This is a genomic window from Pseudoalteromonas sp. NZS71 (genome assembly GCF_015864715.1).
GTDB lineage: Bacteria > Pseudomonadota > Gammaproteobacteria > Enterobacterales > Alteromonadaceae > Pseudoalteromonas > Pseudoalteromonas arctica.
Genome location: NZ_JADYWS010000010.1, coordinates 1 through 57,671, shown reverse-complemented (window position 1 = coordinate 57,671; position 57,671 = coordinate 1). Strand labels below are relative to the sequence as shown.

The 57,671-nt window shown below is 38.3% G+C and carries 47 protein-coding genes and 1 pseudogene (1 of these 48 running past the window's edge); 21 read left to right on the top strand and 27 right to left on the bottom strand.

Translation table 11 applies throughout. From position 1 onward, the window contains the following. The 13 genes from I6E85_RS08465 to murJ all read right to left on the bottom strand — a co-directional run. On the bottom strand, positions 1-177 hold the start of the coding sequence (locus I6E85_RS08465) for a type IV pilin protein (protein WP_024589416.1). It extends 240 nt beyond the left edge of the window; only the first 177 of its 417 coding nucleotides appear in the window; it begins with the start codon at positions 175-177; its stop codon lies beyond the left edge, outside the window. Between the two features lie 9 nt (positions 178-186). Then, positions 187-3,369, bottom strand: coding sequence for a pilus assembly protein (locus I6E85_RS08460; protein ID WP_024589417.1), 3,183 nt, complete (start codon positions 3,367-3,369; stop codon positions 187-189). Position 3,370: 1 nt separating this feature from the next. Continuing rightward, positions 3,371-3,874 (bottom strand): hypothetical protein, encoded by a 504-nt coding sequence (locus tag I6E85_RS08455; protein WP_024589418.1) that lies wholly within the window; start codon positions 3,872-3,874, stop codon positions 3,371-3,373. Beyond that, positions 3,862-4,857 (bottom strand): PilW family protein, encoded by a 996-nt coding sequence (locus I6E85_RS08450; RefSeq protein WP_197236838.1) that lies wholly within the window; start codon positions 4,855-4,857, stop codon positions 3,862-3,864. The genes I6E85_RS08455 and I6E85_RS08450 overlap by 13 nt, the downstream gene beginning before the upstream one ends. A 1-nt stretch (position 4,858) precedes the next feature. Beyond that, positions 4,859-5,419, bottom strand: coding sequence for a type IV pilus modification protein PilV (gene pilV / locus I6E85_RS08445; RefSeq protein ID WP_024589419.1), 561 nt, complete (start codon positions 5,417-5,419; stop codon positions 4,859-4,861). 183 nt (positions 5,420-5,602) lie between these two features. Then, positions 5,603-6,304 carry a LytTR family DNA-binding domain-containing protein gene (locus tag I6E85_RS08440; protein WP_024589420.1) on the bottom strand — a complete coding sequence of 234 codons (702 nt, stop codon included), beginning with the start codon at positions 6,302-6,304 and terminating at the stop codon, positions 5,603-5,605. Continuing rightward, a complete protein-coding gene (locus I6E85_RS08435; RefSeq protein ID WP_010555108.1) occupies positions 6,301-7,335 on the bottom strand; it encodes a sensor histidine kinase in 1,035 nt (344 codons plus the stop codon). Before I6E85_RS08435 ends, I6E85_RS08440 begins: the two co-directional genes overlap by 4 nt. Positions 7,336-7,374: 39 nt before the next feature. Further along, positions 7,375-8,304, bottom strand: coding sequence for a 4-hydroxy-3-methylbut-2-enyl diphosphate reductase (ispH, locus tag I6E85_RS08430; protein ID WP_197236837.1), 930 nt, complete (start codon positions 8,302-8,304; stop codon positions 7,375-7,377). Then, the gene (fkpB, locus tag I6E85_RS08425) at positions 8,304-8,744 is read right to left on the bottom strand and encodes an FKBP-type peptidyl-prolyl cis-trans isomerase (RefSeq protein ID WP_002958231.1); all 441 of its coding nucleotides are present in this window, start codon (positions 8,742-8,744) and stop codon (positions 8,304-8,306) included. The genes ispH and fkpB overlap by 1 nt, the downstream gene beginning before the upstream one ends. Further along, complete coding sequence (gene lspA, locus I6E85_RS08420; protein WP_007376920.1) at positions 8,741-9,241, bottom strand: signal peptidase II; 501 nt, start codon at positions 9,239-9,241, stop codon at positions 8,741-8,743. Before lspA ends, fkpB begins: the two co-directional genes overlap by 4 nt. 12 nt (positions 9,242-9,253) lie before the next feature. Next, complete coding sequence (gene ileS / locus I6E85_RS08415; protein WP_007581369.1) at positions 9,254-12,082, bottom strand: isoleucine--tRNA ligase; 2,829 nt, start codon at positions 12,080-12,082, stop codon at positions 9,254-9,256. Positions 12,083-12,087: 5 nt separating this feature from the next. Further along, positions 12,088-13,038, bottom strand: a complete 951-nt coding sequence (gene ribF / locus I6E85_RS08410) for a bifunctional riboflavin kinase/FAD synthetase (RefSeq protein ID WP_197236836.1) — start codon at positions 13,036-13,038, stop codon at positions 12,088-12,090. 84 nt (positions 13,039-13,122) lie between these two features. After that, positions 13,123-14,703, bottom strand: coding sequence for a murein biosynthesis integral membrane protein MurJ (murJ, locus tag I6E85_RS08405; RefSeq protein WP_308807816.1), 1,581 nt, complete (start codon positions 14,701-14,703; stop codon positions 13,123-13,125). Positions 14,704-14,956: 253 nt separating this feature from the next. Here murJ and rpsT point away from each other — a divergent pair, with 253 nt between their 5' ends. Then, positions 14,957-15,217 (top strand): 30S ribosomal protein S20, encoded by a 261-nt coding sequence (gene rpsT, locus I6E85_RS08400; protein ID WP_002958225.1) that lies wholly within the window; start codon positions 14,957-14,959, stop codon positions 15,215-15,217. Positions 15,218-15,292: 75 nt separating this feature from the next. Here rpsT and I6E85_RS08395 read toward each other — a convergent pair whose 3' ends face one another. Further along, a complete protein-coding gene (locus I6E85_RS08395) occupies positions 15,293-15,676 on the bottom strand; it encodes a response regulator (RefSeq protein ID WP_002958224.1) in 384 nt (127 codons plus the stop codon). A 113-nt stretch (positions 15,677-15,789) separates the two neighbouring features. Between I6E85_RS08395 and I6E85_RS08390 the strand changes: the two genes are divergently transcribed. Both I6E85_RS08390 and I6E85_RS08385 read left to right on the top strand, forming a co-directional pair. After that, positions 15,790-16,221, top strand: a complete 432-nt coding sequence (locus tag I6E85_RS08390) for a hypothetical protein (RefSeq protein ID WP_197236835.1) — start codon at positions 15,790-15,792, stop codon at positions 16,219-16,221. A 106-nt stretch (positions 16,222-16,327) separates the two neighbouring features. Continuing rightward, positions 16,328-16,573, top strand: a complete 246-nt coding sequence (locus I6E85_RS08385) for a hypothetical protein (protein ID WP_002958222.1) — start codon at positions 16,328-16,330, stop codon at positions 16,571-16,573. A gap of 178 nt (positions 16,574-16,751) precedes the next feature. Here the strand turns inward: I6E85_RS08385 and I6E85_RS08380 are convergent, their stop codons facing one another. Both I6E85_RS08380 and I6E85_RS08375 read right to left on the bottom strand, forming a co-directional pair. Further along, positions 16,752-16,898 carry a hypothetical protein gene (locus I6E85_RS08380; RefSeq protein WP_197117865.1) on the bottom strand — a complete coding sequence of 49 codons (147 nt, stop codon included), beginning with the start codon at positions 16,896-16,898 and terminating at the stop codon, positions 16,752-16,754. A gap of 97 nt (positions 16,899-16,995) precedes the next feature. Continuing rightward, positions 16,996-17,916, bottom strand: a complete 921-nt coding sequence (locus I6E85_RS08375; protein ID WP_024589426.1) for a glyoxylate/hydroxypyruvate reductase A — start codon at positions 17,914-17,916, stop codon at positions 16,996-16,998. 129 nt (positions 17,917-18,045) lie between these two features. Between I6E85_RS08375 and I6E85_RS08370 the strand changes: the two genes are divergently transcribed. Beyond that, positions 18,046-19,752, top strand: a complete 1,707-nt coding sequence (locus I6E85_RS08370) for a lysophospholipid acyltransferase family protein (RefSeq protein WP_197236834.1) — start codon at positions 18,046-18,048, stop codon at positions 19,750-19,752. Between the two features lie 91 nt (positions 19,753-19,843). On the opposite strand, the gene dapE is transcribed toward I6E85_RS08370, so the two are convergent. Further along, the gene (gene dapE / locus I6E85_RS08365) at positions 19,844-21,028 is read right to left on the bottom strand and encodes a succinyl-diaminopimelate desuccinylase (RefSeq protein WP_024589428.1); all 1,185 of its coding nucleotides are present in this window, start codon (positions 21,026-21,028) and stop codon (positions 19,844-19,846) included. A 263-nt stretch (positions 21,029-21,291) separates the two neighbouring features. Here dapE and I6E85_RS08360 point away from each other — a divergent pair, with 263 nt between their 5' ends. Continuing rightward, a complete protein-coding gene (locus tag I6E85_RS08360) occupies positions 21,292-21,945 on the top strand; it encodes an OmpW family protein (protein ID WP_002958218.1) in 654 nt (217 codons plus the stop codon). Between the two features lie 81 nt (positions 21,946-22,026). Here I6E85_RS08360 and I6E85_RS08355 read toward each other — a convergent pair whose 3' ends face one another. Continuing rightward, positions 22,027-22,560, bottom strand: coding sequence for a thioesterase family protein (locus tag I6E85_RS08355; protein WP_002958217.1), 534 nt, complete (start codon positions 22,558-22,560; stop codon positions 22,027-22,029). 105 nt (positions 22,561-22,665) lie between these two features. On the opposite strand from I6E85_RS08355, the gene I6E85_RS08350 reads away from it, so the two are divergent. Then, the gene (locus I6E85_RS08350; protein WP_024589429.1) at positions 22,666-23,160 is read left to right on the top strand and encodes a hypothetical protein; all 495 of its coding nucleotides are present in this window, start codon (positions 22,666-22,668) and stop codon (positions 23,158-23,160) included. A 28-nt stretch (positions 23,161-23,188) separates the two neighbouring features. Here I6E85_RS08350 and tyrR read toward each other — a convergent pair whose 3' ends face one another. The 3 genes from tyrR to bcsE all read right to left on the bottom strand — a co-directional run bounded on the left by tyrR (position 23,189) and on the right by bcsE (position 28,311). Further along, entirely contained in the window at positions 23,189-24,745 is a 1,557-nt protein-coding gene (gene tyrR, locus I6E85_RS08345) for a transcriptional regulator TyrR (RefSeq protein WP_010555118.1), read from the bottom strand. A 193-nt stretch (positions 24,746-24,938) separates the two neighbouring features. Continuing rightward, the gene (gene bcsG, locus I6E85_RS08340) at positions 24,939-26,519 is read right to left on the bottom strand and encodes a cellulose biosynthesis protein BcsG (RefSeq protein WP_024607285.1); all 1,581 of its coding nucleotides are present in this window, start codon (positions 26,517-26,519) and stop codon (positions 24,939-24,941) included. Positions 26,520-26,688: 169 nt separating this feature from the next. Continuing rightward, positions 26,689-28,311 carry a cellulose biosynthesis protein BcsE gene (bcsE, locus tag I6E85_RS08335; protein WP_024589431.1) on the bottom strand — a complete coding sequence of 541 codons (1,623 nt, stop codon included), beginning with the start codon at positions 28,309-28,311 and terminating at the stop codon, positions 26,689-26,691. Between the two features lie 114 nt (positions 28,312-28,425). Here bcsE and bcsR point away from each other — a divergent pair, with 114 nt between their 5' ends. The 12 genes and pseudogenes from bcsR (at position 28,426) to I6E85_RS08275 (ending at position 48,413) form a co-directional block, all read left to right on the top strand. Beyond that, a complete protein-coding gene (gene bcsR / locus I6E85_RS08330) occupies positions 28,426-28,614 on the top strand; it encodes a BcsR/BcsP family cellulose biosynthesis protein (protein ID WP_007581346.1) in 189 nt (62 codons plus the stop codon). A gap of 20 nt (positions 28,615-28,634) precedes the next feature. Continuing rightward, positions 28,635-29,351 carry a cellulose biosynthesis protein BcsQ gene (gene bcsQ / locus I6E85_RS08325; protein WP_024589432.1) on the top strand — a complete coding sequence of 239 codons (717 nt, stop codon included), beginning with the start codon at positions 28,635-28,637 and terminating at the stop codon, positions 29,349-29,351. A gap of 1 nt (position 29,352) precedes the next feature. Continuing rightward, on the top strand, positions 29,353-32,022 hold the full coding sequence (gene bcsA / locus I6E85_RS08320) for a UDP-forming cellulose synthase catalytic subunit (RefSeq protein WP_197236833.1): 2,670 nt from the start codon (positions 29,353-29,355) through the stop codon (positions 32,020-32,022). Beyond that, on the top strand, positions 32,015-34,261 hold the full coding sequence (gene bcsB, locus I6E85_RS08315; protein WP_024589434.1) for a cellulose biosynthesis cyclic di-GMP-binding regulatory protein BcsB: 2,247 nt from the start codon (positions 32,015-32,017) through the stop codon (positions 34,259-34,261). Before bcsA ends, bcsB begins: the two co-directional genes overlap by 8 nt. Next, positions 34,261-35,391, top strand: coding sequence for a cellulose synthase complex periplasmic endoglucanase BcsZ (bcsZ, locus tag I6E85_RS08310; protein ID WP_197236832.1), 1,131 nt, complete (start codon positions 34,261-34,263; stop codon positions 35,389-35,391). The genes bcsB and bcsZ overlap by 1 nt, the downstream gene beginning before the upstream one ends. After that, positions 35,382-39,201: pseudogene (locus I6E85_RS08305) on the top strand (cellulose synthase subunit BcsC-related outer membrane protein). The gene bcsZ and the pseudogene I6E85_RS08305 overlap by 10 nt, the downstream one beginning before the upstream one ends. 247 nt (positions 39,202-39,448) lie before the next feature. Beyond that, a complete protein-coding gene (locus tag I6E85_RS08300; protein WP_039487117.1) occupies positions 39,449-40,942 on the top strand; it encodes a peptide MFS transporter in 1,494 nt (497 codons plus the stop codon). A gap of 147 nt (positions 40,943-41,089) precedes the next feature. Beyond that, entirely contained in the window at positions 41,090-43,834 is a 2,745-nt protein-coding gene (locus tag I6E85_RS08295; protein WP_197236831.1) for a metallophosphoesterase, read from the top strand. A gap of 303 nt (positions 43,835-44,137) precedes the next feature. Beyond that, on the top strand, positions 44,138-45,184 hold the full coding sequence (gene hppD / locus I6E85_RS08290; RefSeq protein WP_197236830.1) for a 4-hydroxyphenylpyruvate dioxygenase: 1,047 nt from the start codon (positions 44,138-44,140) through the stop codon (positions 45,182-45,184). 136 nt (positions 45,185-45,320) lie between these two features. Then, complete coding sequence (fahA, locus tag I6E85_RS08285; RefSeq protein WP_010555130.1) at positions 45,321-46,634, top strand: fumarylacetoacetase; 1,314 nt, start codon at positions 45,321-45,323, stop codon at positions 46,632-46,634. Positions 46,635-46,777: 143 nt separating this feature from the next. Next, a complete protein-coding gene (locus I6E85_RS08280) occupies positions 46,778-47,941 on the top strand; it encodes a M23 family metallopeptidase (protein ID WP_197236829.1) in 1,164 nt (387 codons plus the stop codon). Further along, on the top strand, positions 47,931-48,413 hold the full coding sequence (locus I6E85_RS08275) for a polymer-forming cytoskeletal protein (RefSeq protein ID WP_024607173.1): 483 nt from the start codon (positions 47,931-47,933) through the stop codon (positions 48,411-48,413). The genes I6E85_RS08280 and I6E85_RS08275 overlap by 11 nt, the downstream gene beginning before the upstream one ends. Positions 48,414-48,434: 21 nt before the next feature. Here the strand turns inward: I6E85_RS08275 and I6E85_RS08270 are convergent, their stop codons facing one another. Then, positions 48,435-48,908 carry a hotdog fold domain-containing protein gene (locus tag I6E85_RS08270; protein WP_024607174.1) on the bottom strand — a complete coding sequence of 158 codons (474 nt, stop codon included), beginning with the start codon at positions 48,906-48,908 and terminating at the stop codon, positions 48,435-48,437. 183 nt (positions 48,909-49,091) lie between these two features. On the opposite strand from I6E85_RS08270, the gene I6E85_RS08265 reads away from it, so the two are divergent. From I6E85_RS08265 to I6E85_RS08255, 3 genes are all read left to right on the top strand, one after another. Further along, the gene (locus tag I6E85_RS08265) at positions 49,092-50,291 is read left to right on the top strand and encodes a multidrug effflux MFS transporter (protein WP_197236828.1); all 1,200 of its coding nucleotides are present in this window, start codon (positions 49,092-49,094) and stop codon (positions 50,289-50,291) included. Then, entirely contained in the window at positions 50,288-50,932 is a 645-nt protein-coding gene (locus I6E85_RS08260; RefSeq protein ID WP_007581318.1) for a LysE family translocator, read from the top strand. The genes I6E85_RS08265 and I6E85_RS08260 overlap by 4 nt, the downstream gene beginning before the upstream one ends. A gap of 67 nt (positions 50,933-50,999) precedes the next feature. Continuing rightward, positions 51,000-51,464: a methylglyoxal synthase gene (locus tag I6E85_RS08255; RefSeq protein WP_002958191.1), complete on the top strand. Its 465-nt coding sequence runs from the start codon at positions 51,000-51,002 to the stop codon at positions 51,462-51,464. Between the two features lie 19 nt (positions 51,465-51,483). Here I6E85_RS08255 and yegD read toward each other — a convergent pair whose 3' ends face one another. The 5 genes from yegD to I6E85_RS08230 all read right to left on the bottom strand — a co-directional run bounded on the left by yegD (position 51,484) and on the right by I6E85_RS08230 (position 57,202). Further along, on the bottom strand, positions 51,484-52,848 hold the full coding sequence (gene yegD, locus I6E85_RS08250; protein ID WP_007581315.1) for a molecular chaperone: 1,365 nt from the start codon (positions 52,846-52,848) through the stop codon (positions 51,484-51,486). Between the two features lie 62 nt (positions 52,849-52,910). Further along, a complete protein-coding gene (locus I6E85_RS08245) occupies positions 52,911-53,753 on the bottom strand; it encodes a DNA ligase (RefSeq protein WP_197236827.1) in 843 nt (280 codons plus the stop codon). Positions 53,754-53,786: 33 nt separating this feature from the next. Beyond that, complete coding sequence (locus I6E85_RS08240; RefSeq protein WP_024589448.1) at positions 53,787-54,443, bottom strand: HAD family phosphatase; 657 nt, start codon at positions 54,441-54,443, stop codon at positions 53,787-53,789. 75 nt (positions 54,444-54,518) lie between these two features. Then, complete coding sequence (locus I6E85_RS08235) at positions 54,519-54,818, bottom strand: hypothetical protein (protein ID WP_007581307.1); 300 nt, start codon at positions 54,816-54,818, stop codon at positions 54,519-54,521. Between the two features lie 116 nt (positions 54,819-54,934). Then, the gene (locus tag I6E85_RS08230; protein ID WP_197236826.1) at positions 54,935-57,202 is read right to left on the bottom strand and encodes a TonB-dependent receptor; all 2,268 of its coding nucleotides are present in this window, start codon (positions 57,200-57,202) and stop codon (positions 54,935-54,937) included. Between the last annotated feature and the right edge of the window lie 469 nt (positions 57,203-57,671).

The window sequence follows — 57,671 nt, the reverse complement described above, 5'->3', positions numbered from 1 at the left end:
ATCCACAAAATACTGCTCCTCCTTGTTTGCAGCATCTAACAACGCTGCAGCAGCTTCAGCGCGCGAAGCACGCTTTACATATTCAGTATAGTTAGGCAGCGCAATTGAAGCGAGTATGCCGACGATAGCAACGGCTATCATCAGCTCAATTAAGGTAAACCCGTGTTGTTTTTTCATCTAATTTCCTTAATTATTAACTTCGTCATTTTCTTCACGTTTATAGATATATGTTTGTTGGGTTTTAAAGCCAAACCCTACTGCATTGTCATTAACCAACACAACTTTACCATCAACAACAGTTAAACCAGGACCTTTTATTTCTACAGGTTTCATTGGATTTTCCGCATTTTCACCTTTAATACCAGGCCCAATTAAATAAAACTGACTTTCTTGTATTACGTCAACTGTTGGGTCGTCATCACATTTACCATCGCCATTACCATCTACACATGAAGGGCTTTCACCAAAGTATAACTGAGGTGTATCTGGTACATCATAGCTGGTTGTAAATTTAAGGTCGTCATACACTTTAGTACCGTAATGTAAGTGAAAAGCGTATAAAGAACCACCACCACCACTTAGCGAACATTGATTTTCAGTCGATGTATCTGATGCAGGTGTGAAGCTTGTAAAATAGGCAACACCTCCAACAACTGTGGCAGCAGCTAGCGACTTTTCACCCGTTCCTAACTCATATCTCCAGCCATTAAATTTAGCCAAGTCCACTTCTAAGTCAACAAAATCATCAACGTCATCTAGAGCATTGCCAAATGGGTCTGAATTCATTTGCATCAAATCAGCAGGCACAATAGTATCTGGTGCATTCGTTTTATACGATTTAGTAACCGTATTTTCATCTCTGATCATAAACAATTGATCTTTTTCATTGGTGCCGGTTGGTTTTGAGCGATTACCACTGCCGATAACTATGGCATCATACGGTGTATCTAAGCGTGTTATAACGGTGCTACCATTAACTGTTGACTCGCTTACTTTACTATAAATTGTGCGTGCTACGAGTGGTTTATAGAAAAAGCGTCGGTCCTCAGTTGCTTTATTACTACCAAGCTCAGCTAATTTAAAGTGGCTAAACTCGCTAGTATTACTACCAGGCATATCTATACGCCAAATATCTCCACCGGTATCTGCCGCATAAATTCGGTCTATATATCCATCATAATCTGAGTCAAGCGTGGTTATATCTGCAGCAATACTATGCTTACCTTTAAAGCCATTAATATCCGGTGTTAATGCCCACACCCTTTTACCGGTTTCAGCTTCAACAATATAGATACCTCGCCCTATATCATCCTCACTACGAATAGCTGCATCTTTATTTGTATCGTATCCAGCACCAAAAATTAATAAAGGCTTATCACCAAATGCTTTAATATAGGCTATTTGTGGCTTTGACCATGTTTGCGCAAGCTCTTTAAAATCACCTTTTCCGCCTTCAATTGGTGCGTCCCATAATTTTTTTGGTATGTTTGGGTTTGTTATATCAAGTCCGTAGTAATTTTTACCACCGCGACGCATCCCCGCAAAAGCCCACACTTTATCGTCGCCACTCGCATCAATAATACCGTCATTTAAACCATCACTATTTAAGTTTTTATTATCAAAATAAATACTAATAGGACCATCCACACCATATACTTTCGTATCGGCTTGATTTTCACGTAGAGGTTTAATAATGTTGTATAAAGCAGACGGTATAAATGCCCAACTTTCACTTACGCTATCATCAGAATCCTTGAACATATGCAAAAAGCCTGCATTAGTTCCTATTAAAACTCGAATATCATCATTACCATAATCGATTGCAACAGGTTTAGAATGCAGAGGATCACCAAAAATATCTTTGCGCTGATCAACGCTAGACCCATCGCCATCTTCATCATCAACGTCTATACCCATTGCCCATTTGATATCATTACTCGATAAGCTTAGCGGATTGTTATCGACTAAATTGAGAATATCACTCACAACTGAGGTATTAAAATTTACTATAGCTCCCTGATTGTCAGTGTATAAATTACGGCTATCTGAATCTAATGTCGTTAAATGAAGGTTCACACCACCTTGTGCAACTAAGTTACCATCCGCTGGCTCCCCACTTGGCAACCAAAATGTTTCTGCATTTTCGTCAATTAAGCCATTCTCATCAAGTGCCGACAATCCTTTTGAATCAACAATTTGATTCCCTGATACTTTCAGTTTTTTTAAGTTTCCACGCCAACGAGCACCGGTTTCAGGGTAAAACATGGCAAAATAAACAGCATCCCGGCTACGAGTTTGATCTACATTATTACTCGCAACTGAAGGCGATGAAAAACTATCATTTACTTCTCTAATTCTTGAAATAGTATTTTTTAATGCTTCAGATAAAGCTTCTGAAGTTCGCGCCTCTAAGTACTGGCCTCCACCAACTGATGCAGCTTTCTCTAGTAAGTCGATACCGCCCTCGCTCATTCCTGTGCCAAAGCCAATGGTAAAAACTCTACCAGTATCTAGCACATCACTTGTATCAGAGTATAAATCTACTTTTGTATTATTTGTTCCATGTATTATTTTTGATAGAGCAACTAAATAGCTATTAGAATAATCACCGCTCACAAAAGGGATTGAATCATTAAATAAATTATTATGTACACTTTTAATCTGATCATCACGACCATCATCGTTAGTAGGGTCTCCATCAGTCATCAAAATAATATTAATTGAGTTATCGCACCTGAGAGGATCTCCTGATTCCTTTTTAAATGGTGACTTATAAGTTCCATTAGCATCGGCTGCTTTATCTCTGCTGTTAATACCATACCCATAATAAAGGCTTTGCCCAGTAATATACCTATACGCCTCCCACAATGTTTCAGTTAAAGGAGTTGCACCACTTGCAGGCAAATCGTCAACTTCATTAAGTAAAGTGTTTTTGTTAGCACCAAGCCTTGCTAGTACATAGCCACCTGAACTTTCTCTAAATCTCATTAAACCAAAATCAATATCATCATTATCGGTAATAAGTTGGCTAACAGCGTTTTTTGCTACTAATAAGCGGCTATCTTCACAAACAGCTTGTGCATATCCGTTTACAGACTTGTAACATTGCTGTGTGTAACTAAAGTAAGTCTGACTTTTAAAACAATCTGATGTATAAAACTGTCCATTTTGATATCGACGATAACACTGGCCTCCATCTACAACATCCCAGGCCATACTCCCAGAGGTATCAAATATCATTAACACTCTTGGATTTTCGTCTGTCTCTACATCATGATTTACATAAAGCTCAATATCCTCAGCGAATACCGACATACTTATTGTTAAGCCAAGCAAAGAGGCTAACACTTTGTTTAATTTAAATTTCATCTTAAATCCCCTTGCTTACGCTGGCCATTTCTTGTGCTATACCTGTAACAATAGTTAGTTCATGTTTACTTTTAGATCCATATTCTATTGTTGTGGCAACCTGTAACATATTGCACGATATACCTGCAGTAAAATTAAAGCGTCGAGGACATTCTAAATCTAACGCCCCCTTGTTCAGGTTAGTCATTTTGCTTTGCATATCTGCATGATTTGCAATCACCATACCTTTGTCATCACCATCCGCGATTGCAGTTACTTCATCTGGAGTCAGGAAGAACTGATTATTAGCGCCTTGATTTGCCTCATCAGAGATCATGCGCTGCACTTCACCAATGAGTTCATTTTCGGCCACTTCGCGCTCTTGTGCTGCATTGGTAATTTTAATATCAATACTACTACTGCTCATAAGTGTTACAGCAATACCGGTCACTGCAATAACCATTATTAAAGCTGTAATTAGAACTACACCTTGCTGTTTTTTTTGTGATTGTTTTAAATACGCCATAAATTTGATCCAACATTATTTAATCGAATAGTAGTAGTAAACACCGTGCGTCTGAAATTATCGGTAAATGTTAATACACGCTTATCTTCATCCTCACCTAATGTATAAGTTTGGTTTTTAATTTTAACTCCTGGGTCTGGCTGTAATGCGCGTATTAATAAAAAAACCTGAACAGTTAAAATACCTTTACGATTTTCCCAATCTGTATACTTCATATCTTGAATACTTCGGTAGGTATCTACACGATTATCACTGTTAGTATCAAGACCAAAAACAAACCGCATGTTCTCAACACCTTCCATAATAGTTTCTGTGTTGATGCTTCCACCAACCAGGCGCTTTCTCATTAATGCAGGTACAGTTAAATTTTTATTATTAACTTTATAAGTTTGTTCTGATAGATAATAAACATGATGGCTGTAAGGCCAAACGGTTGCATTAACATTAAGAGTCGCAGCGTTAACCGTTCCACGGAAAAATTGAGCTTTCTCTTGCTCAGCTACAAAGTAGTTTTCATCAGCCTGAGTCTCATTAGTTACTGTATTAACTGTTAAGCTCTTACCTTGTAAAAATTTTAATTGAATAATGTCAGTGCTTTTAATCGGATTATTTAGGCAGTTAAGCTCTTTTGATTCTCCAGCAACCTTTGCGTAAATAGTTCTAAAATTACTAGCTGTAGCAAAATCAGGAAAACTCCCATTATTTAACCCTTCAAAGCAGTCTATTCCAGGGTTTGCTAGTGTATCTGTATTTACTGCAGTGAACGAATCGTCATAATAAGTTCCCCAAAAGCCAATTTGTTCAATATCACGTTGCATTATGTTAATTGCAAGGCGCCCTGATTCTTGAAGTTCACCAATAGTCATCGTATCTTTAGTGGTTACTTTCATACCTATATAGGTGAACATAACGCCACCTAGTATTAATCCACCAATAAATAATGAAATCATCATTTCTACAAGTGTAAAACCTTTTTGCTTCATGTTAGCTCCTAAGGTAAATGTAACTAGTTAAAACAACTAAGCGGCGCTTTTTGTCAGCCGTTCCACACTTTATTGCGCCAGTAGCATCATTTGCATTAAACTCTTGTCGACCTTGCCACGAAACAATTACTTCTAAATTAAATGCCTTACCACCCGAGCCAGCAACTGCTGTAGGTGCAATACATACGGTAGCACCATCTAAAGACCCTGTATTTTCTCGAGCTCTTATAGCCCTTTTCCACTGCTCAAGATCTAAGGCCGCAACTTGCGCTGCGCTACAAGTATTTGTGAAGCACGCCTGCGAGGTTGTCGTAGCAGTTTCACTATCAAATGTTTGTGTGTACAGCCCGGCTATTTGAGGGGTATCGTTAGCACGGATACGCTGCACAATATCATTACCAAGTGCAACTGCAGCAGCACGCTGCATAGAATCAAAGCTTGCTTGCTTTGCTTTTGCTTGCAGGGCAACTGCGCCTAAAAGGCCAAAACTAAGAATAATAAATGCAATTAACACTTCAATTAGAGTGAAGCCTCTTTGCACTTTTGTTTGAGATGACTGCATAGTAGAACCAAATAAAAATTATCTGATTATAAGTTTATGCTATTTATTTGAGGAATCAATGAGGACTAAGACAAGCGGTTATATTTGTTGATAAACGGTTAATTAAATCGGCTCATTCAACAAAACAGTAGTAATTAAGCGTAAATGCATTTAAGTCAGAGGCAACTTAATTGCGAAATAAGTCTAAAGCGTATTTTTAACTAATTTAAGCTCGCGGCGGCTCACTGGCAATAACTCACTGCACCCTTGTAGCTCAATCATATGATTGCCATTCCCTTTTGAATGCAAGGCTATTACTTTTTGTTTATTCACTAAAGTATTGCGGTGAATTCGTAAAACATATGCGGGATATTGCAGCTCTAATTGCTTTAGGCTTTGCTCCAGTAAAGCTTCTCCACCCGAGAATATCATTTTGGTGTACTTTTCTTCGGCACTAAAATACAAAACATCATTTATATCAACACTACGTAGAGTACCAGCTAGCTGATAAGAGATTTTTACATTTTGTTGTTTTTGAATATGTACTTTATTTAAACGCCCAACTTGCTTAAGCACCTTTTGCAGTGATTGCTCTGAAATAGGTTTAACTAAATAACCTGCAGCGCTTAATTGTAAAGCATCGAAGGCATGCTCAGGGTGGGCAGTTATAAAAACAATAGCAGGAGGTAGAGTTAAACTATTGAGCTCATTAGCAACTTGTAAACCATTCATACCAGGCATATCAACATCTAAAAAAATCAAATCTGGCGTTTGCTTTTTAGCAAGTACTAGAGCTTCCTTACCATTACTTGCCTCACCTTGTACAACTATACTTTTATCGTGTGTTAACAAACGGATTAAGCGAGATCTCGCAAGAGGTTCATCATCAACAATGAGCACATTCATACACTGCCCTCAATTAGCTTAGGGATAACGACCTTGACCCTAAACACATCATTTTTATTAGTAATTGTTAGCTGCGCTTTATTTTTATAATAAATATTTAATCGCTGGCGAATATTTTCAAGCGCCATTCCGTTATTAGGCCTAGTTTGAGCATTAGAAATTGTTATAGGGTTAGAAACAATCATGGTTATATAGCCGGTAGTGATATGTAGCTCTACTTTTATTTCTGCACCATGCTCACTTGTTTCAACGCCGTGGCATACCGCATTTTCAATTAATGGCTGCAGGGTTAAGCAAGGAATACTCAATGCGGGTAGTTCATTAGGTATTTGCCAATCAACTCTTAAGCGATTACCAAAACGCCACGTTTCAAGTGCGATATATTGCTTACTCAGCGTTATTTCATCTTCAAGAGATACATTTTTTCCTGAGTGCATTGCAGCCTGCGATAAGGCGGCTAATGCTAAAATAGCCTGTTCTGCCGCATCGGCATCATGATGCGTAAGCTCTGCAGCAGTGTTTAAACTATTATATAAAAAATGAGGACGTATTCTAGCTTGTAGGGCATCAAGCTCAGCACGAGAAAGCGCTTTAGTTTGCTGCTCTTTTTCAAAATGAATTAATAAAAACTGGACGAATAAAGCCGCCAGTAAAGCCACTATAATGCAATTGCGAAGTGTGAAATAAATTAGGTTATTTGTATCATCTATATCAAAAGCAAAATGAGAAAATAAAATACTAAAAATACAGGTAGATAATAAAAAAAAGGCAAAAAATAGACTTAATTGAAAAGTTTGAGTACGTTTTTGTAAGAAAAATCTACAGAAGTATAAAGAAGAGGTACCGACTAAAACAATTAAATGCATAAACAAACTAATGATCCCAAGTCGAAGCCAAATATCTCCTTCTACATTAGGTGCAAAAGCTAAAACAATAGCAATAACTTGAGAAACAATAAGCGTGGCTAATACGCCTCGCTCATTAAAAAGAGCCGAAAAAAGCAAACCATCATTTTGAAGTGACTTGCTCATAACGACTCTCCTTTAATCTAAATGTTTAATATATTTAAATTAACGTAGCTCTACAGGAACAGCAAATACTATATTTTCTACTTCACCTGGGTTCTCAACAACCTGTTTGCCACCAAGCTCTTTTAATCGGCTTATTACTTGTTGTACAAGTACTTCTGGCGCAGATGCTCCCGCAGTTACGCCAACTGATTTAGAGCCTGAAACCCACTGCTCTTGTACATCAGTTGCGTCATCAATTAAATAAGCAACTGTGCCCATTTTATCTGCAAGTTCACGTAAGCGATTAGAGTTAGAGCTATTTTTAGCGCCAACAACTAATAGCACATCAACTTTATCAGCTAAGTCACGAACAGCGTCTTGACGATTTTGCGTTGCATAACAAATGTCATCTTTACGAGGTCCGTCAATTGATGGAAACTTATTGCGCAGTGCATCAATAACATCTGCTGTGTCATCAACTGAGAGTGTTGTTTGGCTGCAATAAAAAAGATTTTCAGCATTTTTTACATTAAGCGCAACAACATCATCAACAGTTTCAACAAGATAAATGCCACCGGCTGAGTTATCATATTGTCCCATTGTTCCCTCTACTTCAGGGTGACCATGGTGTCCAATTAAAATACACTCAATACCTTTACGACTCGCACGTGTAACTTCCATATGTACTTTAGTAACAAGCGGACACGTTGCATCAAATACTTTTAAATCACGACGTTTAGCCTCTGAGCGAACCGCTTGCGAAACACCATGTGCACTAAAAATAACAATGCTGTCGTCAGGTACTTGATCAAGCTCTTCAACAAATACCGCACCACGACTTTTTAATCCATCAACCACATAGCGGTTATGTACTACTTCGTGGCGCACATAAATTGGCTTTTCAAAAATATCTAGGGCGCGCTCAACAATACTAATAGCACGGTCAACACCAGCGCAAAAGCCGCGTGGATTAGCTAGTAATATTTCCATTAACCTTCCACCTCAATAATATCAACTTCAAACGTTAAACGTTGGCCAGATAAAGGGTGATTAAAATCAATCGTTACCGACTCACCTTGCACTTCGCGAACTAATCCAGGAAGCTCAGTACCGTCTGGTTGAGTAAACGCAATAATTGCACCTACTTTGGCTGGTGTTTCTGGGCCAAATTTACTACGGTCAACGTAGTAAATATTATCAGGATTTGGCTGACCAAACGCATCTTCAGGTTCTAATTCAAACGTTTTACTTTCGCCTGCAGTTAAACCTAATAAACACTTTTCGAAGTTTGCCGTTAAACTGCCATCGCCCATTGTTAATTTAGCAGGTTTGTTGTGCACCTTGGTAGAATCGGCGGCAGAGCCATCTTCTAATTTAATAGAAAAATGGAAAATAACTTGCGAATTTTCACCAATTACAGCTTGGCTCATGCTTTATGCTCCTTCGGACTCTCGCCGGTAAAGGCATCAAATAACAATAATGCTGCGCCAATACAAATAGCGCAATCAGCAATATTAAATACAGGAAAATGTGAGTCTTTATAAAATACGTGAATAAAGTCGATTACATAACCATACGCAATACGATCGTATAAATTACCAATAGCGCCTGCAAGTACCAGTGCATAAGCACCGCATAGTACTTTGTTTGTTGCAGGTAAGCGTTTTAGCCACCACACAAGCAAAGCACTAATAGCAATGGCAATCGCACTTAAAAACCAACGCTGCCAACCACCCGCTTCACTTAAAAAGCTATAAGCAGCACCATAGTTATGCACATAAGTAATACTAAAAACAGGGAGTAAGTTTATCGACTCTTGATAAGCCATAGTCCCTACAACAAGTGTTTTACTGGCAAAGTCTATTACTAGTAGTAATAGACTCAACCAAAGCCACACTAAACCACTTTTTTGGGCTAGTTTGCTCACTAAGAATAACTCCTAAGCGAATTGACGCTTTTCGCCTTCGCCGTCAACATTACTTACACAACGACCACAAATTTCAGGATGAGCAGGGTTAACACCTACATCTTCACTGTAATGCCAACAACGCTCACATTTAGCAGCATCTGTTGCAGCAACACTAATGAATAAACCTTCAATTTCGGTAGTTTGTGTATCAGCTGGCTGACTATCAACTTCAGAAACATTTACGGCCGATGTTAATAATACAAAACGCAGTTCATCACCAAGCGCATTTAATTTAGCGGCAAGCTCTTTACCAGTAAATAAATTAACCGTTGCTTGAAGCGTTGCACCAATGACTTCTTCTTTACGTGCAGCTTCTAATAAGCGGTTTACTTCGTCGCGTACTGTTAGAATTTCTAACCAGTCATCGTTACTAAATTGGCTATTTGTTGGCGCTTGTAAGCCATCATACCAAACAGATGTAAATACGTAGTCACTACGCTCACCCGGTAAAGCTTCCCAAATTTCTTGTGCGGTAAAGCTCATAATAGGTGCCATCCAACGCGTCATTGCTTCTGCAATATGATAAAGCGCTGTTTGACAAGAACGACGTGCATGGCTGTCACTCTTAGCTGTGTACTGACGATCTTTAATAACGTCTAAATAGAACGAACCAAGCTCACCCGTACAGAAGTTCATTAGCTTTTGCGTTACTAATAGCATTTGGTAGCTATCGTATGCGGCTAAAATTTCGTCTTGCAACTGAGCAGCACGACCAACAATCCACTTATCAAGCTCAACCATATCATCAACAGCAACTTGATCAGTTTTTGGATCAAAACCATTTAGGTTAGCTAGTAAGTAACGGCTAGTGTTACGAATACGGCGGTAGCGATCGGCAGAGCGCTTAAATATTTCATCCGACACAGTCATTTCTGCCGTGTAATCGGTAGAGGCAACCCATAAACGTAGAATGTCGGCACCTAGTTTATTCATCACATTTTGTGGTGAAATAACATTGCCTAGTGACTTAGACATTTTTCGGCCGTTTTCATCAACAGTAAAACCATGAGTCAATACTTGGCGGTATGGCGCATGACCATTAATAGCCACTGATGTCATCATTGATGACATAAACCAACCACGGTGTTGATCAGAACCTTCAAGGTATAAATCAGCTGGACCAACCAAGTCTTCACGTGCGTCTACAACACATGCGTGTGAAACACCTGAGTCAAACCATACATCTAGCGTATCTTGCACTTTCATGTATTGCTTGGCATCTTCTTCACCAAGTAATGTAGCAGGGTCTAAATCGTACCATGCCTGAATACCAGATTTTTCAACTAACTGTGCAGCTTGCTCAATGAGTTCTTGAGTATTTGGATGAAGTGCACCGGTATCTTTATCTGCAAACAATGCAATTGGCACACCCCAAGTACGTTGGCGAGATATACACCAATCTGGGCGGCTTTCAACCATGTTCGAAATACGGCTTTCGCCCCACTCTGGCAACCACTGCGTGTTTTTAATTTCTTTTAAAGAATCTTCACGCAAGTTAGCCTGATCCATACTTACAAACCATTGTGGTGTAGCACGGAAAATAATCGGTGTTTTATGGCGCCAACAATGTGGGTAACTATGAGTTATAGCATGATGATGCATTAATGCACCGTGCTCTTTTAATACTTCAATTACGCTCGCATTTGCTTTAAATACATGCTGACCTGCAAAAAGTTCAGTATCTGGTAAATAAACGCCATTAGCGCCAACAGGGTTAGCTACTTCAAGGTTGTAATTTAAACCCGCCACGAAATCTTCTTGACCATGCCCTGGTGCTGTATGTACAACACCGGTACCTGAGTCAGTCGTTACGTGTTCTGCAACAATCACTGGTACATTAAAATCATAAAAAGGATGGGCTACTTGTAAGTTTTCAAGTGCAGCACCTTTTACATAACCTAATACGTGGAAGTGATTAAAACCAAAGCGGTCCATTGCATCTTTAACAAGTTCAGAGCCTAAAATTAGACGTTGTTGTACGCCTTCATCTTCAACCTGCACCAATGCATATTCTAAATCGGCATGCACAGCTACCGCGCGGTTTGCTGGAAGCGTCCACGGTGTTGTTGTCCAAATAACAGTACCAACACTGCCTTCACCTTTATGACCATCAGCCAAATCAAATGCACTAACAACAGCATCTTGATCAACAAATGTAAAACGTACATCAATCGCTGGTGATTGCTTATCTTGGTACTCAACTTCAGCTTCTGCTAATGCAGAACCACAATCTGTACACCAATGCACAGGCTTAGCACCTTTATGCAAATGACCTTTTTCAATAATACGACCAAGTACACGAATTGCATTCGCTTCAAAGTCAAAGTTCATTGTTAAGTAAGGCTTATCCCAATCTGCAAATACGCCTAAACGTTTAAAATCAACTTTTTGACCTTCAACTTGTTTTTTAGCGTATGCACGGCATTTTTCACGAAACTCGCTCGCGGTTACTTTTACGCCCGGCTTGCCTACTTTTTTCTCAACCATTAACTCGATTGGTAAACCATGACAATCCCAACCTGGGACTAATGGTGAATCAAAGTCAGATAATGTTTTAGACTTAACAATAATGTCTTTTAATATTTTATTAACTGAGTGGCCTAAATGGATATCGCCATTTGCATACGGAGGGCCGTCATGCAAAATAAAGGTCTTTTTACCTTTCTTAGCGCTGCGAATTTGACCGTACAGGTCGTCTTCATACCATGCTTTAAGCATTTTTGGTTCACGTTGTGCCAAATTGCCACGCATTGGAAACGGTGTTTCCGGTAAGTTCAAAGTATGTTTATAGTCGCTCATTTATCCTACATTCCGTCTCTATCGGCTACCTGATTTAAACCAAAACACTGCTTAGCGGCAGCAACATCAGTTGCTATTTGCGCCGTTAATCGTGTTAATGTCTCGAATTTTTTTTCGTTGCGAAGTTTTTTTATTAACTCCACATGCATAAATTGTCCGTAAATATCCTGTGCAAAATCAAAAAGGTGAACTTCTAATAATGCACGAGTTCCATTAAATGTCGGCTTATTGCCTACATTTGCAACTCCAAAAATCTGTTTTCCTGCAATCGTTGCTTGCACTGCAAACACCCCGTTGACAGGACACACTTGGCGTTTTAGGGCAATATTTGCCGTTCTAAAACCGAGTTCACGTCCTCTTTTCCAGCCGTGTATAACACGCCCAGAAATAGCATAATCGTGACCAAGCATTATTTTAGCACTTGCTAAGTCACCAGATGCTAAAGCATCTCGTATTAAAGTGCTGCTTACTCTAGCATTTAATTGACGAAAACTCGCGGTGCTTTTTACGTCCATGCCCGCTTGCTTGCCCATGCTAGCAAGTAAGTCAAAGTTACCTTGGCGCTGCTTTCCAAACTTAAAATCATCGCCAACAGTGAGAGCCTTAACACCTAACTTTTTAATCAAAATATCACTAACAAATTGTTCAGCATGCATGTTTGCAAATTGCTGATTAAAGCTAATGCAAATAACTCGCTCAATACCTAAATCACTAAGCAAACGTAGCTTATCTCGTAAGCGCGTTAGCCGTGCTGGGGCATTGTTTTTAGCAAAAAATTCTTGTGGCTGGGGTTCAAATAGCATTACAGTGCTAGACAAACTATGCGCTTTAGCATCAGTAAGTAAGCCTTTTAGTACTTCTGCGTGGCCTAAATGAACACCGTCAAAATTACCAATAGTTAACACACAACCAAAGTGGTGTGGGCGAATATTGTGTATACCTCTAATTAACTCCATGCCACCTAATGCCTTGTTTAGCGAGCTATTAATTACGACTAAAAATTAATTAAAGCCGCAGAGTTGCCGATTATAATCTTTTTTTTAGTTTGATTCAGTAATTGCTACACTTTTTATCGTATTTAGTCTAACGCCCATCAAAAATAGCATTGCAAAATAACTAATACCGGCCAAAGTCACGAGTGCTATTAATAAGACTACCTGCTGTGTAAAAGCCCATGTAGCCCAGTAATAGTAACTGCTCACAAACCATGTAACGGCTCCCATAACAATACTTGCAACAACACATTTAAGTGTAAAGCGCATACTCATTGATGAAAACTGATATACATTTTCTTTTTTAAGCTGCCTGTATAGCAAAAACGCATTACAACTAGCCGATAGCGAAGTAGCGAGTGCTAAACCTAAATAACCAATAAAAGGAGCCAGCATAATATTAAACACCATATTCAATACTAAGGTAATAATACCAATACGCACTGGTGTTTTCGTGTCTTGGCGAGCATAAAAGCCAGGAGCCAGCACCTTAATTAACATAAAGCTTACAAGACCTACTGAATATGCAACTACGCCTAGACTTACTGCCTTAACATGATCGACACTGTCTTCTTTAAACGCACCGTGGTCGAACAATACGGTGATAATAAGCGGGCTGATGATCATTAAACCTATCATCGCCGGCAGGCCTAAAAAGATTACAAAACGCACCCCCCAATCGAGAGTATGTTGAAAGTCACTACTTTTTTTACTGCTATGTAACCTAGAGAGCGCCGGCAAAATAACAGTCGCAATACCAATACCAAATAAGCCCAGCGGAAATTCAATTAAACGGTCTGAATAATAAAGCCATGCAATCGAGCCTGTCATCAGTAATGACGCAATCATGGTATCAAGCAACAAATTAATTTGGCTAATAGATACACCAAACAAGGCAGGGAGCATAAGTTTACGTACTTTTTTCACGTTTTCGTCTTGCCATGCCCAACGCGGACGCGCCAACATTTTTGCACGGTATAAAAATGGAAGTTGAAACAATAACTGCACAACACCACCAATAAATACGCCAATTGCGAGAGAATAAGCCCCGACGCTAAATTTATCATGTAAAAAAATTGCACATGTAATGATAGAAACATTGAGTAGAACAGGTGTAAATGCAGCAACAGCAAAACGGTTATACACGTTCATCACCGCACCACTAAGTGCAACTAAGCTTACAAAAAACAAATAAGGGAATGTAAATTTAAGTAATGAACTTGCAAGCTCAAATTTTTCGGCGTTAGGTCCGCCCTGCCACCAATCTATAAACCAACCAGTGCCAAATAATGCTGCGATAACGGGTGAAGCAACAACACCTATAATAGTAACAATCAGTAAAATGGTTCCTAATGTGCCTGCTGCTTGTGCAACAAAAAGTCTGACCTTGTCGTCGCCTTGTTGTTCTTTAATTTCACTCAGTACAGGTACAAATGCTTGTGCGAAGGCCCCTTCCGCAAATAAACGACGTAAAAAATTAGGAATACGGTTAGCAAATAAAAAAACATCAGCCGCGGCACTTGCGCCTAATAAATTGGCAACAACAGCATCTCGAACAAGCCCTAAAATACGCGATATCATAGTCATACAACTAACAATCATACCGGAGCGAAATAAACCTTTTGACACCTTAAACCTACCCAAAAATCCTCAAGATAGGCGATTATGCCACAGTCTTTTTTATAAATCGCTTTAAAGCACTAGGCTGGGGGTCTGTGCTTTGTTACAATGTCTGTATTAACTGCTAAAGCGGCAAATTGATGCTCGTTATATGGTGCAGTTTTTCTTGGATTGTTAAATTTAAATTGACATCCATGATAGAAACAGGCATATTCCACGGCCTTTAATTTAAGCTTTATTTTAAGATTGTTAGGAGCAAACCTTGGCTAACATCAAGTCTGCAAAAAAACGCGCTATCACAAGCGAAAAAAACCGTCAGCACAACGCAAGCCGTCGTTCAATGATGCGCACTTACTTCAAAAAAGTAATTGTTGCTATTGAAGCGGGCGATAAAGAAGCTGCACAGCAAGCTTTTTCTGTTGCTACACCTATCCTAGACCGTTACGCAACTAAGGGTCTAATTCACAAAAACAAAGCAGCTCGTCATAAGAGCCGTATAGCAGCTAAGATTAAAGCTCTATAATTTGTTTTTGATAGAATATAAAAAACCGGCTTTTGCCGGTTTTTTTTTGTTTAAATTTTAAATGTACTTACTTTATTAGACATTTTCTAAATCTGGATAAAACTTCTTAAGCATTGCCGCTATTTTTTTAGGTGTAAATGGCTTTACTACAAACCCTTTAGCGCCTTTATCAATTGCATCCTTAACATTCTCAATACCTGAATGTGCCGACACCATAACCACATTTGTCTCTGGGCTTAATTCATTGATTTGTGCAATCAAATCTTTACCATCACCGTCTGGCAATTCAATGTCTAAAAAAATGATATTATAATTTGCAGCTTGGCACTCACTAATACATTGTGAGGCAGTAGATGCTTCCTTTACGTTATCTATCCCTAAGTGCATGAGCGTTTGGCTCAAAAAACTACGCACTGTGCTAACGTCATCTACAATTAAAATTGATAGCTGCGTATTCATCTTTATTCCTCGTAGGCTATAAGCTAACTTTAAGTTATCATAATAATTAGCTTAGTATATAAATTTACTCATTTAATTATAGAGACCTACGGAAAAAAGGCCAGATTTGCTTTATGTCTAAAACCCCAAATAAACAATCGTTGCTAGGTAAAGCACCGGCAAGAAAAAAAACAGCGCAAAAAAGAAAACCTCAGCGCCCTTCACCTAGCGAGTTAAATTCCAGTGCAAAGAATGATATAAGCCAAAAAACAACGCAAAAAAAAGGACTGTTTATATCACTCGCTGTCGTTGCTGTAATAATTTTAGCTTTTCCAAAACCTACCTTACTCACCTATAAAAAATTAGGGATGGTAAGTGAGAGTGTTTACTGGCCCGGATTCTTTGGCAAGGGGGCTACTTTAATTGATTCAAACCTACACCCCACCTATGATTCTAGCCGTGAGTCCCTTTATTTATGCAGTGACTTACAAAAACCGCAGAGCTGCCAAAAGTATCAAGTAATTGCTGATAATGGTTTATTTTCAGCAATCGGTAGCTACTTTTAGCATTAAAAAAACTAATCTGAAAATTTAAAATTACTTGGTTGAAAGGTGCGCAAAAGATCAACATAATGGCGCTCCTTTTTTCAACAACTGAACTATTGAAACGACCATGCTAAACGAGCTAGATTGGCTTTTAAATACTACACTACTTGCACTAGGTTTAGGTGCATTCTTTATTAACCAGATAACACTGCTGCGCGTTGCCGCCATTAGTGCGTGTGGTTTATTATTCTTATCATTTAGCTTAGATCTTATGTCGTCGAGTGTTATTTCAAATATGAGTTTAGTATTGATCAATACTTTTTACTTGTTTAAAGTTTATACATTTGGGCAATTTAATGTAACCCAAAGTTAACAACTTTTCCCTAGAATATTTAATAGCCCAGCATTGCTGGGCTTTTTTTTGTTAAGAATTTAAAAATATTAAAAAGCACTTTCAATCAAGATGAAAATTAGAGCTTCAGGGGCACACAAGCACTACTGTGAAAATAATGCTTGTGTACTGCTAAAAAGAGGAATACATAGTAAGTAGGCTAGTCCGCTATTATTAACTCGCTTTGGGTTTGTATTTTAGAAGGAGTATCCTCTGCATTAGCCTGATTAAACCAAGCTGAAACACCAAGTATAATAATTGAAACAATAACTAGGCTTAATTTAACGCCACTTTGACTCGATTTCATAACACCCTCTTTGTATTTTTTATTAGTGAGAATACCTTTTACACTAATGAAAATTACAAATGTTAACAAGCTGTTTTTTAAACTAATTAGCTATCAGCTAATAACCTTTAGTTCTATCTATTGGATTATTAAGTACTAACCCCTTATTCAAGCATTCAATATTATCGGCTATTTGCTCTAGAACACTATTTAAATCAGAAATCGCCGCGCAATGTGGTGTAAGCGTTATTTTGGGGTTTCCCCAGTAAGGGTGATTCGACGCTAAAGGTTCTTGATCAAATACGTCGAGTGTAGCTGCGCGTAAGCTATCGTTATTTAATGCACTTAGTAAGTCTTGCTCAACAACATGAGCACCGCGAGCCACATTAATAACAACAGCATGTTTAGGTAGCTTTGCGAGCATTGAGTGATTAATAATGCCTGTCGTTGCTTGCGTAAGGGGTAATAGACATACAAGATAGTCAACATCAGAAAGCATACTATTGAGGCCTTCCTCGCCATAAAAAATTTCGACATTAGCCGCGCTTTTATTACTTTGCGCCCAGGCACTTACCTTAAAGCCATTATTTATAAGCTTTTGCGCGCATGCTTTACCTAATTCACCATACCCAAGTATGCCGACATGTTTATTACTATGCGCCCGCTTTGGCTTCCATGTTTGCTGTGTTTGCTTAATGTAATACTCTTTTAAACGTAACTTTTGAGCTAACACATGTGTCAGTACATATTCCGCCATATCTTCAGCTAGTTGCATGTCAACAATACGTACTACTTCAACACTTTCGTCGAGTAATGTTAAATCGATACTGTCTACGCCAGCACCAAATGACGACACAGCCTTTAAGTTAGGTAGCTGTGGCCACATAGATTCTGGCGCTTTCCACGCAAGTACAAAATCCACATCATGTGCGTTTTTACAATCAGGCCATTGCTCTATCAGCGTATTTGGTAATCGCTCTTGTAACTTCGTTATTAGTTTTGTGTTGTCACGCCCAGTTATAGCAACCAATACCGACATAAATTCTCCTAACAATACACAGTTTATAAGTTAGCACTTTAAAAAGTCACACTACTGCAAAGTAACTGTCACACCCTTTTTTTAATCTTACATGTATGGCGAATAGGCCAAACGGAATATGAGGTTAATATGATAAGTGTTGATAAAGTAATTGCTGCAAACTTACCACAACTAGAGAACTCTCCAAAAGTAAAAGGTTTAGTAAAAAAAGGCCTAGGCTACTTATTACATGAACAAGAGTTTGTTGCTTTTGGTGATGCCTACCCTCACCTACAAGGATTAGAATTTGTTGAACAAGTGCTCGATGAACTCAATTTTGATACGCGCTATAAACCTAAGCAGATAGAACATATTCCTAATGAGGGTAAACTTGTTATCGTTGCTAACCACCCTATTGGTTCATTAGATGCTTTAGCACTGATTAAAGTACTTTCAACTGTAAGACAGGATTTAAAAGTAGTGGCAAACCGCATGTTGATGTCGGTTACTCCAATGCACTCACTTTTACTCCCCGTAGATAACTTATCAGGCATGAGTAAGAAACAAGAGCTTAGTAATATACAAAACCATTTAAAGGATGAAGGCGCATTACTTATATTTCCGGCAGGAGAAGTATCGCGATTAGGGCCAACAGGTATTAAAGACTGCAAATGGAATAGTGGCTTTTTACGTATGGCAAAAAAAGCTAACTGCCCTATTTTACCTATTTATATTAAAGCCAAAAACAGTCCACTTTTTTATGGCACATCAATGATTTATAAACCTTTGGCAAGTTTACTATTAGTGGCCGAAATGTTTAAGCAGCGCCAAAAATCTTTAGAGTTTGAGATTGGCGCCTCTATCCCTCCTGAATCTTACTTAATAGAAAATCTTAAAGATAAAGAAGTTGTAAACCTCATCCGTAAACAGCTTTATAGGCTTACAACAAAAAAAGCACTGCCGCTAAAAACACAAACACCTATCGCTGTTCCCGAGTGCAGAAAAGAGCTAAAAAAAGCAATTGAGCAATGTAAGCTTCTTGGTAAAACGCAAGACGGTATGCATATTCATCTATACCAATATGCAGGTAGCTCACCTATTTTTAGAGAGTTAGGGCGCCTGAGAGAAATAGCATTTAGAGCAGTTGGTGAAGGTAGTGGTAAGCGTCGTGATATAGATAAATACGATATGGATTACCAACACCTTGTACTGTGGGACCCAATGCAGCTAGAGCTGGTAGGTGCTTATCGATTAGCCTGTGCACAACAGATAATACAAAAACATGGCCGCGAAGGTTTGTATACTGATAGCTTATTTTCTTATACCGACGCTATGACGCCCTATCTAAAACAAGGAATTGAGCTTGGTAGAAGCTTTGTACAGCCTAAATATTGGGGACGTAAGAGCCTCGACTATTTATGGTATGGCATTGGCGCTTTTATAAAAAGCTATCCACAGTACAGATACTTGTTTGGTGCTGTAAGTGTATCAAATGCTCTACCCGAGCAAGCAAAAGCCATACTCGTTTATTACTATCAGCATTACTATAAAAGTGGTATTGAATTAGCTACGCCTAATAATGAATTTAAATTAACTGAGCAACAGCTAACCCAGTGCAATACTCTTTTTTGCGGCAATGACGTAAAAGAAGATTTTGTAGAGTTAAAGCATGTGTTAGCTAATATGGGGGCTCAAGTCCCTACTTTATTTAAACAATACACTGAACTTTGTAAACCAGGTGGCGTGCAATTTTTAAGCTTTAGTATTGATCCCGATTTTAATAATTGTATTGATGGATTGGTATTGGTCGATCTTGAAAGTGTAAAAGAAAACAAAGCCAAACGTTATTTAGAATAACCAATAATAAGAGAGTGCTTTATATTTATAAAGTACTCGATTTATATTTATAAAGTACTCGATTTATATTTATAAAGTACTCGATTTATATTTAATTATTTATAAATATCTGCTCTAGTAAAGTTGTATAAATAGCTTCAATTTTAAGTAAATCACTAATAGATACGTGTTCATTAGCTTGATGAATCGTATTGTTTCGCACACCACATTCAATAACTTGAGTATGGGGGCTGGCAAAAAATCGTCCATCTGATGTCCCTCCATTTGTACTTAGTAATGGGTAACTTGAAGTGTTTTTGTAAATAGCCTGCTCAATATGAGTAAGTAAACTCCAACCCGTATTATGGCTTGTATAATAAGGCTCGCATGGGCGTTCCCACTCAATTGTAAAATGCTCAGCAAACTTGTTTAGGGTATTCATTAATTGCGTTTTAACTGCTGCGCTACTGTAACCGTGGCTATAACGTACATTAAATGTAATCTCACAATGACTTGGCACTAAATTATCGACCACATTATTTATGTTAATTCCAGTCACTTGCAGTGTGGTTTTTGAGCTAGCCACATCGAGTAACCAGATCTGATCACTCAAGCTATTTACTATTTTTGCAGCAATATGAGCAGCATTGACTGTGTTTTGAGGATAAGCTACATGACCTGCCTTACCAGTAACTAAAATCCGAGCTGAAAGCGCACCACGACGGCCATTCTTAACCGTATCGCCAACTTGTGCCACACTTGATGGCTCCCCTACAATACAGCCATCTAATACAACACCTTGCTTGGCAAGCTTATTAACTATTTCTTGAGAACCAAATTCAGCTTCTCCCTCTTCATCTGACGTGATAAGCCAGTAAAGTGTCCCTGCTTTAGCGGATTCACTATTAATTAACTGTTTTGTGGCGCTAAGCATGGCGGCAACACCCCCTTTCATATCGGCCGCCCCTCTACCGTATATTGCATCATTGCGCACTCGCCCTTCAAAAGGAGGACTTAACCAACCGCTACTTGTTGCTGGTACTACATCAATGTGCCCTGAAAAAGCAACACATGGGCCATCTTTGAATTTTATGCAGGCAATTAAATTGGTTACACCATTTATAGTAAATTGCTCGCAACTTAACCCTAAATCCACCAATTTATCTGCAAGCCAATCAATTGCACCCGCTTGGTTAGGGGTTACTGATTCAAAGCGAATTAGTGTTTGTAAGTGCTCTACAACTTCTTTTTGAATATCCGTTGTTTTTGATTTTTTTTCGAATGCTTCTAAAAACATGTTAAACACACTTTATTATTTAATGTGCCTTTATTAAAACGTGAGTTTATTACTAAGCGATGTCAGCCTTAATACATTCATATGACTGTTGATGAAATAAATATGTCAATCTTTTCAAAAGCAGAACGACGCTAAATTTAATCTAAATCAATAAAGCATTCCACAAGGTTAAAATGTTTTTTAAACTTTGATCTAGAACAAGTTTTCATTTTTATTGCTCGGTAATAATAGCGCCAATCAAACAGTAGTTCTTGGAGAACAACATGAAAACTCAAATTAGCATCGCATTATTAACCTCTTTATTAGCACTCTCTCCAGCTGCACACGCTAACTTTAGCGTAAATGTTGGCGCTATTAACGTAAACCCTGATAATAGTAGCTCAGCAATTAATGAAGCACCTACGCTGGGCCTTAAAGGTGATTCAGATACTCAACTAGGTATCACTGTAGATTATGCATTTAACGATCAATGGGTGTTAGAACTAATAGCAGCAACACCTTTTTCACACGATGTAAATGGCGCAGGCGGCTTAGCAGGCAACAAAATTGCAGATATAAAACAGCTTCCTCCTTCTTTAGTTGCGCAATACCACTTTTTAGACACAAGTTATGCGCTAAGACCTTTTATAGGCGTAGGCATAAACTACACTGCATTTTTTGATGAGCAACCTTCTCAAGCACTTAAAGCGACGCTAGGAACAGACGATGTAGAAGTAAAATTAGATGATTCGTTTGGCTTTATGGCTCAGGTAGGTGCTAACTATAAAATTGATGCAAACTGGGGTCTACACGCCATGGTATCAATTATGGATATTGATACCGATGCCACTGTTTATGCTAATGGTGCAAAAGCACTTACATCAACTGTTGAGCTTGACCCCGTTGTTGCTATGTTCGGTGTTAGATACAGCTTTTAAAGCATATATAAAGTAGTACGTAGTTACCCAATTACAATGTGTGTTAAAAGGCCGAAAGGCCTTTTTTTTCATTTGTAGAGATTAGGGCAGGTTACTTAACTTTTTCTGCTCTAGCATTTCTTTCCAGTGCATAACTTCACTTGGCAATATAGGTGTTTGGCCATCAAAACCAGCCACTTCAAGCATTTCTTCAATACTTATAATACCTTTTTTACTTTTAAATACACCGCGTACATAAGCAATAGCATGTAAGCCTCGTTCTGAGTGAAACTTTTGCTCAATATAAAAGTATTTATGATCCCATCCAACTAGCTTAGTACTTATTGTATATCGCTGCATAGGCTTAATATCACGAATATAAGTAATAGCAGTTGCGTTAACAATCGGAAACCAGCGACGCTTCATTATTTGTTTAAGCAAGCCAACGCGCTCAGTCATCCAAGTTCGAGATAAATCCATCATCGCGAGGTAACGTGAGTTTGTTAAATGTAAATTAATGTCACAATCAGTAGGTAAAGCTTTGTAATCAATATCTACCGTATCAAGTAAATTTTGATATTGCTTGTTACGTTTAATTTTAAAAAACAATAATAAAAGTCGAATATATAAGTTCACAAAAAAGGTCTTACCAGTTAAATTTATTCGAGTGTAGCATAGCCCCTTGCGAAGACGAATATTCTACTTTAATCTTAAATCACTATTACAATAAAAAGATAACTCATGAAGTCAAAACTAAAAATTATTACTGCGCTAACTCTATTAGCGCCTAGTTATAATGCTTTTGCCGATTTTTCATTACCGGGTAAAGGCTCTGTTACTTACCCTACTGGTGTAGTTAAAGAATTTAAATTTGGTTTTGAATGGCAGCAAAAAGCTGAAAAATTCACTATTGGCTCTAAAAGTTACAATATGGAGCAGATCCCTAGCTCTTACTCGGTAGCTATAACGCTTTCAAAGGATGACAGCCAAATATGGGTGCAAGAATTTAATAATGGATTTATTGAAGAGTTTGAATGGCAAATTGGCGAACATAAGGTCACTTTAAAAAAGCAGCAATTTAGCGACCCCGTAAAAGGCGATTATGTTATTGAACTTAATGGCCGTAGCTATTTTTTCACTCGTAATAACGCCAGCATTGTAATGAACTTTAACGAAGAAGGTATCGAGACAATTGCAATTGACGGGGTAACAAAAAATATGGGCACTAAAAATTAGTCCCCATATTTTAATTTATTTATGTCAATTACACTTTTACTGTTTTTCGGTTAATACCGTAATCACGTAACTTATTAGCTACCGCGGTGTGACTTAGGCCCAATCGCTTAGCTAACTGACGTGAGCTTGGATAAGCTGGGTAGAGTTTGCGAAGTAAGGTCGCTTCAAAACGTTTAACAGCTTGATCTAGTGAGCCTTCAAAATCAGACTCTAAATACCCTAAATCATGGGTAAAAGTTGGTAACTGTAAATGCTCTACGCGAAGCTCGCTATCATCTAGTAACGACACTGCACGGTAAATTGCATTTTCCAGCTGACGAACATTTCCTGGCCACGGATACTCTTGTAAAAAGCTCAAACACTCTTGTGATAAAACAGGAATTGCATGACCATTTTGTTGCGCATATTTTTGAATAAAATGCTCTGCAAGTGGTCCTACATCTGCTTTTCTATCTCTTAGTGGTGCTATTTCTAAAGTAAGCACGTTTATACGGTAATATAAGTCTTCTCTAAAAACCCCTTCTTGTACCATTGCAGGTAAGTCTTTTTGAGTAGCGGCAACAATACGTACATTTACTTTAACTTCGTTCTCATCGCCTACTTTTCTAAACGTACCATCTTGTAAAAAACGCAGTAACTTAGTTTGTAGTTGAGTCGACATTTCGCCAACTTCATCTAAAAATACAGTTCCACCATCGGCTTGCTCTAATACACCGCGCTTTGGCGCTGCATTTTCTTCGTACCCGGCATAACCAAATAACTCAGACTCAGCAACATCATCAGGAAGTGAAGCACACGACAGTGCAATAAAAGGTTTAACAGAACGATTAGATGCGTAATGGCACGCTCTAGCTAATAACTCTTTACCTGTTCCTGTTTCACCAGTAATCAAAATAGGGGCTTCTAGTTGCGCCATTTTGCGTGCTTCGCGCACAACTCGGCGCATTGCCGTACTAAAGTTGTGAATAGTAGCGAAGCTTTCTTGCCCGTAACGTCTAAATGCACTGACTTGCTGCCCTAACCGACTTTGCGATTTAATGTTAATAACCGCACCAGCAAGCACATCACCTTCACTACCTTGAGGCACTGCAATTGGCAAAATGTCTGCAATAAAATCCTCACCAGCCACTTCAACGCGAGTGGTTTGTCCGAGTACTTCTTTACCTTCTAACCAGCGTGTAAAGTTAAAACCTTTAAGCAGGTTATTAATATTTGCACCAATCACGTCTTTTTCAATTAGCTGTAAGTCTTTACATGCTGCATCGTTACACAAACGTACCCAACCTTTGGCATCAATAGAGATAACCCCATCAGGCAATGCACGTAGTAAAGTATTTAATTCGTTGTGTTCACGCTCAGATGGTAAAAATGCAGTAGTACGCACATCGTGTACACCGTCGATTAAACGTATCGATGGCATAATTTTTTGGAATTGTTCAAATTCAATTTCGGGAAAACTAACGTACATACGACAATTTACAGAATCGACTTCAATTCCTTTCAAATCAACGCTGTAGTTAACTAATATATTAAGGATTTCTTGAGCAATACCAATTCGATCAGCACAGTGAATATCTAGACGCATACATCCTCAAAGAAGGAAAAACTATATTAGCCGAATAATACGCTAAGTCGCTTTGAGAAGGTAGCTTATTGTAAACATTTTTGGACAAAATAGCTTTTAGAGCCAAAGGGTGGGATGTAATTAAACGAAGAAAAACAGCACTGATATCTATATTTAACTATACCAGTGCTGTTTATTAAATCTTATTATGAGACTACTTACCTTGTGGGTAAGCTGACCAATCACCACCATCTAATTGTATGAATGGTCGTTGGTTAACATACATCATTATTGTGCCTTCATTTTCAGCAACTTTAGGTGCTTTAGGTAGGTTTTCAAGTAAATTAGCAACACTATTATTCCCACCAAACACATCAGTTTGCAGTGCCTTACTTACCAGCTCTGAAAGCGCAAAGTAACTTGTTGAATCATCAACCACAATTTGCGAGTAGTTTTGTACATCAGGACCTATAAATTTAATTGCTACAGGTACCGACACAATTGCTGGACTAGGGATTTCACGTAATCCTGCAAACTGTACTTTATCACCTTTTAAATTAGCGCCGTGTTCAGGCACTATCATTAACATAACGTTGCGACCACGCTTTTCTAATTTTTTTACAAATTGGTTAATATCAGCAAACAAGTTTTTATGTCTGATTGGGTATGTCTCTTTACTATTCACCCTTGGTTGATTCTCTAGCTGATTACCGTCATGTAAACTTGTGGTGTTGTAATACATTGCACACGGCTTACAATCATCAGCTTGCTCTAACCAACCATCCAGCACAGCTTCATCTGAGTAAATAGGGCTATTATCAAAACCTCGAAGCGCCACTGGCATTGAATCGATATTAAATGGCGTGCTATCTAGGCCACCGTACTTATTTATTAAACCTTTAAACTCATCAAAATGTCCGTCGTGATTCATCACAACATTATTTTGATAACCTAGTTTCTCAAGGTTTTTAAACAAGTGGCATTGTTCAGGTGCCTCTTTAAATAATGCTGTTTGACTAGTTTGCCCACAACTAGCGCGCAGCAGTCTTACCGCAGCTGGTCCACTGTATGATGTAGCCGAGTTAAAGTCTGAAAACACCACATCAAAGTCTTTATACATATCAGTAACACTTACACCAATGGCATTTAAATCAGCAACAGCCATTGAGCATATGTTCAAAATAATTACATCAAACAGTTCACCATTTACTTGGTTCGGAAAGTGACTCATTAATAAGCTTTGTTGTTGATAAAAATCAGCTAATTTTTGATCAGGAGATTGTGCTGCCTGAGTGATCACTTGTGTTTGAGGATTACTTTGACTCTGTGTAACCGGCTCAGGGTTAGCCACATTATTAACAAATTGTGATTGAGAGTTACCCCCTTGCCATCCTACAACTAACAGCCCAACGATAGTGACTGTTGTAAAGCGTATCCATTGCGATGTATACCAAAAACACACACTAATTACGAACAAAGCCAATAACATATCAATGTTAATAACACGGGTTAATAACTCAATAAAGTAACCAAAACTAAAATCTTGAACGTTACCCGCTTGTTTAGTCAACCTGTTTATTGGTGGCAACCATGAGTCTTGGTAAAGTAATACCACAGCAAACACAGCACCTACTATATGTTTTGCCTTCTCTATTAATGGCTGTTTAAATTTAATCGCAAGCAATGCAGCAAAAGCCGCATTAGTTAATACGTTAAAATCAATTGCACCATAATAAAACAGAGCAAACTTAACTAAAAAATAAAGGTTCCAAACCCCTAAACCTGATAATTTCACTTCTTATCCTTTTTTACTGTATTTGGTGTATAAGGCTCTAGTACTTCATGTTTAAAAGTAAGCTTATAATAATATTTTGTTATTTGAGATAAAATGTATTTGCCTAGCATACAAAGCACCGCGCCAAGCACCATTGCAAGAAACACGGTAATTAAAAGCTGATTCATACTCATAAGTTATCTCTTAATTTCATTATAAAAGGCTTAGCATCTGGGCGGCTTTTGCTAGAAAATTCAGGTGTGTTAATATTTTCAGTAACGCTGTTTGCTATATCAGGTGCAAATTTATAGCTATCATTCTCGGCAAGTTTTTGCGAGAAATCTACAACACTCTTACCTTTATAAAAACGCCTTAATTGTTTACATTCTTGTTGAATGTAAAAGTGATCAGAAATTACATTTTGCTGTACAAAAAAATCGCTTGTTTTTAATTTAAACAAATGCTTAATCGCATTATCAACGTCATTCTCTCTACAAGCATGCAAATATAAATAAACTGTATTATCTGCAATACTAAATACATCACCTTCGCGTTTAATATGAAATAAATGCAAAGGGTGTATTGGGTCGATTCGTGGCAGTAATTCAAGCTTTACTAGCACACCACTCACACCTAAATTAACGGCTGAGTCACTATGAATTTCTACTTGTTTTGTAAACTCAATGAAAGGTAAATATCCTTTCGAAAAAGTGTTTTCAGTGTATTTCAATACGTCCTCAACTGAGGGAGGTAAAGGCCTAGAAAACTGAAAACCTTGAATAGATTGAATTTGTGAGAGCAACCGAGAAGGCTCTGAAAAGCTATATAGAATAAGGTTTACACCCAATGTTAAAAATAAACATTCATCTTGATGGCGAATAACACCATCAACATTTTGAATAACAAGCTTTAACCAGCGCCCACAGTTTTTTCTAAGTTCAAAACACTGCTTACCTAATAACGCTAAATCAGTGTAGCGCGTTACTGCAAAAATTAAGGTGGCTGCTTCTACCTTTGGTCCTTTATTAAATAAGTCATTATTATCTTTTACACTTTTATAGTGCATTGGTAATTTAGTACCTTCGGGCACCGCACTTTGCACAAGCCAAACATCGTCTTCATCGGAAAAGTCTGAACTTTTAGGTGCTTTGCTCTCGCTTATTATTCCCTTTTGAACAACAAACTGATTATTACTTAATAATAACGGGTAATGTTCACCAGCAATAACACCCGTGCTATGGCGCCAATAATCATATTCAAGAACTCGCATTGCAGAATCATTATCAACAAAAACCAGCCCATCAAATACATTATTTAATCGTCTAACTAAAAAACGGTAGTTAGCAATATCAGGCCCAGATATTAAAAATAGTAATGTAGCTCCGGTACGACGAACAAAATCGTTGTACTCATTCATCATCAGTTTCAAGCTTTTTTCGCCAGCGCTGTTTAACTGTGTTGTATTAAAATGGACAAAAATGAGCGCTTCGTTTAGACGTTTATAAGCACTTATCTCTTTTATAATACCTGAATTGATTCGCTCAATTGAATAGTGTTGTGTTTCTGGGGCCAACGAAAAAGGATGTACTCGATTATGTTCATAAGCATAATTTAACGATGCAGAAAAAGAAGAATCAAAAAATGATTCAGCCTCTTGAGAAACTATATATATATCATTAGCTAAACTTTGGTTAATTGAATGTAACGCTAATTCGATTGCAAAATTATCTAAAGGGGCTAAAACAGCATAACTTGAAGCCGATTTTAACTCTTTTGCAGCAGGCTCTAATCCCGTTATGTTAAAGTTATGCACTTAAAATGCCCTATAAAAAATACTTTTTTACTAGTTTTAACCGTTATTCTATATATAATAGCCAAATATTGTCCACTTTTAATCAAAATAATTAAAGTAACTGTAAAGGTAAAGATGAACAACTTAACATCTAAAAACTCACAAACGTTAACATCGAGTGATATAGAAAACCTTACACTGCGTTTTGGTGGAAAGAGTGATGACTACATAGAAATTGTAAACAAGCAGCAAAATAATAATACAATTAATAAATACGCATTGCTTAAAGAGATAAACAACGAACTAAACACATACACTAGTTAAACTAAGGATAGGTAACCCCGTTGCAAAGAGTTTTCATTAAAGGTATCAAAGGCGGTTTAGGCAGCACTTCTGTAGTTGCCAATCTTGCATGCGTGCTAAAAAAGTCTGACGTTGACGTTGTTGCTATCGATTTAGATGCAAAAAGTGACTTAGGTTTACATTTTGGTTTACCGTGGAAATACACCAAAGGCTGGAGTAATGAAGTGCACTTTGAAGATGCACTTACGCATTTTCACCAAGATAACGATGGCATTATATTTTTACCATTTGGCGATAACGACGACACTAGCACCGATAACATCACTAAAACGGTCAATAAATGCAAAAACCTAAATTATAACAACGAAGCTTGGATACTTTTTGACTGCCCTTCACATATTAACCTTTCTCACTACCCATTAGAGAAAGACGATATTGTAATTGAACTTGTTAATTGCGACGCTATTTGTCACAGCTTAATTTATAGGCGCCTGCAAAAACTTAAAAATTCAGATACCAATTGGAAACATTACTTTTTAGTTAACCGCTATAACTCTGCATCAACGCTAGAATTTGACTTATTTTCCCTATGGCAATCGACACTTCCCCTTATGGCTCCCTTTTTTATTAACAGTGACGAAGTTATTAAAGAGTCAACCGCATACAGAAATGTAGCACTTAACTGCGCGCCATATAGTGTCGCAAACGATGACTTTGAAACACTAGCTGGTTGGCTAGTTAGTAAAGCGACCTTATAAAATGAGCATTACACTATTTTATCAGCGCCCTATTCACAGCACTTTATACTTGCTGCTGAGCATTTTATTTACTGATAAGTTAGTTCGGTACATTTTATTTAAGTTTCATAGCTACTTTAATCAACATAAAGTAAATGTAATTGAAGCTTTCTTAATGCCTTTTATTACGCTTTTAAGCTCGCTATTTATAAACATTAAACAGCATAAAATCAGCTTTGAGTTTACCCTTTATAACTACTACCCTCATTTAAGGCTGCCTTACCGAACCTATATTTACTCCAATATATTACGCTTTATTATTCAAAGTGTTTTTTTAGTGTTTTTTAAAAATCAGCTTAAATCTAGTTCAGTAAAAGAAGATGCAGTTAATTATTTTTATGATGGCGTTAGCTACCTTTTAAGGCAATTACGTTGGTTTGATTTAAAGTTAGGTAAATTATTAAAACGCCTACTATCAAAAAACAAAAAAGGCCCTAAAAAAAGTGCATTTAAAGCCATGGCGGATGCACGTGTATGGCAAAATAAATTAGTTAAATACGTCATCCTCGCGTTTATTTTATTTTTATTAGCAATATTCATTACAATTCCTTTTAGCTTGGAAGCTCAAGCCGTATTTATAAGCTTTATTTTATTAGTTGCGTATGCACTTAAACGAGTAAAAGGCCAAATGGCAACCATTGTCATGATCACCCTGTCAGTAACTACGTCTTCTCGTTACTTATGGTGGCGTTACACTGAGACTTTAAACTGGGATGATCCGCTTGCACTTGCACTAGGTGGCGGTTTACTACTTGCTGAAACGTATGCATGGCTTGTACTGATTTTAGGTTTTTTTCAAACAGTTAATCCGCTTGAGCGAAAACCAGTGCCTTTACCTAAAGACACTGACCTATGGCCAACTGTTGATGTATATATTCCAACTTATAACGAGCCGTTAAGCGTTGTAAGACCCACTACTCTCGCTGCTTTAAGTATCGATTGGCCTGCAGACAAGTTAAATGTTTATATATTAGATGATGGTAAGCGCTCAGAGTTTAAGGATTTTGCAGCCGAGATTGGAGTGGGTTATTTAGCGCGTTCGGATAACAATCATGCTAAAGCCGGTAATATGAATAGCGCTATGCGTTATACCGATGGCGAATATATCGCAATTTTTGATTGTGACCACGTTCCTGCTCGCTCGTTCTTACAAATGACAATGGGACAGTTTTTAAAAGACAGTAAAGTGTGTTTGGTCCAAACACCGCATCACTTTTTTTCTGCCGATCCATTTGAGCGAAATCTTAATAACCACAGTCAAATCCCTAACGAAAACATGTTGTTTTATGGATTGATTCAAGATGGTAACGACATGTGGGATGCAACCTTCTTTTGTGGTTCTTGTGCCGTATTAAAACGAGAAGCGCTTGATAACATTGGTGGTTTTGCATTTGAAACAGTAACTGAGGATGCTCACACGGCCCTTCGTATGCAGCGCGCAGGTTATAAAACTGCATATATAAACATCCCACAAGCCGCAGGCCTTGCTACCGACAGCTTGTCAGCGCATATAGGCCAACGTATTCGCTGGGCGCGTGGTATGGCACAAATATTTAGGCTTGATAACCCATTGATGGGTAAAGGTTTAAGCATCCCTCAACGATTATGCTATATAAACGCAATGCTGCATTTCCTATCGGGTATTCCTCGTATTGTATTTTTAACAGCTCCTTTGGCGCTAATATATTTTAATGCCTACATAATTTATGCTCCTTTTATTGCTATTTTTATCTATGTGGTACCGACACTAATTCAAATAAAAGCGACTAACTCACGCATTCAAGGTAAATACCGTTACTCCTTCTGGGGTGAAGTGTATGAGTCAGTACTTGCTTGGTACATATTAAAACCAACTACCGTTGCTTTATTTAATCCTAATAAAGGTAAATTTAACGTAACCGAAAAAGGCGGTTTAAATGATGAAGAGCATTACGACTGGGGGATTTCTAAACCGTATTTAATTCTCTTACTTATTAACTTACTTGGAATAATAGTGGGTGTATTACGTCTGTTTTTAGGTGATTCAAGCCAGATTGGCGTACTTATAATAAGTATGGGTTGGGCTTTTTATAATATTATTATTTTGGGTGCTGCGGTTGCGGTTGCTGCTGAGGCTCGCCAAGTGAGGCACTCGCATCGTATAAAGGCAAACTTTCCTGCCGGCGTTCGTTTAGCAAATGGCCATACTTTAAAAGTAAAAATAACGGATTATTCAGATAACGGTGTAGGTATAGAGACTGAACACGCACATTTATGCCGCGTTAACGATAAAATTGAATTATTAATGAGTCGCGGTAACAAGCAATTTTCGTTTACAACGTATGTATGTAATACCCGTAAAAAACAAATTGGCCTTACACTTAAAGATTTATCCCTCGAAAAGCAAAGAGCTTTTATACAATGTACTTTCTCCAGAGCAGATGCTTGGCTAGATTGGCAAAATAACTTTAGACATGACCGTCCATCGTATAGCTTCAAAGAAGTGCAAAAAACCAGTTTACGGGGCTTTAGTAATTTATTGTTTCATGCCCCAAGAGCGTTACAACCTATAATTAAGTTTATGACTAATACTGTCATTTACATAAATTCATTTACTCCAAAAAAAACGATAGTGCATAATAATTATGATTAAAAAGTTACTTAATACATTTCTAACATTGTTACTTATTAGTAGCGCATATCAAGTGCTCGCTATCGAGCCTATGCACGACAAAACTATGTTTGTAAATGGCTACCCTGAGAGCGCTCAGGTTTCTAGTTTACGTCTTAGCTTTGAAAAGTTAGGGTTCAACGACTATAAACTCGACGGCGTGAATAATAATTCTCGAGTCGATTTCACAAATAGAATTGATAAATTAAGCACTAATCTAAAGCTTAACTTTTCGTACACCAACTCACCTTCATTGCTGGCTAATGTATCGCATTTAAAAGTTTATTTTAACGATAACTTAGTTACTGTTTTACCTATTAATGAGCAATTAAGTATTGTAAAAAATACGGTAAGTCATAGCCTAGACCTAAATGCTAAATACATCCAAGACTACAACCAAATTCGCTTTGAACTAGTTGGCTACTACGACTTACGATGCCAAGATTACTTTAGCCGCTCAATTTGGACTGAAATAAACAAATCAAGCCACATCACGCTTGATCAAAAACAGTTAGCAATTGATAGCCGCCTTGAATATTTACCAGAACCATTTTTTGATGCTAAAGATTACAACAAATTAAACTTACCTTTTGTATTTGCAAGCACACCTAATACACAAGCAATAGAAGCTGCAGCCACTTTATCTAGTTGGTTTGGCGCACAAGCTGACTGGCGTGGCGCTAACTTTCCAGTCGTTTTAAATAAAGCACCAGAGCAGCATAGTGTGGTGTTTATTACTAATGACTCAAAACCTGATTTTTTAAAAGATTATCCAGATGTTGAAAAGCCAACCGTCGAGCTAATTTCAAGCCCTATTCACAGATACAATAAAATGCTGTTAATTTTGGGGCGTGACGAAAAAGACTTAAAAACAGCGGTCACTGGTCTTGTATTTGGTCATAAAATTATGACTGGCCGAAGTGCAAGCATCGAGGCTATTAACAAACTCCCACTGCGTAAAGCTTATGATGCGCCGAGATGGCTAAGAAACGATCGTCCCGTGCACTTTGACGAGCTTATTGACTACCCAACTCAGTTACAAGCTGAGGGTCTTAACAACGGCCCTATAAAATTAAATGTTCGTTTTGCACCTGATTTATTTACTTGGCGTGAAAAAGGTATTCCTATTACTTTGCAATACCGTAATACGCCAGAGAGCGAAACATTAAATTCACGTTTAAACATGTTAATAAACCAAGAATTTATAAGTGGTTTTTTACTTGATAAAAAAGACACATCGTTAACTACCGCTAAAACGTTGCTGCCTTTAATTGCTAATACAGACACAACGCAAAGCGCTGAAGACTTTTCATTAGACGGTATTAATCTTGCCAGCCGAAATGAGTTAAATTTTGACTTTAGATTTGCAGTACTTAAAAAAGGCGAATGTGCCGTTGCTCCACCTGGTGGCGAGTACGGGGTAATTGATGGAAACTCTAACATTGATGTAAGTGGGTTTGACCATTACATGGCTCTGCCTGATTTAAATGTATTTGCAAACAGCGGATTCCCATTTACAAAATACGCAGACTTACAACAAACTTTAGTATTGATAGATGAAGTTCCATCACCTAAAGCACTATCTGTATTGTTTAATTTAACAGGCCACTTTGGTGCTATTACAGGCTACCCCGCTCATAGAATAAGTGTTGCTCATTTAAATCAAGATGCCAACTTAGATGATAAAGATATCTTAGTTATCGCAAAACCTAATAGCATTGCTAATAACTTAGATGAAGATGCGCAAACCAATATCCTGCTTGATAATAATCAGCGCGCTATAAAACAAGCCATATACAATGGTGCTTACGATGAGCAGACAACAGATAAAGTCCAAGTAAGTATAAAAAGTAGTGGTGATATGGCCGTTATTACTGGCTTTCAATCACCGTTTGATTCAGAGCGTTCAATTGTATCGCTTAGTGCAACATCACAAAAAGCCTTTACTCTACTAGATGATGCGTTAATGAGTTCAGAAGCTCTTGCGCAAATTAAAGGCAGTGCTGCAGTCATAAATTCTCAAGGCATTAAGACAATTAAAACTGATGAGCAATATTTTGTTGGTCACATTCCTGTGCATACCCTAATTTGGTTCCATTTATCGGATCACCCATTTGTACTGGCACTATTGTCTATTTTAACACTACTGCTGATCTCATTTATTATATGGCGATTACTACAAGCATTAACATACAAGCGATTAGCTGAAGGAGATAAGTAATGAAGTCACTCATTAATGTATTTTTTACCGTGATTGCATTATTTACCTTTAATGCCAATGCACAAATAGAGCAATGCCAACCATGGGATGCATGGCAAACGTTTAAAAGTAACTTTATAAGCCAAGATGGTCGCGTTATTGATTTGGGGAGTGAGCAAAAAGTCACAACCTCTGAAGGCCAATCTTATGCCTTATTTTTTGCTGTCGTAGCAAATGACAAAGCAATGTTTGACCTAGTCCTGGATTGGACGCAAGAACATTTGTCAGAGGGTGATTTAAGCACTCGTTTACCGGCATGGCAATGGGGTGTTAACAATCAAAATGTTGGCGGAATTTTAGATTCAAATCCAGCGTCTGATTCTGACTTATGGATAGCATATAGTTTATCGCAAGCTGCTATTCTTTGGGATGACCGCCGCTACAGCATATTAGCAGCCGTACTTGCACAACGGATAATGCGTGAAGAAACCGCCTATATTTCGGGCCTAGGTTTATCATTACTACCCGCCCCTACTGGTTTTGAATTTGATAATGAGCGTTTTAAGTTAAACCCAAGCTACTCACCGTTATTTATTTATCAGCAGTTTAAAAAGCTTTATCCACACTCGCCTTGGCATCAACTGCACGAAGGCTCAGCAAAGTTGATTTTAGATACAGCAAAGCAAGGTGTTAGCCCTGACTGGGTAATGTTTGATGCAGATAACGGCTTTTACTACGATAAAAAAACGAGCGACTTGGGCAGTTACAACGCTATTAGAGTATATTTATGGGCAAGTATGATGGCAGACAACGCACCTTATAAAAAAGAGCTATTAGCGCAATTTAACCCTTTTATAGAAACAATTAATAAACGTGGTTACGTGCCTTTAAATACTTTTGCTAAATCAGGAAAATCTGAAAAAAGAGGCCCTCTAGGCTTTAACTCAGCTCTATTACCTTTACTAGCGACTAATAACTATAATTCTACAGTAATGGCTATTCAGCAAAAACTAATGATTGATAAATCATTTACCCAGACTCGTTATTACGACAGCGTACTTAACTTGTTTGGTGCAAGTGCTTTAAATAAACGTTTTTCAATTACAGCAGATGGGACGCTACAACCGGTATGGAGCACTGAATGCCGTTAAGGTTTGCCCTCGCTTGCACATTAGCGCTTAGCTCTGGATTAAGCGCTAACACAGTCAACGATATTGATACGCAATCTGTTGATTGGTTACTAAGCCAAATAGGTATTGGTGAAGCACAGCAAAATAAAAAACTAGTTGAAGATAGCTTGCGAAAGCTAGTCGCTATTGCCCCTGCCCGAATAGAAACACAGTGCGCAGTAGCGCGTTATAATTTTGCCAATGGCGAATCAGTGAAAGCCAACCAATTATTAAGCAAAATAGATAACGGACTCACTAAGCAAGCCCCTTGTGTTGAAAAACTTAAAATACTCTCTCGTATTGAGGGTAAAGATAAATCTTTAATTCATGAAGCTAGGCTACTTTCTCGAGCTGGACGTTATGAACAAGCCCGTGAAATATACAATAAAATATTTAAAAACACCTACCCTACACTTAATTACGAGCTTGAGCATTTAAGCTGGTATGGGCAAGACAGCGACCAATGGGAAAGTGTTAAAAAAGGCTATGAAAAGTTATTAAAAAGCTATTCTAATATCGCTCAAGTAGAAATACCTTATGCTCGCCATTTACTGAGGAAAAACCCAGCAAATAATAAAGCTTTAGATATTTTAAGTAATTACGGAACTAGCCCTTCTTTTATTAATGAAGTTGAGTTTATTTGGCTTGCAACTCTTAAGAGCATGGATCTTACTCAAAATACAGTTGAGCAATACCAACGATACTTCTCTGTGTACCCATTTAGTAGTAAAGGTAAGTTACAATACGAAGATTTCCAACGAGATTTTAAAGTAAGGCAAGCATTACTTGCCGATCCTGCGTATCAGCTTTGGCTTAAAGGTGATCGTTTACTTAATAATAAAAAATTAAAAGAAGCTGAGCCCCTACTATTAAATGCTTTAAAAGGGCGGCCAACCGATAAAGAAATTATGCGCAGCTTAGGGTATTTGTATTTAGCGAAAAGCGACTACAAAAAATCTTATTACTATTTTTTTACCGCGCAAAAATATACACCTAATTTTGATGAGCGTGAAGGACTTAAAGAACTCGCGACAGTTGCGAAGTTTTGGCTGTATATGTCTGAAATGGAAGATGCTATAGAGCAATCTGATTTTAAAACAGCACAATTAAAACTAAATCTAGCTGAGCAATTAAATCATGACCAAGAAGCTTTTCTTTATAACAAAGGCCTATTACTAGTAGCTCAAGGAAATTACACACAAGCTGCTACCGCCTATCAAGCTGCCCTAAAAACCAATCCTTTATATGAAAATGCCTTACTTGGCTTATTAAATATCGCGCAACTAGATCAAAACCAAAAATCAATTCGCAACTTTTATAATTCATTAAATGCAAAGCAACGAGATTTAATCTACCCCTCATATGCACTAGCTACCAGTAATACTCTAAGAGATAAAGCAAGTCAGTATACTAATGGTGGAGAGCTAGAAAAAGCAGAAGAATTACTTAAGCAAGCTATTGAGCTTTCACCTGAGCAACCTTGGTTATATTACGATTTAGCTTTTATATACCAACAAAAAGGCCTCACTCAACAAGCACGTGATTTATTTAATAATGTATTGTGGCAATTTCCGCTAAACCCCCAAATTAGATATAGCCATGCTTTATTTTTGCGCTCTATAAATGATTATGAAGGTGCTTTAGATACACTTAAATATATTCCTTTTAAAAATCGAGATACAGATATTATTGCTTTAGAGCAGCAATTGTTGCTTAACGAGTCTCTTACGCAAAGTCAGCAATATCTTGATTTAAAAAATAAATCTGTCGCTATCTACCATTTAAGTAACTTAGAAGCAAGAGAGCTAACACCTGAAATGCAAGCTGAGCTTTCTAATAGTTGGTACAAAATTGATGAAAAACGACATGCTCTTAAATTACTTTCAAGTGCCCTTTCATCTGACTCATCTTTGTCGCCTTATTGGCACCTTTTACAAGGCCAGTGGATACTAGAGCAAGGTAACCAAGTTGAAATAAAACGCTGGTTTGAGGGTTACGTGTTACCAGAAAGCGCTTCTGAAAACGAAACGGCTCAATATGTTCAGTTACAAAATAACTACCTAAACCAGTTTTACACTGGCAGTGATTTAATTGCTAAGCTCAATCAGCTTGATCAAAAATATAAAGATATTCCAGCAACAACTACTGCCCTTATTAATGCAAATTTAGCGCTAGAACAATATGAAGCGGCCGTTATTTTGTATCAGCAAAAAGTACAAAATAAACAAACCATAGAGCCTCAAGCACTACTCGCTATTGCTAATGCATACATAGAACTTGGAGACGACTTTCAAGCAAAAGAAGTTACGCAAAAAGCGATAGCGCAAACCACATCGCAAGAGGGTTATTTGCAACGCCAAATCATGTCATCTCTCAATGAGTTTAATTACTCTGGAGACGCACTTTATTTAGCTAAGCAACTTGTTGAAAAGTCACCCAACGATCAAGAACTACGTTATTTAGGCGCTCAAGTAGCCAGCAAATTCAACGAAACCGAACAAGCACAATCTTGGTACGCACAAACCCTGTCACCTAATCGTACTTTAAACGAAAAAGAGCTTTACGGAGCGCTTTTAAAAATAGATGAAAACGATGAATGGTATGTAAACGGTGCTAAACGTGAGCTAATAAACGAGCAAAACAAAAACCAAGCCTACATTGCCATGGGTGTTAACTTTAGTGGGCAAACAAGTACCGAAAGTGAAGCAACACTTGGTGCGGGCTTAGTACCGATTGAAGCTTACTTTCCACTTTGGCAAGGCCAAGGTTTTATTAAAGTAGACCCAACTACTATTAGCGCACAAACAACTCGCTTTGATGAGCAGTTCGCTGGTAGTCGCTACGGACAAGGTGCTTTATGTATTTTCACTTGTTCAGTCGATGAAGTGACACCAGAGGAAAGTGGTGTAGATATAGGTATTGGTTGGCAAAACGAAAACTGGCGTGTAGATGTAGGCACTACCCCACTTGGCTTTTTAATTGAAGACTTTGTGTGGGGTGTAAATTACGCAGACAGTTTTGGCGACTTTGGATACAGCCTAGAACTTGAAAAGCGCCCAGTTACAAATTCAGTGCTTTCTTATGCGGGCTTAAAAGATGTAAATACAGGTAAAGTTTGGGGGGGGCGTACGCTCTACAGGCCTAACAGCTAATGTATCACACGACTTAGGCGGAAAATGGGGTTTTTGGTCAAGCGCCGACTTTACCCTCTATAAAGGCCAAAATGTAAAAGACAACCAACGCTATCGTATGATGGGCGGTACTTATTACCGTGTAATAAGCAATCAAAAGCGTGAATTTATCGTAGGCGCTAGCTTATTACATTGGGCATACAAGTATAATTTAAGTGAAGAAACATGGGGCCATGGTGGTTATTACAGTCCGCAAAACTATGTAGGTTTATCCGTGCCTCTCACTTATGACGCGCGTTGGGGCGATGATTTTGTTTATCGATTAAAAACCGGTGTTTCGTACTCGCAAACAAAAACTCAATCTATTGATTTCTTCCCTAACGATAGCGATTTGCAAATAGCTGCGTATGATAGAGAATCAATAACAGGTGTTGACCCTGTATTTGAAGGTGAAACAAGTTCTGGTGTTTCATATAATCTTGAAGGTAGTTTTGAGTATAGAATAACGCCGAATTGGTTCTTTGGTGGCTACTTAGCCATCGATCGTTCTGACTTTTACGAACCAAACTTTGGTCAACTTTACATACGTTACTATTTTAACCCTGTTTATGGAACGCTTGAGTTCCCAGGTACCCCTATTGTTCCTTATGCTGAGTTCTAACTTGGCATAAGGTGATACACCGCGCAATACTTCCCCTAGCACTAAGGTATATGTATACTTGTGCCCAATTGTAACTAGGATAAGGGTGTGTCTCTTACCTTCTGGTGTTACTACCATATAGCAAATCATTATCTTAGCTACAAATAATAAACTGATGGTCGAGCATTTTAGTATGACTAAATATTAAGATAGCTAAAGCAAAAAATTATAAGGCCATTACAACAATTCTTAAAGTTAGGAAGTAAATATGAGTTCAGCTCCAGATAGTGGTTGGTTTGGCCACCCTAAAGGACTTTCGACATTGTTCTTCACTGAAATGTGGGAACGAATGAGTTATTACGGTATGCGAGCTATGCTCGTATTATTCATGACAGCAAGCTTACAAGAAGAAGGCCTTGCCTTTACTGTTGCATCAGCTGCTGCAATCTATGGTTTGTACACAGGCGCAGTATACTTTTTAGGCTTACCAGGTGGTTGGCTAGCTGATAGATTGTTTGGTGGTCAAAAAGCAGTTTGGTATGGCGGCATAATTATTATGATTGGCCATATTATTTTGGCTATTCCACATGATTATTCTTTCTTTATTGGCTTAATATTTGTAGCAACAGGTACTGGTTTACTAAAACCAAATATCAGTGCAATGGTAGGCCAATTATATAGCGATGCTGATGAGCGTCGTGATGGCGGTTACGCTATTTATTACATGGGTATTAACATGGGTTCTTTAATAGGTTACTACGTATGTGGTTACTTTATGGAGAACGTAGGCTGGCACTGGGCATTTGGTGCGGCAGCTGTAGGTATGGCCATTGGTTTAGTGCAGTACAAACTCACACTTAATAACTTACCAAAGCACAGCGCTTTACCGGCTAATCCATTAGGCTCTAAAGGTACTTCACGTGCATGGGGCGGTATTGCAGCATTTGTAATTGCAGCTGCTGCAGTTACTACGGCTGCAATGACCGGCGCTATTGTTATTAATCCAACTGTAGTTGCAGGTTACACAGCGATTGTATTTACTATTATCTTTTTTGTTTATTTTGGTGTTATTTACTTTACAGGTAATTTAACAGATGCAGAAAAACAAAGAATGTGGGCACTATTTTTAGTATGTATTGCATCTGCATGTTTTTGGTCTGGCTTTGAACAAGCTGGTTCATCATTAAACTTATTTGCTCGCGACTATACTGACCGCCTTATTGGTACTTTTGAAATCCCTACAACGTGGTTTCAATCATTAAACTCACTGTTTATTATTGCTTTATCGCCATTTTTTGCAGCGCTTTGGATTAACTTATCTAAAAGCTTAGTATCACCTAGCTACAGCGTTAAGTGTGCAATTGGCTTAATTATCATGGCATCAGGCTTTTTAGTGATGTTTATGGCAGCTCATTACGCAGCTGAAGGCTTAAAAGTTGCGCCTTACTGGCTTGTTACTACGTACTTTTTACATACAGTGGGTGAGCTTTGTTTAAGCCCTGTAGCATTAAGTGCTGTAAGTAAGTTATCGCCTAAACGTTACACTGGCCAAATGATGGGTGTGTTTGTATTAACTTACTCGATTGGTAATATTATTGCGGGTTTACTTGCTGGTAATTTCGATCCGAATAATGTTGATGAAATTCCTAACTTATACTTACAAATTGCATTATTTAGCATTGGTGTTGGTGTTGTTTTAGTACTAATGACTTTTAAAGCTAAAGTATGGGAAAAACAAGGTTTAGAAGAGAAAGTCTCTTAATTATTGTTTTTTTCAAATGTAGCAATATAACCTAAGACAATTCCTCCATAGCTTCTATGGGGGAATTTTTTATTCAACTTTGCCCTTCCACCGTTAACTGATATTATATCCTGATTGGTTATTGAATAGACTCAGGGACATCCGTAGATGCAATCGTTAACGATATCACGTGTTATTATATTTATATTTCTTAGCTTTATTCTAACTGCCTGTGGTAGCGGTGATGAAGTGACGGTTAATCCAAACGATCCTGTTGAGCCTGAACCTAGCAAATTAACACTATCAAGCGCTAATGGTTTAGACGTTACATTAGACGAAGGCAATTTTATATTTAATGCACCTTCCAGTGCTATTTCTAGTGATGTAGAGCTTACCTACGAGAAAACATTATTAGATGAGACGAATATACAACAAAATATAATTTCTGATTTACATGCGCTTACGCCCTCCACGCTTACTCTTGAAAAACCTATTACCATTACAATAAAAATCCCTGATGACTATGCATTAGGCGGACAACTGTTTATCGCAAAACTATCGGGCGCTAATTGGGATACTGTTACAAATTCAATAGTTTTAGATGGGTTTGTTAGCGCTCAAGTAACAACACTGGGCACATATGCAATACAAATGCAGCGCAATGAAGCTTTCGCAAATATCGGCCCAACTTGCGACGCTAATGCAACAGAGCAATCGGTAAGGTTTGTTCACGTTGCAGATTTACATGCTCGCTTTGGCTATGAAGAGCAATATTTCAGCCGGATCAAAGCCTACTACAACCAAGTAGCAAGCCAAACCCCGCACACCTTATTTACAAACGGTGGTGACGACTATGAAAAAGGCACCGTTGCTGAGCAATTATCACAAGGTACCGCGACAGAAGAAGCTATAAAAGCAATGCAGTTTGACCTGCGAGTCGTTGGAAATCATGATTATGCTTGGGGCCCTGAAAAATTACTAAGTTATTCCCAAGACGAAAATGCAATCGTACTTGCTAGTAATACTCGTTATGAAGCAGAGCAACTACAAGATTTTGCAGGCGTAGGATTTGCAAAAGTTCAAGTAGGATGTATTACACTTGGTGTGTTTGGCATGACCTCAGTGCCATGGAATGAGCTAGATGAACCAATTCAAGATGATCCGATCCCTGATTTTATTAAACAATTTAAAATGAGCTGGCAATGGCAACAAATCGCACAAAGCATCGTAAACCAATACAGTGATGATGTAGATTACATGATTATGTTGAGCCATTTAGGTGTAGGCCAAGATACTGATATGGCAACAAACGTACCCGGTATAGACTTAGTACTTGGCGGCCATACACACGGTGGGGAAAGCTACACAACCCTTGATAACGGCGCTATTGTTTTACAACCGGACTTTTATGCTAAAGGTATTACTGACTTAACGCTTACTTTTAATTTAGCTGATAAATCATCCCCAGTTGTTGATTACAAAACGATTGAAACCGCTACAATTGATGAGCGCGATGAGGCAACAAAACTAGCTATAGATGAGATAATGGGGCGTTATGCTCCCGATGCAGAAACTGAAATCGCTATTTCTGAAAACTATCCAACTGATGCGCAGCTAGCCGAAATCACCGCCTTAGCCGCAAAACATTCAAGCACAATTAGCGCAGCATTACTTAACCCTGAACTAGTACAAAAGCGCTGGACACCCGGCACACTGACTCAAGAAGACTTCCATAAAGCTTTTTACGTAGAAAGACAGCCATCAAATACGCCAGGGTTTAACTCTATTTATAAAGTAACAGTATCGGGAAGCGACTTAACAACGATGTTTGCAAGTCAACCAGATTGGTTTTTACTTAAACCTGAAGATATACAACCCACTAATAATTACGAAGTTGCACTATTTAAAGGAGCAGCTTTGAATCCTGATTTATTTTTTAATAGTGTTACATTCTCAAACGTAGAACCAATAGCTGAAGCTTGGTGGCTACTTGATAAATATGCACGTGCCAGAACAAGTCAGTGCCTACACCTTGACACTGACACCGAACTTTATTCATGTAACAACTTAGCAAATGTAACCGTATGGAACTTTGACGATACTAACAACCCGTTAGCAGCTGATTTTGGACCTTCGGTACTTAGCTACTTTGATCCAGATGAAACAAATTGGGGCACTGCAGAGACACAATATAGCACCACTACTCAATTAAATATTGATGATTTAAGTGATGGTCCTTCAGGTGTTATGGCGTTTTCTCGCCACGCTCCAACAGAAGGCTTACTTATTGATTTAAACACACCAGCAAATGGTGACTTTGCAAATGAAGGAATGGTGTCTGACTACACCTTGGTAATGGATTTATACTGGCCCGCAGAAGGTAAAGATATTTACCGTGCAATTATGCAAGCCAATACAACTGATTATCTTAATGATGATGCCGATATGTTTATTGACCCAAGCGGCGGCTATGGACAAGCAACTAGCGATAGCGGCTATTTTGGCAATACACAACCCGACTCTTGGCATCGTATAGCTTTTGTATTTTATACAGCACCAACCAATGGGGTGTTTGAAGTCTATATAGATGGAGAACTTGCTGGCGTAAAAGAGGATGGCGAAATCGATAGTCGCTGGGCACTCAATCAATCTGTATTACTTTTGACAGATAACAATTACGAGACAGTACCAGGGTACTTAAACTCGCTGCTTTATGCAGGACGTGCTATGACCAGAGATGAAATTAAAAGTATGGGCGGCGCACAACAAAAGTTGTCCTTTGAGCAACCGACGCGAGTGTTAAATCAAACGATTGAACGTCACTATCAAGCTGCGCCAGCGATAAAAACAAACCAATGGATTGAGCAACGTAACAAGTTCTTTGGTGGCAACTCTAAAAGTGTAAATAATTAAATACAACTAAGCTTTTTCTTGTTCATTCTAAAAGGAGGCTTCATGCAGGTGAACCCTCCTTTTTATTATTTAAAAACAACAAATTAAGAATAAAAACCACTATTCAATCCTATGGCGTATAACTTCATTTTACTTAACTGTATTACAAACACGTAACTTTATAATAACCGTCTTATAAAATTTACACATACACTACACACTAAATAGTGCCTCCCCCTTCCCCAAATCAAAAATCTGGTTGATTATCTACTGCAATATGACAACAACACATAATCGCAGTGCTTAATTGCGGGAGTAATAATAATGAGTGAAGTAAATAACTATTTAGGTTTAGTCGGTATTGAATTTACCGAGTACGCAACACCTGATGCTGATTATATGGATAAAGTATTTACTGATTTTGGCTTCTCTAAGCTTAAAAAATTCAAAGGTAAAGACATTGTTTATTACAACCAAAACGATATTCATTTTTTACTGAATAACGAGCGTGAAGGTTTTTCTGCAGAATTTGCTAAAAGCCATGGTCCTGCTATTTGTTCAATGGGTTGGCGTGTTGAGAATGCACAAAAAGCATTTGAAACTGCAGTAGAGCGTGGTGCAAAACCAGCCACTGATTCAACACATAAAAACATGCCTTACCCTGCAATTTATGGCATTGGCGACAGCCTAATTTACTTTATTGAGAATTTTGGCGACAAAGGCACTATTTACGAAAGCGATTTTGAAGATTTAGAAACGCAAAGTGTTGTAGAAGATAAAGGCTTTATCCGAATCGATCATTTAACCAATAACGTTTATAAAGGCACCATGGAAAAATGGGCTAACTTTTATAAAGACGTATTTGGTTTTACAGAAGTACGTTACTTTGACATTAAAGGTCAAAAAACAGCGCTTATTTCGTATGCACTTAAATCGCCATGTGGCACCTTCTCTATTCCAATAAACGAAGGTAAAGGTAACGATAACAACCAAATTGATGAATACCTTGGTGAGTACAACGGCCCAGGCGTTCAACATTTAGCGTTTTTAACAGATGACCTAGTAAGTTCTCTTGATAAGCTTGATAAATCAACAATTGCAACGCTCGATATTATCCCAGAGTACTACGATACTATTTTTGACCGAGTACCTTGGGTAGCTGAAGATAAAGAAAAAATTCGTCAGCACCAGATACTCGTAGATAGCCAAAGTGAAAATTGTTATTTATTACAAATTTTCTCTAAAAACTTATTTGGTCCAATATTTATAGAAATGATCCAACGCGTTGATGATGGTGGCTTTGGTGAAGGTAACTTCCAAGCATTATTTGAATCAATCGAACGTGACCAAGAGCGTCGCGGCGTTTTATAAAATATTTGAGTAAATTAAAAGCAGCGAACTTCGCTGCTTTTTGTCGTTTTAATATTTAAAAAGTATGGCGCCAAGTACAAGTATGATTAAATAAACTATACCTTGTCGCCATACAGTAAAATCCAAAGGAAATGTAATGAGCCTAATTAACGAAACCCACGATATTAATTTAACCAGCTGGGTAGAGTCAGCTAATGTTGATAATTGCGACTTCCCTATTCAAAACTTACCGTTTGCAGAGTTTCGCCGTAAAGGGTCTGATGAGGCCTTTCGTGGTGGTGTTGCAATTGGTGACCAAGTAATTGATTTAGCAAAACTGAGTAAATTAAATGTTTTAACAGGTGACGCTAAAACAGCCGCTGATGCAGCAAGTGAAGCAACTCTAAATACATTTATGGGTTTAGGGGGGCAGTATTGGTCAGCACTGCGTTTAGCGCTTTCAAAAGCACTACGAGCAGGCTCTGAGCACCAACAAGCGCTTAGCGATACGCTTGTAGCACAATCTGACATAGAGTTTTCTTTGCCTTGTCGTATCGGTGATTACACCGACTTTTACACTTCTATTTATCATGCTACAGCTGTGGGTAGTTTATTTCGCCCTGATAACCCATTACTACCTAACTATAAATGGGTACCTATTGGTTATCATGGTCGCTCTTCATCTATTGACGTATCGGGTCAAACATTTCATCGCCCTAAAGGCCAAACTAAAGCGCCTGATGCAGAAGTGCCGTCATTCGGTCCTTGTAAACGCCTTGATTACGAACTAGAGCTGGGTATTTACTTAGGTAAAGGCAATGCACTGGGCGATGCAATCGCGATTGAAAATGCAGAAAACCACGTATTTGGCTTTTGTGTATTTAACGATTGGTCAGCACGTGACTTGCAAGCGTGGGAATACCAACCGCTTGGTCCATTTTTAGCTAAAAACTTTGCTTCAACTGTATCACCTTGGATTGTTACAACCGAAGCGCTAGCGCCTTATAGAACAAGCTGGACGCGTGATGAAAACGATCCACAGCCTATGGACTATTTAGAGTCAAAAGCGAATCGCGACCAAGGTGCTTTTGATATTCAAATGGATGTTAAAATTCAAACGCAAAAAATGCGTAGCGAAGGCCATAACCCAACGCGCGTATCAACATCTAGCTTTAAGCACTCTTACTGGACTGTGGCACAAATGGTTACTCACCACACAGTAAATGGCTGTAACTTTATGCCAGGTGACATGTTAGGTTCGGGCACTCAATCGGGTCCAACGCACGAAGAAGCGGGTTCTTTACTTGAACTATCTCGTGGCGGTAAAGAAAAAATTACGCTAAGCAATGGCGAACAACGTAGCTTTTTAGAAGATGGCGATAACGTTATTATGCGCGGCTGGTGTGAAAAAGAAGGCTATGCACGTATAGGTTTTGGCTCTGTAGAGAGCACAGTACTGCCTACAAAGTAATACGAGTATTAAAAAAATGATTAAAAGGGCTGCTTACTAAAAGCAGCCCTTTTTTATTAATTTTTGAACAGTTACAATTTTTTTCTAGCTTTTTTAACTCAAATTGCTATCTTAATTCGGTTAATAGCCAGTGTTTATATGCCATGTCAGTATTTATAAAATCTTTTTATCATAAATTTTTCCCAGCTCGTCAGCTACTTATTCGCCAAAATGGCGAAGTTAAGCATGTTGTTTTAGCCTCTTGGTTTCAACTTTTTGTAGCATCGCTTATTTTAGTCACTTTTATTTGGCTGAGTATTTCGAGCTTTCGCGTTTACACACAAACTAATAAAATATCTGACATAGAACAAAGTCAAATAAACAAGCAAACACTTTGGCAACAAAAAGTCAGTGAACAGCAAGCCCTGCAAGTAACGCAATTAGAACAACTTACGATACTTGAGCAAAAGCAGGCGCTACTGCAAAGCATGATAGAGTCCCTTCCCGCTTCGATTAGCAAAGACGTTATTAAGCTTGATTCAGATCTTGACGTGCCAATCAATGAAAGCAGCAATGAATTTCACGAACCATTAGTCGATGAAAATCCAAAAAGTAAGCAGGCGCAGTTAATAGCTCCAATTCCATTCGCAACAAGAATTGCCAATTTGAATAATCATTATGAACAAAGCTTTAACTTTTTAGATAACCAAATTAGCGAACGTCACCAAGCTATTTTAGCTATGGTTAAAGGCGCAGGAATTGAGTCAGCGCTTGAGCAACACTTAATATTAAGTGCCCAAACAACCGCACAAGGTGGCCCACTTGATACATTTAACGAAACAAAAATTCCAAGCCACTTTTTAGCCATCGTTGATAAGTTATTAGCATTAAATAATTTAGAAAACTTTTTAACTGAACTACCAAACACCCTCCCCTTAGCTAAAGCTAAATATTATATTTCGAGTAGTTTTGGTCTTAGAAAAGATCCAATGAATAGTAATCATGCTTTTCATAAAGGAATTGATTTAGCCGGTTGGCATAAAACCGAGATATTTGCCCCAGCAGACGCTGTAGTGCTTCGTGCCGGTCGCAATGGTGGTTATGGTAACTTTATTGAGCTTGAACATAAAAATGGCTTAGTGACTCGATTTGGACACTTAAATAAAATTAAAGTAAAAAAAGGTCAGTTAATCACTAAACATGACGTAATTGGTTTAATGGGCAGCACAGGCAGAAGTACAGGTACTCATTTACACTACGAAGTATTACTTAACGGTAAACAAGTCAATCCTCTAAAAATAACAAAGGCGCTTTCTCGTGTTTGGTAGAAAAAAACAAAAAACAGTTAGCTCTAATTTAAAAAGAGTAAATCACACACCGTCTATTATTTCTGAAGACGTACGCCTTACAGGCACTTTAGTTAGCCAAGGTGAAGTACAGCTTGATGGCCGTATTGATGGCGATATAAAAGTGGAGCATTTAGTTATTGGCTCAACGGGTGTTGTTGAAGGTATTGTTGAAGCTAAAAGCGTCATTGTTAAGGGTAAAGTTATTGGCTCAATTAATGCTAGTGAAGTAAAAGTACAAAGTGGCGCTCATGTTCATGGCGATGTGTTTCACGATACATTGAGTATTGATGCAGGTGCAGTAATTGAAGGTAGTTTAAAGCAACGCTTTGAAAAAGAAGAGCCTGAACTAATTTCGAAAGAGCTTAAACCCGCAAAAGAAGTTAAAGCATTGTTGAAGGAAGATGGCAGCGACTTATCGTTTGTAAATAAACAAGCCGCTGATAAAAGCTGAGTCAAATCAGTTTAACGTAAGTTACCTTTTTTCAGTAATGTACATAGTAATATCTGCAGTGAAAACAAGCTCATTGCGGGTATTATACAGTTTAACCGGTACTACTAAGTCTTCTTTATCAATCCACCTATGCGGTAAATCAATTTCAGCGACTGCTCTTACATCTGTATCTACTTTAGCCAAATACCTAACTGTCATCCCTTTTGGGATCCAACGATGGGTTTTAACTGGCACTGTTGCATCGACCATTACACCCGCACACAACTCAGCTAAGTTACACTGCGCAATAGCATGAATAGTTCCAATATGGTTATGGACGCTGCGACGATTTTTTACCACCGCACTACAATGCCCTTCTCGAAGATCGAGCACGTAAGGTTTCATCGAACCAAAATATGGCGCTTTAAAACAAACAGCTTTAGTAAAAAGCCAGTTCCCAAAAGGTAAGCGCTTAAATTTGTGCCATGTTTGTACAAGTGCGGATTTATTACTCATTATTATTTTCCATCAACAGTTACTTTTTTCAAATTAACACATCAGACCAGTTTTAAAAAGTGCATTTACACTGCCTTTTTAGCTTAATCCAATCAAAAAATAAAAAATGACAACCTATGCAGGGTCATAAGCCCTTTCTTTTTTACGAGTGCCCACCTAAAATACTCGGCAAAAGGAGACTCAATGCAAACACAGCCCGCTAAACCTAATATGACTTTGTTACTTATCCTAGCGTTACTCGTTATATTTTGCCCTATGGCAATCGATATTTACTTACCCGCTTTTCCTACTATTGCAGAACAATTTGCAGTTACAGAACAACAAGTTCAGCAAACCGTTGCTATTTTTATGCTAACAGTAGGTTTAGGCCAATTAATTGCGGGGCCTTTGGCCGATAGGTTTGGCCGAAAGCCAGTGGCTATAGTGGGTATAAGTTTATATGCAGGCTCAGCATTACTTGCCTATTACTCGCCTTCTTTTGAAGTATTGATGATTGCACGTGCCCTTCAAGGTTTTGGAGCCTGTGCCACATTTGTTGTCGCATTTGCGATAGTGCGTGACAAATATGGTAGTGAACGAAGTGGACAAATGATCACTTACCTTAACGGGATTGTGTGCTTTATTCCGGCAATGGCACCTATTTTAGGAGCTTGGCTTACCGTACAATTTGGCTGGCGTATGAACTTTATGTTTTTAACCGCGTTTGCCATTGTAGGTCTTGTTGTTACGCTATTCTTTTTTAGAGAAACTCGTCCTGCTGATAGCCATTATCAAGGGCATATTTTAGATTTACGTCGCTTTACACCTATTATAAAAACACCGGTATTTTTGTTTAATAGCCTAATTTGTATGGTCTCAATGTCGGCAATATTAGTTTATGTGACGCTAGCTCCAGGCTGGCTTATTACGCATTTAGGCGGCACTGTAGCCGACTTTACTTTTTGGTTTACGTTAAATGCCGTAATAAGTATTGTCGCTAGTTTTATTTTACCAACGTACATTAAACGAAATAGCCAACGTGCTTTGCGTGTCGGTGTGAGTGTACTGGTTTTTTCAGGCGTTTTAATGCTAGCCCTTAGCGGTATAGAGACGGCATTTGCGCTTATGTTACCTATTTTAATTGCAGCATTAGGCTTTGCTCTAAGTTTAGGCTCAGCTGCAGGTATGGCTCTGTCGAGCTTTCCTAAACAAGCAGGCACAGCCTCGGCATTACTTGGTGCTATGCAAATGAGTGGCGCGAGTATACTCGTTGTTTTAACCCAACATTTGGGGTTAAGTACACCGTGGTTAATTGCTTTTCATTTATTATTACTAGTTCCGCTTTGGATTATTTTAATGAGCAAAAAAGCACATACTTTGCACCCAACTAAAAGCGCTCAATGATCAATCCTGATTTTTTAGTCTCGTTTTTATTAGCCAGCTTTTTAATGGCTGTAGCACCTGGGCCATCAAATGCATTTTTGATGGCACAAACATTTGCTAATGGTCGAAGCGCCGGTATGCAAAGTGCTTTTGGTTTTGCATTAGGTGGGGTTATTCATACTCTATTTGCTGTTGTAGGCCTAAGCGCAGTCCTAAAAGCTTCCCCAAGTGCCTATGCCGCAGTGCAATATGTAGGCGCAGCATATTTATGTTATTTGGGATTTATGATGATTAAAGGCACGCTAAAGCAGCCAGAGCCTATATCTGATGACAAGCAAACCGATAAACCGCATATAAGTACCAGTAAAAAAAGTAATGTCATGTTTCAGGCCATGATGACTGAAGTATTAAACCCCAAAGTAGCATTATTCTTTATTGCATTTATTCCGCAATTTGTAGATCCAACGCTTTCATCTGCTACTTTTCAACTCGCTTTTTTTGGCTTGCTTTACCCTATTTTTGCTTTTCCGATTGACTGCACGTATATTTATTTTGGCGACAAAATTGCACAGTTTTTTAGACGTAACCCAAATAGCCAACTTTGGATTGATAGGATCACCGGCATTGTATTTATAGCCCTTGCTATCAATCTATTATTTTAACTAACCTGCACTTTGGTTAAGAGATTTATTACCCAGAGTTTAAGCTAACTAATAAAAAAGAATCAGCATGGAACAAAAAACACAATCTCTTCCCGCACAAAAAAATATTGCTTTAGTTGCCCACGACGGTAAAAAAGCAGCATTAAAATTATGGTGTGAAAAACACAAAGAAATACTAAGTAAGCACACTTTATATGGCACAGGTACTACCGGGCATTTAATTCAAAAAACCACGGGACTTGATGTAGTTCAGCTTTTAAGTGGTCCTATGGGCGGCGATCAACAACTTGGCGCTAAAATAGCTGAACATGAGATACATGTTTTGATATTTTTTTGGGACCCATTAGCATCACAGCCTCATGACCCTGATGTTAAAGCACTGCTGCGTTTAGCCGCTGTTTGGAATATTCCGGTGGCGTGTAATGAGGTAAGTGCAGATATGTTATTAAGCTCACCGCTTATGGATGTAGAGCTTGAACGTACATTGCCAGATTACGAAAAATACCTCGCAACCCGACAAATAGATCTTTAAACCTCAATTGTAATCTAGGTTATTTATAAAGCATGCTGGCCCATTTAGTCAGGCCAGCAGTTACACTACCAAAGTGGTCCCCGTTAACCATTTTTATATTACCTAAGTGCTCACTTAAAGCCGCTTTAATCAATGGTGACTGTGCACTACCGCCTGTTAAGTAAATAATGTCTGGCGTGGTCGCAGCGTCGCTGATTGCTTGTTTTGCTAAAGTAACTATTTGGCTAATACTACTCTCAACGGCAACAGCTAAATCGCTTACCGATACATTTTTATTCAGCCCACTATCTAAAAAGCTTAAATCACAATCAAACGCACTAGCTGATGAAAGTGCTATTTTAGCCGCTTCACCTTGTTGTACTAACTGATGACCTTGCTTGTTTTGCTGTAAATGTATTAAACGCTTATAAAGCTCAGGTGCACTTACATCACGTAATTGTGCATTTAGCTCTCGGGTATGGCTTTCACTATAGAATTGGCTTTGTAAGTTTACATCGTTAATTTTACACGCTTGCCAAAACGCTTGATTAGGCAAAGGTAGACCTGATTTAAACGTACTGCCTAAACCCAATAACGGCATTAAACCATGAAAGCTCAAAGCAATATCTAAATCGTTTCCGCCAACACGTTTACCACTGTGAGATAAAAAATCTCCATCGCGCTGGCTATTTCCTCTAAAGCTTGGGCCCATTTGTACAAACGAGCAGTCACTCGTACCACCACCAATATCAATAACGAGTACTTTTTGATCCTGAGTTAAATCACTCTCGTAATCGATACCCGCAGCAAGTGGCTCATATAAAAACTCTACGTCTTTAAAACCAGCGCGTTTAGCAGCACGTTCTAAAATACCGACCGCTTGTTGATTTGATTGCTCACCACCCACAGCTTGAAAGTTTACTGGGCGACCAATCACTGTTTGTGTAAGTGTTTTACCTAAAGAGAGCTCAGCGCGTTGCTTAATTTTTAAGATCATCGCGGTTGCGATATCTTCAAAAAAGTTAATTTGACCTTGCTTTAAACCTGTTGCGCCAAAAAATGATTTAGGGGACTTAACAAAGTAGCCTTCTTCAGGGAACTGCACGTACTCGCTAATCGCTTCACGACCAATAAATAGGGTTTCATCTGAAGGCTGTAAATCAAGGTCTGACTTAATACGAGGTAAGGTATTTAATAATGCTTGGCGCTGTGTTAAAAAGTCATGCTCATGGGCTGTGCCATGTAAATGCTTAGCAACAAAGTCAACAACCAAGGCACTGTGATGAGTGTAAAGTGTAGACGGTAAGTAATGTTTTCCTTGCTCTAGCGGTACTAATTGAACATTACCCTCGCTCATTACACCCATAGCACAATTAGAACTACCGTAATCAAAACCTACAAACATACTTCACCACACATTACCAAAAAGGCCGCGCAATTTAGCACACTTTGTAAAAATTATAAATGTTATAAACTATCTCTTACTCGTAAAAAACTAGCAAAACGCGGTAAACCGTTTTTTGTTAATCCATGAAATCGGTACGTTACAGTGCTACCTATCTCAGGCGCAGTGGAGCGCTCTGCATCACTAAATCCAGTACCAATCGAAAACACCTGCCCTTGTGCTGTTTTTACCCTTAATGCCCCTAACATACCTTGGTATTTTCCTTTACCTGGTAAATGCGCAATCACAACCGCTTCTGCATCTAAATAAGGTTTTAATTTTAGTAATGCATTGCTTCGACCATTGCTGTGCTTAGCACTAGCCAAATGTAGCATTACGCCCTCGCCGCCCTGCTTAGTTATGTTTTCAAAATATTCTGTGAGCTGCTCATTATTAGTAAAGCTATATTGAACTACAACGCTAATGTGCGGCGAGTTTAGGCTAGTAATAAGCTCATTATAGTTTTTATAACGAGTGCTAAAAGGCATATTTTCATCTGGCATATCAAATACTTTATAAGTAATAGTTTGCCAATCATGATTATTAGGTTTTTTAGTTCTTACTATGCCACTAAGCGCAGAAAAGTGCTCACGCTTGGTCCATAGCTCACCATCAAGCCATACATTTGGCAATGGCGCTGTAAACCAACTCGGCGCATTGATAATATTGCCCTTGCGAGTAACAAACTGCGTGCCGGTCCATATAGCTCTTACGCCATCATATTTTTCACTGACTAAATACTTACTTACATCGTAATGTTTAGTTTCGTTATATACTTTAGCCAGTAAAACAGAGGGTTGTGCTGCACTTATACATTGCGTAAAAAGTACAACAACAATTAAAAGCAGGTGTTTAATAGTAAACATTGGCGCATCCAAGCAAGTAAAAGTTGGCTTAAACTATAGTTGAGATTGCACCCATTGCCAAAACTCATCTAAGTTACTCATTTTATAAGTAGCTAGGCTAAAATCGTGATCTTTAGTATGGCTATTGGCAATGGCTACAACACGTAACAAAGCATTGTTGGCCGCCGTAACGCCGGTAAATGTATCCTCAACGGCTATTGCATTGCCTGCCTGTATATTTATCTGCTTAAGTGCCAGTAAATATGGGTCTCCAGCAGGTTTAGGATTAGTTACATCGTCTTTTGTTACCACCGTGTCAAACAGCTCATAAAATCCTAAACCTTTAAGTATTGGCATAGCTTCACTTTTAGCACTGCCCGTTACTAGCGCCATTTTTAAGCCACTCGCTTTTACAGCTTTCAACGTTTGCTCAGTAAACGGCATTAGTGGTGGTAAATGTGTTATTACATATTCGCCAAATAAACGGTATTTTTCATCCGCTAAAAACTGTGCGCTTACTGATAAGTTATGCTCTTGCTTAATCTCTATTGCAGCTTCTAAAGTGGGTCGTCCTGAAAAGCGCTGACAAAAATCACTTTCTAAATAACTAACACCATAAGGCTTAAGTAGTTTACTCCAACATACAAAGTGCATGCTTTCTGAATCAACTAATGTGCCATCCATATCAAATAATACTGCTTCTAATGTCATCCTCATTCCTTATTTAACCTAAGCCAAATTTTGACAATAAAAAAGGCGCCTTAAGCACCTTTTATTAAATTGTTGTTATTGCGTTAAGCCAGCTGGTGGCTCACCCGTTGCTTCTTCACCCGTATCAACATCAACAAGCTCGTAGCCACGCGTTTTACGCATAACTTTAAGTACAGGCTTTTCAAATGCTGTTTTTAAACGATCTGAGTCATCTTTCAACTCATCAAGTGTTGTACCAAAAGGGGCTGCGCCTGTTTCTGACCAGTTAGTCACTTTACCGTTCAGGTTATATTCTACTTCGTGTATTTGATATTGCGCTGCTTCGTCTTTCGTTGCTTCACAAAAAATTACACGGTAATTCCAAAATCCAGCCATTGCTCTTCTCTTTAAATAAACCAATTAGGCGCTACTTTAGCAGCTCTAAAAGGGGTTATACAAATAAAAAAGCCTGCGCAATGCAGGCTTTTAAAGTAAATACTTTTAGCTATTAGTTAGAAAAATCTAACTTTAAACTCAGCACCTACGTAACGTTCTTCGTTAACAATACCCGTATTGTTATTAAAGTCTACAGCTCCAATAACTTGTTGCTCGTCAAATAAGTTACGAACAAAAGCGGCTACTTCGTATTCGTAGTCGCCTTCAGACCATGTGTAACCTGTACGCAAACCTGTTTCAATAAGCTCTTTACCTTCAAACTCTACTGATTCGTAAAGGAACATATTGATTTTACTACGATAAGAAATATCACCGCTTGCGAAGAAGTTACCATCGGTAAGTTCTTTAGTGTAGCGAAGCGTAAAGTTAGAGATCCACTCAGGAGCATGCGGTAAGCTATTACCATCAAGTACAGCAAGACCAGAACCATTAATTGGGTCAGTTACAGTACATTGAGCACAAACAGCGACAGCTAAATCGTTATCTTTAATTTCTGTTTTATTGTAGCTTAAGTTAAACGTTGCATTAAACTCATCGCTTAATACCCACTGCGTATCTAACTCAAAACCATAGCCAGTCGTTTTATCAGCATTAACTAAACGGTTAAAGTTAGCACCACCGCCTACAGCGGTAAGTTGCTGGTCGTCCATTGTGTAATAAAACACAGTCGCGTTAACACGACCTTGGCCATCTAACACGTCTGATTTAATACCTGTTTCGTACGATGTTACAGTTTCTGATTCAGCTGTTGTTACATCATCACCAAACAAAATACGACCTTGTAAACTAGGTGCGCGGAAGCTATTTGCTACACGGCCGTACCAGTTAACATCGTCGTTTACTTTATAATTTGCAGATAAGTCCCAGCTAACATGGTCGTCACTAACATCACGCTCTACAAGTAATGCACCACCGCCAATTGGGCTAAGTGTACGGTCAGCGACAAAATCTTTATCGTCATCAGAGTAGCGAAGTCCCGCTGTTACTTTTAAATCATCTGAAAAAGTATAATCTACAGAACCAAATACAGCCCAAGCTGTAGTATCTTGCTGTTGACGAACATAGCCATTTAAAGCACCAGCATCGGGTGTTGAGAATGTATCGTAGCTGTAGTTTTCAATTGTTAGTTCTTCATCGAAGTAAAAAACACCTACTTGATAATTTAAATCGCCATCAAAGTTACTAGATAAGCGAAGCTCTTGCGTCAACTGGTCGTGATCTGGAATGCCATCAGCACTTTCTGAAGAGAAAGGGATAAAACCAGGCCCCATGAAATCTGGAATATAAGAAGCACCGTAACCGCCGTCGATGTCAGCGCGAGAATATATTTCAGCACTTTCCCATGCAGAAATTGAAGTGATTGTGTGATTTTTAAGTTCCCACTCAAGCTTTAAGCTTGCACCTTCAGATTCTACTTGTTGAGTAGAACGAGATGCTGCATCTTGATAAACAACATCACTTTCGTAATTATCTACTAGCTCGTTAGTACCCGTTTTAATTACATTTGCACGAAAGGCAATTGGCGAGCCATCTAAATCACGTGTGTGATAGTTTAATAAAGCAGTAAAATCATCGCCTTCATATAAAAACTGAACACGTGCCGCTTTTTCAGTGTAACCACCTTGCTCGTCTTTAGCTTCAAAGCCTGGAGCTTGGTTATCAATGTAATCGTCTTTATCTTGCCATAATAATGAAACACGAGCAGATAAACGGTCAGTTAAAGCACCACCTACAGCACCACTTGTGTCTACAGCGCCACGGCTACCGTATGAAACAGAGCCATAACCATCAAACTCTTGACTTGGTTTAACAGTATCAAACTTAACAAGGCCAGCCGGCGTGTTACGTCCAAATAAAGTTCCCTGTGGTCCACGTAATACTTCTACGCGCTCAACATCAAATACTGGGAAGCCTTTTAAAATTGCATTTTCTTGAACGACTTCATCAACAACAAGTGATACTGGTTGTGATGCATTCAAATCGAAATCGGTATTACCTAAACCACGAACGTAAAAGCGTGGGAATGAACGACCAAATGAAGATTCAATAGATAAACTTGGAATTTTCGCATTTAAAAAACGAATATCCATACCAGCTGAGCTATACGCATCAAGGTTATCACCTTGTAGAGCAGATACTGCTACTGGTACTTCTTGAGCGTTTTCTACACGTTTACGAGCTGTTACTTGAATAACTTCTAGTTGATTACTTTTTTTAGCTGTTTTTTCTTCAGCAGCTAAAGAAGAAAATGAAGTACCTGCTACTGCAGAGAACAACGTTGCATTGATTAGGGTAGCTAACGTAGATCTTTTCATTGCTTTCATGTTGGGTTTAACCTTTTTTGTGCACTCTTGTTCAACGGTTTTTTGTGTTGCGCAATGTATTCATTGCGGGCTCGTTCAATTTTTCGCGACTTGCGTCATGCGCGCGGACCTTATTACCGAGAGTACAAAAACGATGTTATAAGGCTGAACGAACGATTAAGATTATACCATTGTGTGACAATTTTACTGCATAAATATAGACATAATTAGAAACTTTTTTGCAACATTTAACTACAAAACCACGTGTTTTTATCACTATTTAGATGCAAAATCCCAATATTAAGGACATATGTCCTTTATTGGATTTAATAAAATGGAGTAGGAAGAAGGGATTGTTTTACATGTTAACCTAAAATAGAAACACCTGTGTTTTTATTAAAAGCCGCCCAAGAGCTAACACCATTCAGTTAAGCATGCTTTGACTTAATGGTGTACCGAGTTTTTGAAATTCGAACGGTCCTACTTTTGG

Bases quoted from the DNA above. Each gene is read 5' to 3' on its own strand.
- I6E85_RS08390 (WP_197236835.1), top strand. From the start codon at position 15,790: ATGTCTAAAACCCCAAATAAACAATCGTTGCTAGGTAAAGCACCGGCA.
- I6E85_RS08255 (WP_002958191.1), top strand. From the start codon at position 51,000: ATGGAACAAAAAACACAATCTCTTCCCGCACAAAAAAATATTGCTTTA.
- I6E85_RS08240 (WP_024589448.1), bottom strand. From the start codon at position 54,443: ATGACATTAGAAGCAGTATTATTTGATATGGATGGCACATTAGTTGAT.
- ileS (WP_007581369.1), bottom strand. From the start codon at position 12,082: ATGAGCGACTATAAACATACTTTGAACTTACCGGAAACACCGTTTCCA.
- bcsB (WP_024589434.1), top strand. From the start codon at position 32,015: ATGATTAAAAAGTTACTTAATACATTTCTAACATTGTTACTTATTAGT.
- I6E85_RS08370 (WP_197236834.1), top strand. From the start codon at position 18,046: ATGATAAGTGTTGATAAAGTAATTGCTGCAAACTTACCACAACTAGAG.
- I6E85_RS08385 (WP_002958222.1), top strand. From the start codon at position 16,328: ATGCTAAACGAGCTAGATTGGCTTTTAAATACTACACTACTTGCACTA.
- I6E85_RS08260 (WP_007581318.1), top strand. From the start codon at position 50,288: ATGATCAATCCTGATTTTTTAGTCTCGTTTTTATTAGCCAGCTTTTTA.
- I6E85_RS08235 (WP_007581307.1), bottom strand. From the start codon at position 54,818: ATGGCTGGATTTTGGAATTACCGTGTAATTTTTTGTGAAGCAACGAAA.
- I6E85_RS08460 (WP_024589417.1), bottom strand. From the start codon at position 3,369: ATGAAATTTAAATTAAACAAAGTGTTAGCCTCTTTGCTTGGCTTAACA.
- I6E85_RS08380 (WP_197117865.1), bottom strand. From the start codon at position 16,898: ATGAAATCGAGTCAAAGTGGCGTTAAATTAAGCCTAGTTATTGTTTCA.
- I6E85_RS08360 (WP_002958218.1), top strand. From the start codon at position 21,292: ATGAAAACTCAAATTAGCATCGCATTATTAACCTCTTTATTAGCACTC.
- bcsR (WP_007581346.1), top strand. From the start codon at position 28,426: ATGAACAACTTAACATCTAAAAACTCACAAACGTTAACATCGAGTGAT.
- I6E85_RS08450 (WP_197236838.1), bottom strand. From the start codon at position 4,857: ATGAAGCAAAAAGGTTTTACACTTGTAGAAATGATGATTTCATTATTT.
- I6E85_RS08280 (WP_197236829.1), top strand. From the start codon at position 46,778: ATGTCAGTATTTATAAAATCTTTTTATCATAAATTTTTCCCAGCTCGT.
- I6E85_RS08455 (WP_024589418.1), bottom strand. From the start codon at position 3,874: ATGGCGTATTTAAAACAATCACAAAAAAAACAGCAAGGTGTAGTTCTA.
- hppD (WP_197236830.1), top strand. From the start codon at position 44,138: ATGAGTGAAGTAAATAACTATTTAGGTTTAGTCGGTATTGAATTTACC.
- I6E85_RS08375 (WP_024589426.1), bottom strand. From the start codon at position 17,916: ATGTCGGTATTGGTTGCTATAACTGGGCGTGACAACACAAAACTAATA.
- I6E85_RS08395 (WP_002958224.1), bottom strand. From the start codon at position 15,676: ATGAATACGCAGCTATCAATTTTAATTGTAGATGACGTTAGCACAGTG.
- bcsA (WP_197236833.1), top strand. From the start codon at position 29,353: ATGAGCATTACACTATTTTATCAGCGCCCTATTCACAGCACTTTATAC.
- I6E85_RS08295 (WP_197236831.1), top strand. From the start codon at position 41,090: ATGCAATCGTTAACGATATCACGTGTTATTATATTTATATTTCTTAGC.
- tyrR (WP_010555118.1), bottom strand. From the start codon at position 24,745: ATGCGTCTAGATATTCACTGTGCTGATCGAATTGGTATTGCTCAAGAA.
- I6E85_RS08350 (WP_024589429.1), top strand. From the start codon at position 22,666: ATGAAGTCAAAACTAAAAATTATTACTGCGCTAACTCTATTAGCGCCT.
- dapE (WP_024589428.1), bottom strand. From the start codon at position 21,028: ATGTTTTTAGAAGCATTCGAAAAAAAATCAAAAACAACGGATATTCAA.
- I6E85_RS08440 (WP_024589420.1), bottom strand. From the start codon at position 6,304: ATGAATGTGCTCATTGTTGATGATGAACCTCTTGCGAGATCTCGCTTA.
- I6E85_RS08230 (WP_197236826.1), bottom strand. From the start codon at position 57,202: ATGAAAGCAATGAAAAGATCTACGTTAGCTACCCTAATCAATGCAACG.
- bcsZ (WP_197236832.1), top strand. From the start codon at position 34,261: ATGAAGTCACTCATTAATGTATTTTTTACCGTGATTGCATTATTTACC.
- I6E85_RS08245 (WP_197236827.1), bottom strand. From the start codon at position 53,753: ATGTTTACTATTAAACACCTGCTTTTAATTGTTGTTGTACTTTTTACG.
- I6E85_RS08435 (WP_010555108.1), bottom strand. From the start codon at position 7,335: ATGAGCAAGTCACTTCAAAATGATGGTTTGCTTTTTTCGGCTCTTTTT.
- I6E85_RS08300 (WP_039487117.1), top strand. From the start codon at position 39,449: ATGAGTTCAGCTCCAGATAGTGGTTGGTTTGGCCACCCTAAAGGACTT.
- ribF (WP_197236836.1), bottom strand. From the start codon at position 13,038: ATGGAGTTAATTAGAGGTATACACAATATTCGCCCACACCACTTTGGT.
- fkpB (WP_002958231.1), bottom strand. From the start codon at position 8,744: ATGAGCCAAGCTGTAATTGGTGAAAATTCGCAAGTTATTTTCCATTTT.
- pilV (WP_024589419.1), bottom strand. From the start codon at position 5,419: ATGCAGTCATCTCAAACAAAAGTGCAAAGAGGCTTCACTCTAATTGAA.
- fahA (WP_010555130.1), top strand. From the start codon at position 45,321: ATGAGCCTAATTAACGAAACCCACGATATTAATTTAACCAGCTGGGTA.
- I6E85_RS08270 (WP_024607174.1), bottom strand. From the start codon at position 48,908: ATGAGTAATAAATCCGCACTTGTACAAACATGGCACAAATTTAAGCGC.
- ispH (WP_197236837.1), bottom strand. From the start codon at position 8,304: ATGGAAATATTACTAGCTAATCCACGCGGCTTTTGCGCTGGTGTTGAC.
- yegD (WP_007581315.1), bottom strand. From the start codon at position 52,848: ATGTTTGTAGGTTTTGATTACGGTAGTTCTAATTGTGCTATGGGTGTA.
- I6E85_RS08265 (WP_197236828.1), top strand. From the start codon at position 49,092: ATGCAAACACAGCCCGCTAAACCTAATATGACTTTGTTACTTATCCTA.